This window comes from Bradyrhizobium sp. Leaf396, from assembly GCF_001424605.1.
GTDB lineage: Bacteria > Pseudomonadota > Alphaproteobacteria > Rhizobiales > Xanthobacteraceae > Bradyrhizobium > Bradyrhizobium japonicum_C.
Genome location: NZ_LMQJ01000014.1, coordinates 1 through 57,007, shown reverse-complemented (window position 1 = coordinate 57,007; position 57,007 = coordinate 1). Strand labels below are relative to the sequence as shown.

The window sequence follows — 57,007 nt, the reverse complement described above, 5'->3', positions numbered from 1 at the left end:
CGGACGGCCGGCGGCAGCACGTCGGCCTCGGCGCGCGCGGCGGGCGAGCTCAGGACAAGCGCGAGCTGAACCAGCGCAAGGGGAACCAATGCCTTGGGCTTTCGAAAGGAATGATGCATGCAGCTCTCTTAGCAGGCATCGGGTAACCGTTGCGTTAACGCGCCGTTTACCATCGTCACTTCCAGGCAAACACCGGTTGTTCCAAGTCTGTGACGCGGGTCTGCCGACCCGCGAGCACCTCGCGGAACTGGTAGATCAGCGCCGCGGTCGGGGCGTGGATCAGGCTCATCTGGTGATGGAAGCGGATCACGCGACGGCTGCTCTCGGGAATTGCGACGAAGTCGAAAGCGTCCTCGCGCTCGATCGTGGCGAGCGCGATACGATGGACGGACGCGACCTCGTCCAGGTTCGGCTTGATCGCGGCGGCATCGGGAGCCCACACCACGACCGGCGTGATCAGATAGCCGGAACGCGTCGGATAATCGTCGAGCGTGCCGAGCACATCCGCATTCGTGAGGCGAAGGCCAAGCTCCTCGTCGATCTCGCGGAGTGCGGCTTCGACCGGTGTTTCGCCAGGGTCGCAGCGGCCGCCCGGCAGCGCCCATTGACCGCCATGCGCGCGCAGATGCGATGCACGCAACGTGAGCAGTAGCGCCGTGTCGTCGCCGTCGCTCGCGGTCAGCGCGACAGCCACCGCGGCACGCTTCAATGCCGCCGGCGCGCCGTCCTCCGGCAGGCGCGCGAAGGCCGCGCAGGCAGCCGCGATATTCCGTCTTGTGGCATCGTCGAACGGTCTCATGATGCTTGACTACACTACGTCCGGCCTCGATGAAATGAGCTCGCAAGGCCCGCACAGGAATGGACGACGACATGACCAACAAGGCCGCCGCAAGGCTGAAATCGGACGGCTGGAGCATCCTGGAGACCACGGGCTTCCTGCACCTGATCGGCCCCTTGTGGGAACGCAAGGTCGACGGGCATCACGAGTTCGCACTCGCCACCGAAGACAAGCATCACAACCGCCGCGGCATGGTCCAGGGCGGCGTGATGATGACCTTTGCCGATCGAACCTGCGGCATGACCGCCCGCTACGTCTCCGGCAAGGATTACCTGGCAACGGTGCAGCTCGACACCCATTTCGTCGAGGCCGGCCAGATCGGCGACGTCCTCATTTCCCGCCCCCGCGTGGTGCGCTCGACCCGCAGCCTGATCTTCATGAGCACGGAGGTGACGGTGGATGGCCGCTGCATCGTCATGGCCAATGGCGTGTTCAAGATACTGAAGGGGCCGGGGTAGGGATGGTTTGGTCAGGCCGTCACCGTCGCAGCCACACCCTCCGCTGTCGTCCCTCGACTAGCCGGGTGCCCGGTACGCCGCAGCCTCTCGATTCAATCCCGATCGTCTCTGGAATGCTGGATCGCCCGATCAATTCGGGCGACGACACCGGCTAAGGGGCATGAGCGCTCCCCACACGATCATTGTGAGGAGCTCTTGCGACGAAGCAATCCAGCATCTTTCCGCGGATGCAGTTCTGGATTGCTTCGCTGCGCTCGCAATGACGCCGCTGGCTGGCTATGCTGCCGGGACCGAACACCGAGGACAGCCCATGCAATACCGCCAGCTCGGCCGCAGCGGCCTGAAAGTGTCGCCGATCTGCCTGGGCACCATGATGTTCGGCGGGCCGACCGATGAAGCCGCATCGAAGCGGATCATCGCCAAGGCACGCGATACCGGGATCAACTTCATCGATACTGCGGACGCCTATTCGAAAGGTGCATCGGAGGAAGTCGTGGGGCGAGCGATCGGCGACAATCGCCATTCCTGGGTGCTCGCGACAAAACTCGCAAATCCCATGAACACGGGGATGGGCAGCGATCCCAATCGCGGCGGGCTGTCGCGGCGCTGGGTGTTGCAGGCCGCGGACGAAAGCCTGCGGCGGCTCGGCACAGATCACATCGACATCTACTATCTGCACAAGGAAGACCACGCGACACCGCTGGAAGAAACGGTGCGCGCGATGGGCGACCTGATCCGCGCGGGCAAGGTGCGCTACTTTGGAGTCTCGAACTACCGCGCCTGGCGCGTCGCCGAGATCTGCAACATCTGCGACCGGCTCGGCATCGACCGCCCCGCGGTGAGCCAGCCTTATTACAACGCCATGAACCGCATGCCGGAGGTCGAGCACTTTCCGGCCTGCTCATACTACGGTCTCGGCATCGTGCCCTACAGTCCCTTGGCGCGCGGCGTGCTCACCGGCAAATACAAGCCAGATGCAGCGCCCGACAAGGAGACGCGCGCGGGCCGCAACGACACCCGCATGATGCAGACCGAATGGCGACCGGAATCGCTTCAGCTCGCGCAGGAGATCAAGACGCATGCGGAGCGCAAGGGCATCACCGCCGGCCAGTTCGCGGTCGCCTGGGTGTTGAACTCCGCTTTCGTCTCCTCGGTGATCGCCGGTCCCCGCACCGAGGAGCAATGGGACGGCTACATCGGCGCGCTCGACTATCGGTTTACCGCAGAGGACGAGGCGCTGATCGACAGGCTGGTGGCGCCGGGCCATCCCTCGACGCCCGGCTACAACGATCCGGCCTATCCGATCGAAGGCCGCCGCGCGCGGACGGCGTGAGAACGGGAGACCACGATGACGCTCGAAGATCGCTACGGCCTACCGCTCTCCACCTCTTCGCACGAGGCAGCAAGCGCCTATCGCGAGGGCGTCGACCTCATGCTCGCGGGCTGGACCGGCACGGCGGAGACGCTGGAGCGCGCGATTGCGACGGACCCGGATTTCGCGCTTCCCCATATCGCCCGCGGCCGCGTGCACGCCTTCTACCAGCAGGGCGATCTCGCGCGCGGAAAGGCGGCCCTGGCGCGCGAGCTCGTGGCCAAGCGCGGCACCGAGCGGGAGCGCTCGCACGTCGAGACGCTGGCGCTCGCGATCGAGGGCCGGCTGCCGGACGCGATCGCTGCGATGCGCAAGCATGTCGAGGCATGGCCGCGCGATGCATTGGTGCTGTCGCTGCCGCTCGGCGCGTTCGGCCTGTTCGCCTTCTCCGGCATGGCCGACCACGATCGCGCCCGGCACGAACTGTGCGAGAGCGTCGCGCGGCATTACGGCGAGGACTGGTGGTTCCTCACCATGTCGGGCTGGGCCATGACGGAAAACGGCGACGTCGCGCGCGGCCGCGCCGTCACCGAGCGCGGCTTCAACCTGCGCCGGCAGAACGCCCACGCAGCGCACGCAGTGCTGCACGCGATGTTCGAGGACGGATCGATCGAGGCGGCCGACCGCCTCGTCGACGAATGGATTCCGGGCTACGGCCGCGATGGAATTCTGCACGGCCACATCCGCTGGCATCAGGCGCTCGGCGCGCTGGAGCATGACGATGCGGCGCGCGCGCTCGCGATCTATGCCGATGTGCTTCAGCCGGCCGCCACGAAGGCGCCACCGCTCAACCTCGTCACCGATGCCGCCTCATTGCTGTGGCGTCTCACGATCTACGGCCATACCGTGCCGCAGGCGGTGTGGCGGGAGGCCGCGGCGGCAGCGCAAGAGCTGTTTCCGAAGTCGAGCCTCTCTTTTGCCGACGTCCACATGGCGCTGTTCGCGGCGGCAACGCAGAACCACCAGGCGCTCGCCGCGCGTCTTGCGGTGATCGAGCAACGGCTCGCTGAAGGTAAGCTGCCGGCCGGCGCGGTGGTGCCGGCGATCTGCCGGGCGCTCGCGGCTTTCGCCGAGGAGGATTACGGGACTTGCGTACGAATCCTCACACCGGTCCTCACCGAGGTGGCGCGGATCGGCGGAAGCCACGCCCAGCGCGAATTGATCGAGGACACCTATATCGTCGCGCTGATGCGCGGCGGGGAGTTGCCCCGCGCCCGCGCTCTGCTGGACGCCCGCTTGCACCGCCGGCCCTCCCTGCGTGATAAGCGCTGGCAGGCGGCGATGGCTTGAGGCAGGATGCAAAAAAACCGACCGGAGGACACCCATGACCGAAATCGTTGCGCTTGAGGCGCTGGCTGCACGTGTCGAATCCGGACAGTCGCTGGCCGTCCCCGTGGACCGCTCCGGCGTCGCGATGGCCGCGACCGCCGCGATCATCGCTGCCGGCATCGACAATCTTCATCTGGTCTGTGTCCCCATCAGCGGCATGCAGGCCGATCTCCTGATCGGCGCCGGCGCAATCAAGACGCTCGAAACCAGTGCCGTCTCGCTCGGTGAGGCCGGTGGCGCGCCGCGCTTCGGTGCTGCAGTGCGGGCCGGCTCCCTGACGCTGCGGGACGCCACCTGTCCCGCCATTCATGCCGGCCTGGTAGCGGCGCAGCACGGCGTGCCCTTCATGCCGATCGCCGGCATAATCGGCAGTGACCTGCTCGAAGTGCGGCCCGACTGGAAGGTGATCGACAGTCCGGTCGGCGAGCCGCGCAAGGTCGTCGTGGTGCCGGCGATCAAACCCGACGTCGCACTGTTTCACGCGCCGGAGGCCGACCGTGCCGGCAATGTCAGGATCGGCCGCTTCCGCGAGCTCGCCACCATGGCCTATGCCGCCAGGCGCACGCTGGTCACCGTCGAACGCATCGTCGACCGCAATTTGCTGGAGACGGAGGATTCCGCCGCCGGCGTCCTGCCTTCGCTCTACGTCGACGCCATCGCGGTCGCCGAGCGCGGCAGCTGGCCGCTCGCGCTGTGGGACGAATATCCCGCGGACGAGGCGGAGATCGCACGCTATACGGCGATGGCGCGCAGCGAAGACGGCTTTCGCGCCTATCTCTCCACGTTCCTGTCACATCGCAAGCAGGTGGCGTAAATGCAGTCCGAGCACGAGCGCCGCGAGCTCCTCATTGCCACTATCGCCGATCTGCTCGACGGCATCCGCCACGTCGCGGTCGGCGCATCGTCGCCAATTCCCGCCGCCGGCGCGATGCTGCTGCGCGCGCGGAACGCGCGCGACGGCAAGCCGCCGGTGCGCATCTCGATTCTCGGCTCGCAGCGGCACAATTTCTTCACCAATGGCGGCATCGAGCTGTTCGACTGCGCCGCGCAAGGCCGCGTCGACGCGTTCTTTCTCGGCGGCGGCCAGATCGACGGCGAAGGCAACATCAATCTCGTCGGCACTGGCGATTATCCGAGAACCGACGTGCGCTGGCCGGGCTCGTTCGGCTCGGCCTATCTTTATCACCTGATCCCGCGCGTGATCCTGTTCCGCGAGGAGCATTCGCCGCGTGTGTTCGTGCCAAAGGTCGATTTCGTCAGCGCCCGGGCAACCACGCCGGAAGTACCCCGCCGCGGCGGCCCCTACGCGCTTCTGACCAACATGGCGCTATTCGATTTCGATCGCGAGGCGGGCGGCTTCGCCTTACGCTCGGTGCATCCGCCCTTTACGCCGGCCGACATCAGGAAGAATACCGGCTTCGACTATGCCGAGCCGGAGGTCGTCCGCGAGACGCCGAGGCCCGATGGCGCAACCCTGGATTTGCTGCGCGGGCAGATTCTCGACGAACTCGCCGAGACTTATCCGGCCTTTGCGCGGAGCATGACGCAGGCGGCGTGAATCGTGCCCGCATCTGCCACGAAAAAAACACCGGCCTAGCGGCAAGTGCCGGCGGACAGGTTGGGCGATCGGGCGAATCGCCGTTGGGGTGACGCGGTGGTATTCCAGGCTGGTCTTACAGAACGAACGGGATCGCGACTCATTCGCGGTTCGATGGCCGCCGGACGAAGCTTTCCGGCCGCCACATCCTATTGTCGCACGAGCCGAACCATGCGCCTCCGCTCAGTGGCGCTTGCCGCCCTCCTCACGACGCTGGCAAGCCCTTGTTTTGCCGAGGCTTCCAAGCCCATCCCGGTCAACAATCCGCAGGCCCAGCAGAACGCCTTCATCGATCTCCTGGCTCTGATGTCCGGCCACTGCAAGACGCTCAAGGTCGCGGGCCGCACCTTCGCGTGCAAGACCGTGGCCTATGCCCACGGCGACAAGGGTCGGGTCAACTTCGCGGTCGCGGTCGACGACCCCTCCGACGACAGCCATGTGGTGTCGTTCTCCGGGGAGAACGGCAAGCGCGCCGACGACAATTCCTACGAGCTGCCGATCGACCGCATGCTGCTCAATTCCAAGGACCGCCCCAGGGTCGACGGCCTGCCGGTGCCGGCCGAGCAGACCTCTACAGGCATCTGCCGCCAGACCGGCAATTTCGCCGCCAAGAAGGTGAACGACGTCACCTGTTCGGCCACCGACAACCAGGGTCGCAAATACGAGCTCTTGTTCGTTTCCGACGGCACGCCGGTCAGCGTGCGCCGTATCCGCCAGTCGGCACCGTCGATCCAGGACCCGTTCAAGTAGTGATCACGTGAACGCTTTCTCCAGCGTCGCGAAGATCACCGACAACGACTTGTCGTGCCGCGTCACCGGCGGCACCGGGCGGTCGATCTTCATGAGCTGATAGACCGCCATCTGCGCCGCACGTACCGAATATTCAACGGTGAACACGACGTCGTCGGGGATTTCGACGAACTGGCTGACGAAGGCGAGATTGACGGAATTCCTGGGCACCGGCAGCGGCCGGTCGGCCAGATTGCGCGGCATGAACATGCTGGTGATGTAGGGCATGCGGCAGGGAATGCAGATCGCATCCTCCAGCACGACGGGATCGAAGTTCAGATGGCCGCAGAGCTCCTTCAGGATCTCGGCACCGCCGCAATCCGACATCGGCTTGGCGACGAAATTGCCGACGCGGTCGGGATGCAGCGCGTAGCCCCAGAACACCTGCACATTCTTCGGCTGACCCGCGAAATGAGGCTGGTGATAGAGCACAACCGACATCAGCCAGTTGGAGTCCTTGAACGTGACGAGGCCGCCGGTGCCGGCCCTGTTGCCCGAGAACGCTTCCATCCGGTCGAAGAACCGGGGATCGCGGCAGGTGACGGTGAAGGACAGCCAATAGGATTCGGGGATCGAACTGTTGAATACCGACGGGTTGCCGAACTCGGGACGTCCCTGCGCGATCGTCTCCCACAGCGACCAGCCCTGGCTGTCGGCCTTGGTCAGGCGCGGTGGCGGCTCGGTCATCGAGCCGAGGCTCGAGGCGTCCGTCATCGAGCCGTTCTGGAAGAACACGATGTCGTCGTCTTCGAGCCGGACATTGGCCGTGCGGCTGTCGCGGTCGAGCGTGAGCTGGCGCACGCGCAAGCGCGCCCCGTCGGTCTCGAACGCCATGTCGGTGACGCGCGTGCCGCGCACGAACTGCACGCCCTGGCGCTTGAGCCAGTCGGCGAGCGGCCGCACGATCGCGTCATACTGGTTGTAGACGGTGCGCTTGACGCCGCCGAGCGTCTCGATGCGCGGAAACTCGTTCATGAAGCGGTGCAGATAACGCTTCAGCTCGATCGCGCTGTGCCAGGGCTGGAAAGCGAAGGTGGTCTGCCACATGTACCAGAAATTGGACTCGAAGAACCCGGGCGACAGCCAGTCGGTGATGCGGCTGTTGCCGAGCGCCTCCTCCGAAGCTTCGGTGAGCCGCAGCAGCTCGAGCCGGTCGCGCGCGGAAAAGCCCATATGCGAGACGTCGATCTTGAAGCGGTTGCGGTCGACCAGGCGTGCCCTGGAGTGCGCCGGGTTCTCCACGTTGAACGCGACCGTTTCGTCGCGCACGCTGAGACCGGGATGCTCGAGCGAGGGAATGCTCGAGAGCAGATCCCAGGTGCATTCGTAGTGGTCGGTGGTGAGCATGCGTCCGCCCCGCAGCGAATAGGCGCCGTTCGCGAGCTGCGCGCCGTCGAGGCTGCCGCCGACCAGCGGCTGCGCCTCATAGATCACGATGTCGCGTCCCGGCAGCTGCGCATCGCGCACGAGGAACGCCGCGCCTGCGAGCGATCCGATGCCACCGCCGATGAAATACGCCTTCATGACTTGCCTCGATTGCAGTTCGAATGCCGCAGCAAGATTGCATCGTGCGGCGGGCGCCAGAGTTGCGCTGGATCAAGGGGAAGGCGAGGCGCAATCACGTCGACGTTATCGGGGTCGGCTTCCTGGCGTAGATCTGCTCGATTTCTGCGGCGAAGCGGCGTTCCAGCGCGGGACGCTTGTTCTTCAGTGTCGGCGTGAGCAGGCCCGCGGCAATGGTCCACGGATCCAACGTCCACCATACAGCACGCGGTGTCGCATAGGACGGATAGGCTTTCACGGCTGCCGCAATTCTGGCCAGCAGCGCGGCGCGCTCCGCCGCGTCGCCTTGCTCGCCGCTTGCAGCGAGCCTTTCCTTCTCCTGCGTCCAGGCTTTTGCATTCAGCACGACCAGCGCGGCGAGGAACGGCCGCTGTTCGCCGATCACCAGCGCCTGCTCGAACAAGGGATCGGCGAGAATCGCAGTCTCCAGATCCACCGGCGCGATCTTCTCGCCCGTGGATGTCACGAGAATGTCCTTGATGCGTCCCGTGATGGTGATGCGCCCGTTCTCAATGCGGGCCTGGTCGCCGGTGTGCAGCCAGCCGTCGGCCTCCTTCACCCTGCGCGTCTCCTCCGGCTTGCGCCAGTAGCCAAGCATCACGCTGGGGCCGCGAACGAGCAGCTCATCGAGATCGCCGAGCCTGACCTCGAGCCCGTCGAGGACGCGGCCGACCGAGCGCGGATCGTTGTCCTCGGGCGTATTGACGGACACGACCGGCGAGGTCTCGGTCATGCCGTAGCCCTGAAGGATGTCGAGCCCCAGCGCGAGAAACAGCCCGATCACGGGCTCTGCAATCGGAGCGCCACCGGAGACCGCAACGCGCAGGCGTCCGCCGAACTGGGCCAAGACCTTGTTGGCGACGAAACGCTTCAGGGCCGGCCAGGCGAGCCGGTCGAACAGCGACATTGAGCCTCGCCCCTGGCGCGCATCGAAGCGCCGGCCCCCGACGGCAAGCGCAAGATCGAGCAGCGTGCGCTCTGCGCCGCCGGCCGCCGCGCGGCGTTGCATGATCAGGGCGTAGATGCGCTCATAGATGCGCGGCACCGAGACCAGTACAGTCGGCCGCACCGTCTTCAGGTCTTCCGCGAGCTGCTGCACCGAGCGCGCATAGGCGACGCAGGCTCCTATCGCGATCGGATAATAGTAGCCCCCGGTCCGCTCGAAGGTGTGCGAGAGCGGCAGGAAGGACAGGAAGACATCGTTCGGCACGGCTGCGATGCGTCGCGCGACGGCCTTCACATTGGCGATGATGTTGCCGTGCGACAGCATCACGCCCTTGGGCCGACCGGTCGTGCCCGAGGTGTAGACGATGGCGGCAAGGTCATTTGGCTCGACCGTGACGTCAGCCAGCGGCGCTCCCGCGTCGGCGGCCTGCGCCAGCCAGCTGTCGAGCGCGACGATGCGGGCATCGACAGCAGTGAGCCCCGTCCCGTCCGCGCAGACGATGCGCTTGAGATGGTCGAGCGGCTGGCCGGTGGCCGCGATCGCCTGCCAGCGCGCCAGCGTGTCGACGAACAGCAGCAGCGCGCCGGAATCTGCGAGGATATAGGCGATGCTGTCGGGGTTATCCACGGCATGCATCGGCACCGGCACGAGGCCGCGCGCCAGCGCCGCCTGATCCATCGCAACATGTGCAATGCCGTTTGGCATCAGGATGGCGAGGCGCTCGCCGGGCGCGAACCCCTCGGCGGCCAGTGCCCGCCGCCAGCGCTCGAACTCCGCATCGATCTGCCGCCAGGACCGGCTGACCCAGCGCCCGGCGGCAACATCGAAATGGCGATAGGCCTCCGCCTCCGGCGTCGCTTGAACGCGCCAGCGCAGGAGCTCCGGCAATGTCGTCACGTCAGCGAGTGACTGCGGTTGAATGATCGGCACCAGCATGGCGTCCTTTAGTTCTGCTCCCCGTGAGGCTCACGGCTAGAATATCCCCTGCCTACCATTCGCACCTTGATCCTCAGCAAGGTTGCCCCACCAGCATGGAGCGCACTCGGCCGAAGAAATCATGCGATGGTGTCCGCATTTTCGCCTGGAGACACCGCAAGCGTTAATCGCGAGACGAGACATCGCGGCGGGAGAAACGCGAAACGCCCTGACGCGACATGGACGCGCGTCCGCTGATCGTTCACACACATGAACACGCGTTCATCGGAACCCGGTGTCTGCGTCGTTTCGACGCCCGCGCTAAGCGGAACGCCCGACGCGCACAGCTGTTGTTGCACGATATCCAACTGGAGTGATGACATGAAGTATCTCATTGTCGCGATGACCGTCGGTGCCGCGGTGCTTGCCGGTGGATCGGCGGCGAACGCGGCCGGCAGCAGCGCGAGCGGCAAGCAGACCGCGCAGGAAAGCCAGACGACCGACATCAGCGCGCATCGCAGGCATCATCGCTGGCACGGCCACCGCCATCACTGGCGGCACCGTCACGGCTATCACCGGCCCCATTACAGAAGCTACGGCTATTACCCGCGCCACGGCTATTATGGCCGCGGGCCCGGGTACTACGGCGGCGGTCCCGGCGTGACCTTCAGCTTCGGCGGCGGACGCTGGTAAGCCAGACACTGGTACGACAAAAGGCCCGCAGAGATGCGGGCCTTTACTTTTGCTCTTCCCGCAACAGCGTCCCCGCCGTCTCCAGGCCACTCGCCAGCGCCGCCTCGACCGTGCCCATGTCGCGGCCGCGATAGAGCGCTTCGCCGGAGAACAGCACGGGGCCATCGTCGGTGCGCGCAAGGATCGCCTGCGCCTCCCGGGTCCGCGGTGTCGCCCACGAATAGGCGCCGCGCGCGTAGCGATCATGGCTCCAGTTTGTCGCAGCCGCCGCCATGAGCTCGCGCGCGATGTCCCCGCGCACCATTCCGAAAATGCCAGCGAGCGAACCGAGACCGGCATCGATCAGCCCCTGCGAATCGAGGCTGTCCAGCTCCGCGACACGCGGCCCCCCGATCCAGCCCGTGAGCACGGGCCGCAGGTCCGGATATTGCGTCCACCACACAGGGATCGTCTCGTCGGACAACAGGAAGGTCATGTTCGCGAGCTCTTCCTTGCGCTCGCGCCACCACGGCCGCGCGAAACGCAGCAGGATCTTGATGACATTGCCGAAGCCGATGTCATCGGTCGCCGCAAGCCTTGTGCGCGCGCTCGCCGGCAGCGCGATCTCCCGCAGCAGCGGCAGCGGCACGGTGAGGATCACGCGATCGCAGCTGTGCAGGTCGCCGCCGGCGCAGCGAACGACGGCTGCGCCGCTCTCCTCCGTGATAGCCGATACGGCGCAACCGAGATGAATGGTGACGCCGTGCCTGCGGCACTCGGCCGCCAGGAAATCGATCATCGTGCCATAGCCGCCATCGATGCGCGCCTGCAGAGCGTGCCCGCCGTCCATCCATTCCGCACGCAGTGCCAGCGTTGACGCGCGCTCAGGGTCGGCCGCGTCGTAACCCTCGACCATCCGTTCGATCGAACGGCGCATCGGCGCATAATCATCGCCGGCAAAATGCCGGCGCAGGAAGTCGGCCACCGTGAGGTCGTCCTTGAGCTCCCTCAGCACGGCCCGAAGCTCCGCCTCATGGGCTTGGTGGCGATCCTCGCGCGCGAACGTTGTGCCGTGAAAGCTCCACGGCTCGCCTTCGATCTCCTGGAGCGACAGCCCGGCGTCGCGCAGGAGTGCGCGTGTGACCGGCGCCTCGCCATGGACGAATTCAGCACCGCCATCGGCGGGATAGCCGAACTCCGACGCCGGCAACGGATGAATGCGGCCGCCGCAGCGCTGGCGCGCTTCGAGAATTGTTACCTTGCGGCCGGCGCGCGCCAGCTCGCGCGCCGCCATCAGGCCGGCTGCGCCGGCGCCCACGACGACAATGTGCTCGGCCATGTCGGACATCGCCGCCCTTATCGGCTCACGGCTTGCGGATCGTTTTTGATCAGATAGCGCAGCAGCAGGACGCCGCCGCCGAGCTCGCGCGTGCTCTCCAGCGTCATCGCGGTGATCGGCGCGCGCCGGTCACTGTCCGCCTCCGTCGAGTCGAACACGAACGGGGCGCCTTTCGCGCCGTCGATGGCGGGGCTGAGGATCAGATTGAATTCGTCGATGAGGCCGGCGCGCAGGAACGCGCCGTTGGCGATGCCGCCCCCCTCGACCAACAGACGCTTCACGCCCAGCTCGCGGGCGAGAATGTCCAGCGTCAACGCGAGGTCGATCTCGGACGTGCCGGCAAAGATGTAGGACACGCCTTCGCCCCGCAGGCCGTCGAGATGCGAATCCGGCACGCTCTCGGTCAGCACGACGACGATCGGATCGCCGCCGATATCCGAGCGGCCCCAGCCGATCTTGCCCTCTGCATCGAGGACGATGCCATAGGTTTTCGCGCCGCGCTGCGCGAACCAGTTTTCGCGGGGGAAGATCGCCTCGCTCGCTGGATAGGGCTTGCCCTTGGCGAACTCCGACCCGGTGACACGGCCGATCACCCAGGCATCGCCGCCGAGCTCGTCATGAATCTTCTCGAACCAATCCGGGCCTGCACCCTTAGGACGCCAGCGGCTGGGATGCGTGCGGCCGTCGAGGCTGGAGTGCATGAGACAAACGACATAAGGCTTCATATGGTTCTCCATGCCGCGCTCAGGCCGCCGATCCGGCGCCACCTGCATTTTCCCCGGCGCGACCGTTCACGATCACCGCCAGTGGATTGGGCTTCGGCGGTGTGACGAGCTGGAGCGTGTTGGTGTCGCGATGATTGAACGGCGCGCCGCGGACGAACAACTCGGTCTGGATCAGATAGGTCCAGCTGCCGTCGTCGTTGAAAGTGATGTCGCAGCGGTAAGCATCGGTGCGGAAGGCTTGCTCCAGGAAATCGGTCGAGCAGATCCCGTAGGCGGTCTCGCCGCGCTTGGCCGTGACCGAGATTGCCCTATCCTCCGGCCCGCCCTTGCCCGAGGCCAGCAGCACCTGCCCGCGCGGGATCGCCAGCGTCTGCATGATCAATCCGGTCGCCGGCTCCCACAGCCAGTAGCCGACCTGGTCGTGGAAGGTGATGTCTTCCTCGGGCGTGTTGATGTGGATGTGATAGCGCAGCCCGTACAGAAGCTGCGGCCCGTTGGCCTGCGGATCGATTGGATCCATGCGGATGCGCTCGATGAAGATCCGCTGCTCCGGCCCTTCCGCCTTCGGATTGATGTCGATGCCCTTGTCGGCCTGCCAGGTCCCGGCGAGACGGCGAAGCGGGCCAAGATTGGCAAGTCCGTCGGGCGAGACGTCCTCGGGCTCGGTGAAGATATCGGCGGGAATGGGGAGCATGGAGGCCTCGCGGGGATTGCAGAGGCCAGCCATATCACAGGCAGGCGTGGCGTGAACTCAAGTGTTGCCGCCGGCAAAGCGCCGGCGGCATGCGATGATGCTCATCGCATCCCGCGCCCACGGTCGACGCTGCCGCCAGCCGGCCGACCAGGTCTTCGAAGCTTCCCGTGCAACCGCGGACCGGCCTCACGCCGCTTGCGACGTCGATCTCGCACGCTGCTCGAGCACGCCGATGGTCGCGACCAGGTTATCGCGCCGGGCGCGAAGGTTGGCCGCGAGTAGCGGGTAGGTCGGCTGGTGGGGGTCGAACACCCCGGCACGAGCCTCTTCCTCGAGAATGTCGGTGTTGATCAGCCGGACGCGCCACCACAGATCGGCGATCAACGCGTCGAGCCGGAGTTCATCAGCAGCACCAGAACGGGACACTTCCTGCATCGCTTGCCTCAACCTGAAACGGCCTCTTCGCCGAGGCCTGGGCTTGGTCTTGACTGAGCAAGCGGAGTGCCAGCACGGCCGGCTTCGCGGGTATGCGCTTGGGAACCGAGAATTGCGGATTCGCGGTGATCTGGCGCCGGTTCCCGGTCGTTCTTAGCCTCAGAGGTCGCTTGTCGAGGCGCTATGATCGCTGCTATCCGGGCTTTAGACGTGCCAATCCGGGCCGAGGCGGGTTTGCCCCGGAGGCTCGAGGCGCGGCTGTCGTTTGGTGCGAGCAGAGGGCCGAAGGCAAAGGTGGACTGGGCTGATTTGATCGGACGCGTTGCCTCTCGCCAAGACCGGGAGGCTTTCAAGCGGCTATTCGAGCATTTCGCCCCCCGCATCAAGGGGCTGATGCAGAAAGCCGGCTGCAGCCCCGACGAAGCGGAAGAGATCACTCAAAACGCGATGATCGCCGTGTGGCGGAAGGCCAGCCTGTTCGACCCGGCAACAGCCGGCGCAGCGGCCTGGATATTCACGATCGCGCGCAATCTGCGGATCGATTTATTCCGGCGCAGAGCACGCGCGGGCCGACTGGAAGACGTCTCTGAGCTGCCTGATGCACCGGACCCCACCGAACCGGCCGATGCGGTCATTTCCCGCGCGCAGGATGCCGCGCGCATCGAGTCCGCCATCAAGCAACTCTCGGCGGAGCAGATTGCGGTCGTCAGGCTGTCGTTCATTGAGGAGAAGGCACACCCTGAAATCGCAAGCCAGCTCGGCATCCCGCTCGGAACGGTCAAGTCGAGGATCAGACTGGCGATGAACCGGTTGAGAGATATTTTGGACGAAGACGCATGACGATCAGCCACCATCCGCCTGAAGAACTTCTGGCCGAGTTCGCCGCCGGCAATCTGGAAGAGGCCCATCAGCTGGTCGTCGGCGTGCATGTGGCGGGATGCACGCGCTGTGCCCGTTTCGTGCGAGCCCTGGAGCAGCTTGCGGGCGCGGCGCTGGAAGAGGTCGAGCCGGTGCCGACCGCGCCGGATGCGTTCGACCGCATCATGTCGCGAATTGATGAGCTTCCGGAAGACACAAAGGCGCCTCCCCCCGCGTCCGTTACGGACAATGATGTTCCGCCCGCTCTCCGAAACTATCGGATCGGCAAGCGCCGGCGCGTCGCGCCCGGCCTGAGCATGCGGCCGATCGAGCTTTCCGGTTCCGGCAAGGCCCGCGCCTTTCTGCTTCGGTCCGCGCCGGGCTCGCGCATGCTCGAACACACGCACACCGGCACCGAGCTCACTCTCGTGCTCGAGGGCAGCTTCAGTCACGAGGGCGGACGCTTTGGTCCCGGCGACTTCGACTACGGCGACGACGAGGTCGAGCATCGTCCTATCGTTGGCGATGAGGGCCCCTGTGTCTGCCTGGTCGCAATGACCGGCGACCTGCGCATGAACGGCTTGCTCGGCCGTCTGATCGGCCCGTTCGTGCGACTGTGATTCTCTTGCGATCTCTCCTCTGGAGTGATCCGGGCCTGCACCTGAAGCGTTCTGAAAGAAACGCAAGGGAGACAGGGCATGGCCTGTTCGAGCCTCGCACGTCAGGTGCAGAGCGAAAGGTTATCCGAACTGCTCGCACGCGTTGCCTCAGGTGAGACGCGGGCTTTCGCGGAGCTTCACACGCTGACACGAGGCAGGCTGCGCGCGATCGTGCTGGCCGCAGGAGCCTCGCCTCATGACGTCGACGACATCCTCCAGGAAAGCTTTCTGAAAGTCTGGCGTAACGCCGGCCGGTATGATTCCAGGCGGGCGCCGGTCACGGCCTGGATGTCCACGATTGCCCGGAACACCGCGATCGATCATCTGCGGACTCGGCGACAGCCGACCTTCGAACTGGACGAGGCAGTTTCGGTCCCGGCGGCTTCCGACGCGTCACATGTCGAGGACTTCGACTACGCCCGCGCCGAACCGATCGCGCGGGGGGCACTGGCTCGCTTGCCGGAAGATCGCCGCAGGCTGGTGACCCTGGCCTACCTCGAAGGCGAGAGCCGCGCGAGCTTGTCACGACGCTTCGGTGTGCCGGTCGGCACCATCAAGACGTGGCTGCACCGAACCATCGTGGCCGTTCGCAAGGATTGCCTCGCGGCATCGGCTGCCGCCTGAATCCGGAGGATGCGCGCATGGCCGCGGAGATCATTGAATTCCCCGAGCGTAGGCCTCAGGAGAGACTCGTCTTCTCGGTCGCACGGCTCGAAGCGATGGTGAGAGAAGTCGAGCGCGTTGCAGCCGACGATCCCGAAGCCGGGCTGGATCGATTGCTTGCTGCCACCGAGCGCATCGGTCAACAATTGGTCGATCTCGCAGGCCTCTTGCTTGACGAAGTGACCCGGCTGCAGGCGCAGAGTGCATTTGAATCCCTGGCCGAGAAGATCGCGGAAACCAGAGAAACCTTCGACCAGCTCGGAGGACGAAAGTCGACCTGATCAGCCACGCACGGCTTTCCGAGTTCAAGTCAGCTCTGCGCAGATCTATTTCGCATGCTCAGTGGGCCAGCTTCTGGGCGACCAGGTATCCGATCCAGGAACTGACGCCGGCGAGCAGCGATCCCCAGCAAACGTCCGCGAGCGTAAGCCCGGTCGACCAGTTCCGCAAAGTCGCCTGATTGGTGAGGTCATAGGTGGCATAGGTGAAGCAGCCGAGCATCAGGCCCGACGTGAAAGCGCGCAACGCGCTTCCGTCCTGCTGTGCCGGCAGCACCGCGAACCAGATCAAACCGACGGGATAGAGCAGATAGAAAACTGCGGCGGCTCCCAGGTTGGGCTCGGCCCGCAACATGTCCCCAAGCACCGGCCGGTAAAGCCTCTCAACCATGATCCTGAGCCAGATCATATCGACTGCAACGAAGGTCACGGCCACCGAAAGATAGGTGAAGAGAAGATTCATGTCCGTGGTCCCCCTGCGGTTGCGTCAGGCCGGTTGTCGCGCCGGTCAGAAAATAACGTCTGACGAGCCACACCGGATCACGTCCGCGCACTCACCTCTGCTTGCAGCCCGGTTCAGCAACCTGAACGGCGTCGCGCCGAGACACGGTTTCATCACGGCGCCCGTCAGGGCGGCCATGGGAAGAATGCGTTGGTTCGCGCCTGATAATCCCGGTACAGATCGCCGCGCGACTTCAGCATCTGCTCCTCCAGTGGCGGTATCCCTGTCACATGCACGAGGATCCAGTACATGATCGCTGGCGCCGCCAGGCTGGCCCAACCCCAGGCGTATCCGGGCGCGAGCGCGATGACCGGGTAAGCCAGCCAACCCAGCCACTCGAAGAAATAGTTGGGGTGTCGCGACCACCGCCAGAGCCCCATGTCGCAGACAAGTCCGTGGTTGCATGGGGAGAGCTTGAACCGGCGCAATTGCTGATCCGCCAATCCCTCGCCTGCGATTGCCACTAGAATGATGAAGGCTCCGATATAATCCTGCAGCCGCAATCCAGGTTCGGGAGCGTGGGCGGCGAGGAAGATGGCGAACGGCAGCGGCACTGAAACCAGCGCCTGCGATTGCAGGAACAGGAACATCCGGCGAGGGGCCGCCGCCCCCCACTGGCGCGCATAGTTCGCGTAGCGTGGATCGTCGATGCCTGCCGCGGCGCGGCGCGCGATGTGCGTACCAAGTCGCACCGACCAAAGCAGCGCGAGTGTCGCGACGAGCACACGGCGTTCCGGCGTGCCGTCCTCAAAAGGCCACAGAGCGGCGACCGCACCAACGAGGCCGGTCGCGTAGGACCAGATCGCATCAACCCATCCGGAATTTCCCGTGCGCTGCTGAACGACCCAGGCAAGTCCCATCAGGATACAAAGGGCCAGCGCAATGCCGCCGATCGCCTGCACATGCACAAGAACCATGCCGTCTCCAGGTTAACTTCTCTTCGGTACGTCCGCTGCGGGAACCGGTTTCGCATTCGGTGGCAGGCCTGCGGGTAAAGGGTAAGGTGATCCGCATCATTCCGCCAAACGTTTCCAAATCGATTGTTTCACGACCGTAGCTGACGGTATTGCAGTGGGGGCGACAAGGAATGCGTTTGGCCGTGATCGGGACGGGAATTGCCGGCAATGCTGCCGCGTGGCTCCTGTCGAAACGCCATGCCGTGACAGTGTACGAGCGCGAGCTGCAGCCGGGTGGACATAGCCATACCGTTCGCGTCCTATATGACGGAGAGCCGATCGACGTCGATGTCGGCTTCATCGTGTTCAACGAGGCGAATTATCCGCAGTTGACGGCGCTGTTCGCGCATCTCGGCGTGAGGACCGTCGAGACCTGCATGAGCTTCGCCATGTCGGCCGATCACGGTCGATTCGAATGGCGGGGTGGCGGCGAGACCCTTCTGCAAGCTGCCCGCGGCCTGTTTGCACAACCGCGCAATCTCGGATCGCCGTCATATTTTCGCATGCTGGCCGAAGTGCTGCGGTTCAACCGCCAGAGCGAGACGGACTTGCGCGCCGGCCGGCTGCACGGGCTGACGCTCGGCGACTACCTGCGCAAGGAATCATTCGGGCCGCGCCTGTTCGCCGATTATCTCGGACCGATGGGAGCGGCGATCTGGTCCTCCTCGTCGGCCGACATCCTGTCCTTTCCGGCGGAGAACTTCGTCGCCTTCTTCGACAACCACCGGCTCCTGCATCTGGACCGGCCGCGCTGGCGTACCGTCGAGGGGGGCAGCCGTCGCTATGTCGACAAGCTCACCGCTTTGTTCAAGGACAACATTCGGCTAGGCTGTGCCGTGACGTCGGTCAACCGAGCGGAGCATGGCGTGACCATCCGCGACAGTCATGGCGGTGTGGAAACCTACGATGCCGTGGTGATGGCTTGCCATAGCGACCAGGCTCTCGCGGCACTGTCGGATGCCGACGCCCACGAGCGCTCCATTCTCGGCGCGATCAAGTACGCTCCCAACACCGTCTATCTGCATCGCGATCGCAGTCTCATGCCCAGGCGCCGTCAAGCATGGGGTTCCTGGAACTTCCTGCGATGGCCGCGGCAAACGCCGACCCAAAACGACGTTGCGGTGACGTATTGGATGAATCGGCTGCAGGGCATCGACGACAGCAAGCCGTTGTTCGTCAGCCTCAACCCTCCCTTCGAGCCGGCAGCCCATCTGACATTTGCGAAATTCAGCTTCGCCCATCCTCAATACGACCTGGCTGCGTTTGCGGCGCAGCGACGACTCCCGGCCATTCAGGGGCGTCGCCGGACCTGGTTCTGCGGTGCGTGGACCGGCTACGGCTTTCACGAGGATGGCTTGCAGGCCGGCATCTCCGTTGCCGAGGCACTTGGCAGCACGGTGCCGTGGCGGCATTCTGACTCGCTGCTGATCCAGGCTGCCGAGTAGCACGATGACGCCAACGAAACCGGCCAACGCGGAGAATGCGACAGCGCCGGCAGCGCTCTACTGGGGAAAGGTGATGCACGCGCGCTGGCGGCCCGTGCAGCACAGGTTCACCTATCGCGTGATGAGCCTCTTGATCGACCTTGACCGCTTGAACGAGGCGGATCGCCAGTCCTGGCTATTCGGCATCAACCGAGCAGCCCCCTTCAGCTTCCACGAGTGCGACCACGGCGACGGCAAAGGCGGGTGCCTCAGCCAGCACGCCCGACGACTGGCGGCCGAGCGCGGCGTCGACCTCTCGGGCGGTCGCGTTCTCCTTCTCTGTTATCCCAGCGTTCTGGGCTACGTGTTCAACCCGCTTTCGGTCTATTTCTGCTATGCGGCGTCGGGCGATCTTGCGCTGTTGATCTACGAGGTCCGCAACACCTTCGGCGAGATGCACTCCTACGTCCTGCCCGTGCAGGATGCACGACCGGGCGGCGCAATACGACAGAACCAGGCGAAGGAGTTCTACGTTTCACCCTTCATGGAGATGGGAACACACTACCGCTTCAGCATTTCTCCACCGGCGCAAAACGTGACGGTCAGAATCGTGCAGACGGGCGAGCAAGGCGCGATGTTCGCGGCAGCATTCAGCGGACGACGGCGCGCCCTGAACAGCCGCTCGCTGCTGGCGGCGCTCGTCGCCCTGCCCTTCCTCACGTTCAAGGTGATCGCAGCTATACACTGGGAAGCGATGCGGCTTTGGCTGAAGGGTGTCCCCTACCTGCCCCGCTTGAAACAACGCGAGACTTGAACCATGGACCTCGCTGCCGCTCGTCACTCCGTCCAATTCGATGGTGTTCCATTCCTTGCCCGGCTGGCCCTGCGCCTTGCATCGCAGCTCAGGTACGGCACCGTTCATGTGCGCCTCCCCGACCGGAGAGTTGTTGCTTTGCGCGGCCAGCTTCCGGGTCCATCGGCCACGATCGAACTCAACAATTACAGGTTCGCGCGCAGCCTCGTCCTGGGCGGCGACATCGGCATGGCCGAGGCGTACATAAGAGGCGATTGGACCACGCCCGATCTCACCCAGCTTCTCTATCTGTTCTGTCTCAACGAAGATCTGGTCGACAGCGCCTTTGCCGGGAATGTGCTGGTCCGCCTCTGCCGACGGGCACTTCATCGGCTGCGCCGAAACACGAGACAGGGCTCGAGGCACAACATCCACAGGCACTATGATCTCGGCAACGAGTTCTTCGCGGCGTGGCTCGATACCAGCATGACCTACTCATCGGCTCTGTTCTCGACCGAAACGGCCGACCTGCCCGCCGCTCAACGACACAAGTACGAGCAACTCGCAAAGGCGATCGAATTGCAGCCCGGACAGAGCGTGCTCGAGATCGGATGCGGGTGGGGCGGATTCGCCGAATTTGCCGCGAAGACTTACGGCGCCACCGTGCTGGCACTCACCATCAGCAAGGAGCAGCACGAATTTGCCAGCCGACGAATTCACGAGGCCGGGCTCGCGGAGAAGGTCGAGGTGCGGTTGCAGGATTATCGCGACCAGGACGGTCGCTTCGACCGCATCGCCTCCATCGAGATGATCGAGGCGGTCGGCGAGCAATTCTGGCCGGCCTATTTCAGCCAGCTGTCGCAACGGCTGAAACCGGGCGGCCTGGCGGGCATCCAGGCCATCACCGTTCGCGACGAGCTCTTCGACAGCTATCGGCAGCGCGTGGACTTCATCCAGAGGTACATCTTTCCCGGAGGGATGCTGCCTTCGACCAGCATCCTGCGCACGCTCGGCGAGCGCTTCGAGATGCCCGTCATTCGCGAGCGCCTGTTCGGACAGGACTATGCAAAGACGCTCGCGCTCTGGCGCGACAATTTCAGCCAGGCCTGGAGCGACCTGACCTCGCTCGGCTTCGATGAGCCCTTCCGCCGGCTGTGGGAATATTATCTGTGCTACTGCGAGGCCGGCTTCAGGGCCGGAAAGATCGACGTCGGGCAGCTGGTGTTTGCGCGTCGGAGCTGAGGCGGCTCAGGGCACGGCATCAGGCCAAGGAGAGCGGTGCCTGAGATATTCCCGGAAGAAGTGGTGCGCCATTCAGAACAAAACTACGAACTTGTATATTATTGAAATAGTTATCTAATTTCAAGCAGCCAATGATCGTTTTGGGCCATCCGCCCCCGGGTCCGGAGCGGCTTGTCTCGGGCCGCTATACGCATCGCGTCGCCATCGCCAACAGCCGGCTGACTCGCTCGCCGATGGTAAGGTGAGCGTCGAGTTGCGCCAGTCTTATGCGAGGGTGGGCACTTCGCCCTGATCAAGCATCAGCGCTACGCCCATGCCAAGCTGTTCAAGCGTGCCGGGCGGGCGCTGAAGACGTTGCGCACCTTTCTCGGCCGTGTGATGCGCGACATCAGCCGCAAGATTGCGGGCGACGCCGCGCTTGAGAGGAGGTTTGCCAAGCTGTTATGCTGATGGTGTTCAAGCTCATCCTCGCCGCATTAAAGATCTGGCGGCAGCTCAAAGGCACAAATCATTTGTCGAAACTCATTGCAGGTGTCAGATTCAACGACCGCATCGAGGTCATCCAAAAGCCGGCGAACCGGGTCGCCTGATCACCTTGTCGTCACCCAAATATTCCGCATAGCTCACTCAAGAACGTCAGGTACCCGCGCCCTCGCAATCGAACTGCGCGGCAAGCGTGAGTTTTCGCCTGAGCGCGCCAAGCGTTGTATCGACCGTCGAACAAGCGCGACAGCTCCGACCTACCGACCGGCTCTTCTTAAACTGTTAGCACAAGGTCTTCAAAACGATTCTCGGGGGATTGTCTCACTCCCATACGCCAAGGACAGTGGCGTGCGGGTTACAGTTCGCGCCATACGGAAATCTGCTTACGGCTAAGACGCGCTTCCAAAGTTCGCTAAGGGCAAGTCTCGTCACGCATTCTCATAGGTCGGTTGTTAGAAGCATTCCAATTTGACAGCTACTCCGCGGCAGATTTTAGAAAACCTACAAGTCAGGCCGATTCGAAAAGGGTGTTGCCAGGAATCCATTGCGGACTTCCGGTTCCAATGATCCATTTCATCAAGCGACGAAATCGCGCGAGAAGAGATTGAATTGGGGGCTATATGTTTTGCGTGAAAATACCAAGAACGCTTCGCGTTGGTAAGAACGGGATCAAGTCGACCGCTGAAGAATGCCAATCCGGAAAGGTGTCTGCGGTGGCTGGGCTGATTGCTGTCGCATCGTTCTCCGGCGCAAAAGCCCAGCAATCCGATCTCCCTCCCGTGACGGTCGACGCGCCGATTCAGCGGCCGCGGCCCAAGGCATCGAAGCCGTCACCCGACCAGATCCGGGCTCGCGATGCGCTCCGGCGCGCACCGACCCGGCAAACGACGCAGGCTCCGCCTCCGGCCGCCGGAAGCCGGGCTCCCGATCGCAACCCGTATGCCGATCCGTCCGCTCCCTACAAGGTCGACCATCTACAGGCAGGCGGCAAATTTCCAGAGCCGCTGCTCAATACGCCGAAGACGGTGACCGTTCTCAGCAAGGAGGTGCTCGCGGACAAGAACGCGACATCGCTGAAGCAGGCGATTCTGAGCACGGCCGGCGTCACGCTCGGCACCGGCGAAGGCGGAAATGCCTTTGGCGACCGCTTCTTCATCCGCGGTTTTGACGCGCGCAATGACATCTTCATCGACGGCGTGCGCGATTCCGGCGTCAGCGTGCGCGAGAACTTCTTCACCGAGCAGGTCGAGATCTTGCGCGGTCCGGGCTCGTCATTTGCAGGCCGCGGCACCACCGGCGGCGCGATCAACATCGTAACCAAGCAGGCCACGACCGATGGCAATTTCTACAACATGGACACGACGTTCGGCACCGACAGGACCAAGCGCGTCGTGCTCGACGTCAACCAGGTCATCAACCCGACCTGGGGGGTGCGCGCCGGCGGACTGTTCCAGGATGCCGGCGTGGCCGGCCGGGACTATGTCACCGACAATCGCAACGGCGGCTTTCTGGCAACGACGTGGACGCCGACCGATGCTGTCAAGATCTACGCCAACTACATCCACACCGAGCTGACCGGCTTCCCGGATTTCGGCGTTCCCTATTACCGGCCGAGCACGGCGACTACGGCCGGCGGCCCGTTCCCGGACTTCGGCTCGAACCGCAGGAATTGGTACGGCTTTGTTAACCGCGATTTCTCCCGGACGGGCCAGGACATCGGGACACTCAATGCCGAATTCCAGGTGACGCCCGACGTGCTGATCACCAACAAGTTCCGCGACTCGCACTCGACGCAGAACTACATCGGGACGCTGCCGGAAGCGCCGGTCATTGCCACTCCGCTCTCGGCCTCGACGCTCAGCGCCAACCCGCAGAGCCGCTACCAGGCCACCGACGTGATTGCCAACCAGACCGAGGCGACCTACAAATTTACGGACAATGCCGGCTTCAAGCATACCGCGCTGGGCGGCTTCGAATACGACCGGGAGAGGTCGTCGATCGACCGCTATCTCGGCCTCAGCTCGGAAGCGCTGCCCGGCGGCTTTAGCGGGAACGGTTCGCTGGCGGGCGTGAGCGTGTTCTATCCGCAGTTCACCAACCTCCCCTTCGGTGTGCCGTTTGGCCTCTCGGGATTGCCGACCAAGATCGCGATCGACACCAAGAGCATCTACGTCATCGATTCCGCCAACTACAACGACCTACTGATCCTCAATGGCGGCGTCCGCTATGACGACTACAACATCAAGGTGAACGGCTACGGCACCGTCAACGGCGTCGCCAACGTCTTCGGTCAGCAAGAGCAGCATACGGGGATGCCGAACTTCAACCTCGGCCTGACGCTAAAGCCCTTGCCGAACGGAAGCGTCTACGCCGCCTACGCCACATCGTCGAACCCGGTCGGCGCGGAGTTCGACGGCACCAGCATCCAGTATGGCGGCCTTGCACCGGTGCTGAACGGCAATCCGCCTCAGATCTTCGGTCCGGAGAAGAACAGGGCGATCGAAATCGGCACCAAGTGGGAATTGTTCGACCGGCACGCGCTGCTGACCGCCGCACTGTTCCAGACCGAAAAGGAAAACGCACGCGAGTCACGCAACATCACGGCCGCAACTGCGACCGCGGCGTGTCCCTACCCAGCCGGCACCACCGGTACCGTCTCCTGCCTCAGCGCGGGCGCGGCCTATCGCATCCGCGGCATCGATCTCGGCCTTGGCGGCAACATCACCGACAAATGGAGCGTCATGGCGGGACTCGTGCTGATGCAGTCCGAGGTCACGAAGTCCAACATCCCGCCCGCCAATACCACGCTCTATGCAACCAATGTCGGCCGGCCGCTTGCGAACGTGGCGCACCAGTCGTTGAGCCTGCTCAGCAAATACCAGGTGACTGATGTCTGGGAGCTTGGCGGCCAGGCCGTCTATCGTTCGAAGGTATATGGCGGCACGTTCCTCGCCGCCAACCAAGGCACATCGATCCCGAGCTACTGGCGCTTCGACGCCTTTGCCGAGGCGAAGATCAACCAGAACTGGAAGCTGAAGGTTCACGTCAACAACATCTTCGACAAGCGCTACTACGATGCGCTGTATCAGAGCGCCGCACCGTTCGTCTTCCAAGCTCCAGGACGCGCAGCCTATCTTGTGATTTCAGCGCGATACTAAGTCGGAAAGGTGTGAGCTGGCAGTTGGTCAATTCACGCTATTCACCGCCACGGCGGGATATGCCTATCACACCCAAAAACCACCGCATTTGTTACGATGCACCAAAGAAGTCGCGCTCAGTTCGCTATAAAGCTATAAGCTTGTTTCAGAACGAGTGATTGAGTCGTCCTTCCTTATGGTGAGCCGAAATGAAGCGCGAGCCGGGCCGGGATCGGCTCACTGCTGAAAAACGGAACCGCGCCGCGAAAGAGCGGCAAACGCCCTGCTTCACCCTGGAAATAAATCAGAGGCCGGTGTTGGTTTTCACTGCGCCGTCCTTGTCGAGCGCCATGAGACGCATTTCTGAGGATTGGTTCGTCGAAGAGCTAGGACGAATGCGCTCAGTCGGATGCTCACTTCTGAGAACACGCGACCAACGTCAAATCAGACCTGCGAACCCGGAGGAGGCAACGAGGCTGGAGTTGGAACGTAGCTTGGACCGGGCTCGTGGCGAGGATACGAAGTATGCGTTTGCCTTCCTCATCCCGATCGACAAAGATCCAAACTGACGCGCGTCTAACGACCTCGCGGAGCCGGATTTGTTCCAGCTACGGCTGACGGACGAAACATCGCGGGAGTGGAAAGTACATAAGCGTTGCGGCGATCAATCCGTCCGCAACAGTTCTGGAAATCTGGGGAAAGCACACGCGGATCCCAGGCCGGCACTTCACCGTACGCAGGCCTACTCATTCAAATGGGCAAGTCAAGCCTGCCGAAAGGGCGGGGCTAGAGTTTGAGTGAAACAAACCCAACTTAACCTAGCGGGCAACTTAATAACTTAGACTGCAAGCCGGAATTCGTGTGGTTCCCGTCGGACAGCCGCCTGGGCTCTTTTGTCAGTCAAAATGATGGATCACTCGTCGCGTCGAATGATCAACAATCACGGGCCTCTCGTTGAGGAGACCGTATCCGTAGTGGCTTCCGTGCGGGACGCGCGTAGCAAGCGTGTCAGGAAGGGGATGAAGCTCCATTGCGTCCGGAACGACATCTCCGACATGGGCATGAAAGTGAGGATCGCGGAACGAACTGTAGTGCTGATGTCTAAAATGCTGGTGGAGCATTTCCCTATGTTCTGTAGTGAAAGTGGGTGCGCCATCATGATGATGCTGCGCGGTTGCGACGCCTGCCGAAGCCAACAGAAAAGCGGACCCGGCGATTGAGAAAATAGTCAGTCGTTTCATCTGCATACCTCGGCTTTAGAATGGCGGCGAATAATCAAGCTACGTATCGGCATTCAAAGGGTCGTGGCATTGCGACAAATGGAACCATTCAAATACCATCCGAACAATATACAAAATTCCGAGATTTGTGAATTGCCTCGTCTATGCTGGGCTGTTTTGGAACGCCATAGCGGCAATTCGACTTGCGCAAGACGACGATTGCTTGGCGGATCCGAGGGCAGCGAACCACTATGCTTGAGCCTTGATTAGAGTGTCCATCATTGTTTGCACAACAGACATGATGCGCGCATTGGCGGCGTAAGCGTTCTGCAACTGGATCAGGTTCGACATCTCCGCGTCCAGGTTGACGCTGGAGGTCGAGTTGAACTTGGCTTGCAACGTAGAAACCACGACGCTCTGCCCCTGCTGCAGCTGCGTCGCCTGAGTCGATGCATTGCTCTGCACGCTCAGGAATTGCTGCAGATAGCGCGAAACTGAACCGGTGAAGGGTTGCCCTGTTGAGCCGAGCCCGGTCTGCGGCGAGTACGAGAATACGGCATTGGTGAGCTGGGAATAGAGGTAGTCCGAACGCGTGGTGTCGCCGGCTGGCGTCTGCGGCGAGGTGCTATAGATCGACATCTTGGTCGGATCGCTCAGTACCGCCGCGTTCACCTGGATGCGCCCGGCAAGTCCCGTCATCTGCGAGCCGGCCGCGGTGATCGCGCCGGTATAGAGCGCGCCGCCGTCGGTGAAGAGCGGCAGCTGCGGATTGCCCGACGCCAGCGACGAGATGGTCTTGGTGAGCGAGGCACTGTTGACGGCCGCCGAGCCCGTGCCGTCGTCGCGGATTTGCAACGTCGCGCCGGAGGTGGCGAACGTCAAAGGCGTGCCTCCGAAAACAGAGTTGAGCGTTGCCAAGATCGAGGTCATGCCTCCGCTGAAGTCGACCCCGACCTTGAGAGGGTTGGCATTCCCCGCGTTTTGGAGCGGCAATGCCGCGGGGTCAGTCACGTTGACGAGCGTGATCTGGCGCTGGGTATTGCTCGTTTTATCCGTATAGGTCAGATTGACGGTGTTGCCGGGCAAGGCGCCTGACAGATTGACGTCGAAGCCGGCAGGCGGTCCCGTTACAGCCTTGCCGGCCGCGGTCTGGTCTGACAACGCGCTCGCAATTGCTGCGGCGAGCTGGTCGATTTGGGTCTGCGCTTGCACCAGCGTCTGGTCGCGCAGCTTGATATCTGCGGCGATCTGACCCGAGGATACCACATTGTTGGCGACCACATCGATCGAAGAGCCATTGGGCAGCTTGACGTTCAGCGCGCCGACGCCGGACTTGGCCGGATTGGGATCGTAAAGCGCGATCGCATTGAGTGCGCCTCTCGAAGAGAAGGCGAACTGCGATGCGAGATCGGCGCCGACGAGCTGAATGCCCGTGGTTGTGAAGATGTTGGCCTGATTCGAAGCGTCGGTTACGACCCGCACGTCGACGTATTTCGACAGCGTGTTGATCGCCTGGTCGCGCTGGTCCATCAGCGTTGCGGCGGACGGATCGTTCAGGGCCAGGCCCTGAAGCTTTCCGTTAATGGCTGCGATCTGCGTCATAGCCGCGTTGGCCTGCTGCGCCGAGATGCCGAGGTCCTGCTCGACGTTGGAGCGCAGCGACTGGATTCCCTTCGTGGACACGTTGAGCTGCTGCGCCAATGCCTGAGCGGCTGAGATCGCTACGGTCTGCGCCGACTGCGCGCCTGCACTCGTCGACAGCGCCTGCAATGCGCTGGTCAGCTTGTTGAGCCCGCTTTCGAGCGTGCCGCTGCCGCCGGGGTTGCCATAGACGCTCTGCAACTGCTTCAGGATGTTGGCCATTTGATCGGCGTAGCCAGCGCCCCCGGTCTCCGTACGGAGCTGGTCCTGCACATAACGATCGAGCTCGCGGCTGACGCCGGTGGTGATAACCGAGGATCCGAAGTCGCCGGTCGTGACCTCGATCTGGTTCGGCGTCTGGGCGACGTAACCTGGCGTCTGCGAGTTGGCGACGTTCGACGAGACGATCGAGAGTGCGGCCTGGTTGGCACGCAGGCCACTCATCGCACTGGCCAAGGCTGAATTCAAACCCATGTTAGCCGCCGCTCACTACCGTAAATATTCATTGAGCCTGTCTCCGTGCATCACGGCCGGTCGATCTCTCTTCCGCCCATGATCAGCCGAGAGAAGGCAAGCGCGATGCCATTGCGGAATCAGTTGCAAAATCAATGCTAAGATGACGCGATTGCGGTGATTTGACAGGGGTAATTTGCCGGATCGGCAAAGATTGCCCGGTTGATCCTGCAATTTCAGGCATCCAGGGGCGCTAACGATAGCCTGGCCAAGCGCCGTGCCCGATTGATGCGCATGGCCGTGGTTGCGGCGACATCAGAGGCGTTGACGGTACAACTTCCCTCGCGCTCGGGAAAATCTGCGCGCGCTTGATTAAAGCTTTCGACGTTGAGTGCGTCGCCAACATGCATTTGTGAGCTATGGATCAGCTGGTTTGTTTAGTGGGTAAAGCTGCGCCAACGTGTCTCGTATACGCTTCATTAACCATACTTTGACAAATGACTGCTCAACTGGGAGCTGGACGCCGCATGATTGTAAAGCGAAATGGGTAAGGCACGCACCGTAATCCTGGTGGCCGCCACTGGTGCCGGCGAAGCCGCGCGCCTCGCCGGCTGCTCCGACAAGTCAGCCCCGCCTCCCGCCGCCCGGTCGTACAGCTTCCCATCATTGACGTCCTCGTCGCCAAGAACGCCATCGGCCCCCGGCCAGCCCGTCAAGCCGGAAGAGGTCCCGTGGCAGACCTGCCCGGCCGTGACCGCCAGCGCCACCTTCATTCGCCGCACCGATCGTCCATCGGAAACACCCAGGCTCGGCGCGATCGCACGTGCTTCCTTAATGCGGGGTGAGACATCCGCGACCAGAAGTAGGTTAAGGCCGACTTCTGCGGCGTCAGGGCTGCGATGCTGCCGCCTGACGTCCGCGCCGTCGCCGGCCCGAACCGTCCTGCTCGAGGTCACGCCGGAACAGACCGAGACGCTCGCCCGTGCGCGCCAGAGTGGCACGCTGTGGTTGGCGCTGCGCAGCATCTCCGACGCCAATGCCAAGGAACCCGCGTCGGATGAGCCGACACGCAAGCGCGGCGAGAGCATCTCGATCATCCGGTTCGGCGTGCCGAGCCAGATGACGGCACAGAAGTGACGATGAGGACTTTCGATATGAAATGCCGGGTCACCACGGCGAGCTTGCGGACCATGATTATCCGCGCCCTGTCGATTTCCGCAGCGGCCGCGTTGACTCTCAACCCGGTGCTGACGCCGGTGATCGCCGACGATTATCGCCCGGCGGCGCAGGTTTCCGCCGCCGACGGCCAGATGAACGCGCGTTTCCTGTCGCTCGGCATCGGCAAGTCGATCGTGATCGACCTGCCGCGGGACATCAAGGACGTGCTGGTGGCCGATCCCAAGATCGCCAATGCGGTCGTGCGCTCGTCGCAGCGCGCCTACATCATCGGCGCTGCGGTCGGCCAGACCAACATCGTGTTCTTCGATTCCGCCGGCCAGCAGATCGCGTCCTATGACATCGCGGTCAAGCGCGACCTCAACGGCGCGCGTGCCGCACTGAAGCAGATCCTGCCCAATTCCGATATCCAGATCGACGGCCTCGGCGAAGGCGTGGTCCTTACCGGTACCGCCCAGAGTCCGATCGAGGCGCAGCAGGCCAACGACATCGCCGCGCGCATTGCCGGTGGTGCCGACAAGGTCGTGAACTCGGTCGTCGTCCGCGGCCGCGACCAAGTCATGCTTAAGGTGACGGTCGCCGAAGTCGCGCGCAACATCATCAAGCAGCTCGGCATCGATCTCTCCGCAAACCTCAATTACGGCACGGCGGTGGTGAATTTCGCTCACTCCAACCCGTTTACCGCCTACGGACGCAACCTGGTAGACGGCAACAACCTTACCACGAAGTTCGGCGCAACGCCGTCGGTGCAGACAGTCCTGCGAGCGATGGAAAGCGCTGGCGTTTTGCGCACCTTGGCGGAGCCGAATCTGACCGCGATCTCCGGCGAGTCGGCGACCTTCATCGCCGGCGGCGAATTCCCGGTTCCAGCGGGCTATGCCTGCGATCCCACCACCCGTGTTTGCACCACCCAGATAAGTTTCAAAAAGTTCGGTATCTCCCTGAACTTTACCCCGGTTGTGATGACCGAGGGTCGAATCAGCCTCCGTGTGATGACGGAAGTGTCGGACCTGTCGAACGAAAACGCGATCACGCTGTCACAGGCCGTGAGCTCGACGTCGGTCAACTCGTTGACGGTGCCCGCGATCAAGACCCGCCGCGTCGAGACTTCGCTGGAAATTCCGTCCGGTGGCGCGATAGCGATGGCTGGCCTGATCCAGCAGCAGACCAAGCAAGCAGCCAGCGGCCTGCCAGGCCTGATGCAGCTTCCGATCCTCGGCTCACTTTTCCGCAGCCGCGACTTCGTCAACAACACGACTGAGCTAATCGTGATTGTGGCGCCTTATATCGTCCGCGCAGTCGCGCAAAAGGATCTGTCGCGCCCGGATGACGGCTTTGCGGCGCCTTCGGATGCGCAGGCAGAATTGCTCGGCAACATCAACCGCATCTATGGCGTGCCCCGTCGGACCGAGCCGGCGCGCAAATACGGGGGCTCCTACGGGTTCATTGTTGACTAACCCAAATAGAATGCAAAAGCGATTTGTTGACCAGATTCCAGCGTTGGAAGTGCTTAGATCTGTGTTCGACGAAGCTCAACCTAGCACGATAGGTGCGCTGTCCGATTTGCGTCGCCCGCTGATGCCGAGTGCTTCCATTTTCCGCGCTCGTGGTTCGTGCAACCCAAAAACGCGGATCGTCACCACCTGAGAACGCTCACCAGTCGTGAGGGAATCGGAGCCGTCATAGGAGAACGCATTGGCTCAAAACTCCAGCGCCAGCTTCAACCGAGCCTTGTCCAGGCGCTTCTTGATCGAAGCGAGTTTGATGCTGAACTCGCTCAGCTCCTTCTCGCAAAAATCCTGGAAAATAAATTCGCTGAGCGCGATTTCTTGCTCGGCCACGCTGGCAAGTTGCTGAACTGACGCTTTTGATAAAGCGAGCCGCATAACGCGGGCGTCTGCAGGACAAGGCTTCCGGCTTAAAAAGCCCATGTTCTCCAGCTTTTTTGATTGCGTTGTCACGAATGAAGCGTCGACATGCAACGTCTTGGCGACAACGTTGACGGGGATTCCGTCGTTTGCATCTTCATGGTCGGAAATGGCCAACAAGATCTTCCACTGCGGGCCGCTGATGTTGAGGGCTCTTGCCCGAATGCGATGAAGTTTCTCAATGGAGAAATTAATCGAGATTATCTCCCAGGTTAGGCGTTTCAGCGCGTCCTGCTTGCGCTGAGCCGGTTTCGAAGACGCGGGCGAAGTTCCCTCCTTGGGCTTCATTCTTGCGAACTCTCAACGAACGAGATGGGTAAACGAACATGAAAACTACCGCAACTACATCCGGTGCGATCGAAAGCGGATGCCGTTGGCGACCTGCAGTTCTCTGACGTACTGTACGATCGACATGATCTGCTGTGCGCTCACCTGCGGTTGAGGCGGCATGTTGCCATAAGACCAGTGGTGCTGGCGCACGCCGTTCTGGGCCGCGAACACAAAGGCCGCATCGGCATGATGGCCTGGATTGTAGATGTCGTGCACCAATGGCGGACCGTGGTCCGTACCCGCCGCCTTCAGGCCGTGGCAAGGCGCACAATTCGTATCAAAAAGCGCCTTCCCCTCGCGCCCGGCGAAGGAGAGTTCTGGCTCCGTCACATCGACGATGTAGCTCTTGGGCTTTTCGGCCGGCGCGAGCAACTGCCACATAGTGACCGCCACCCCAGCGCCCAGCAGTGCGACAATGAGGTATTTGGGAGCGTTGGCGACAAATGTCATAGAGTTCTGTCTCTGGTCGTCGGGCTTGATTGTTGTCGCAGGCGTTCAATGCTCGCGGTAGCGAAAATGCGTTCCGACTCTAGAACCGTGTGCCCGCGCCGAACAAGCCAGATATGCCCACGCTCGATTGCACTTTCGCTCCAAATTCGCAGTCGTGACCGGTCGAGTTCCACCTCACCGGATCAAGATGGCGCGCTGCATTGTCTTGGGATCAGGGACGAGCGGCTGGCCAACTCATGCAGGCGGCCGCCAAGCAGTTTTGAGCTTAGAGGTTTGTCTCCCGGTCCTCACGCTTTCTCGAGGTTCTTGGCGTTTGCCGGCCTAGCGCTTCCCGATTGCTGTCTTAAGCAGGTTCAGGCTTTTCGAGTACAACGAGGTGGCAGCCGCATAATCCATTTGATTTTGAGCCGACTTCATCATTTCCTCCTCCAGACTGACTTGATTGCCTGCGGGACGGGTCTGGTAGCCACTTTTTGCGTTTTGACTCGGCCCTGCACCGCTTGAAATTGACGCCATATGGTTCGGCGCGGTCTGGAGCATGACAAGTGAAGCTGCCGGAACTCCGACGCCCCGGCCGGTTCGATCGAATTTGGTTCGACCAAATCCAGGGGTTTGAATTTGGGCGTATCTGAATTTGCGACGTTTTGTGCCAAAACGCGCTGACGCTCCTGGTGCCATTGCATTTTCGTGCGCAGCACGGACAGGGTGGAAATATCGTTGATTGCCATCGGCAGCCTCCTGCGGAGCTAGGCAGAAATTGCCGACTACATGGTTAATTTTTCGTTAATTGGCATTCGGCTCTTAAGAGAACCAGTGACTTGCACGAAATAACAAATGGCGGCGGTGAGCGCGGGACACAGCGGAGCATTTCCTCCAGGGCTGATACCGCAAAAAGCCGCAAAGCGAGGTGAACGGCTCCCCCATAATTTTCGTCGTAGCCGGCCTCTTTGTTTGGCTCAAAGAGAGACGACCGCCGGCTCATGAGGCGAACCCGCAGGCCGGCGGTCTAAGCTCGGTGGGCGTCTGGGAACGGCCGAGCCTGTGAAGAAACTAGCATTTTCTCGAGAAAGCCGTCACTGCTCGCTGCCAAATTGCGTGGACAGACAGAGCTAGAAAGGCCGCCTCACCCTGGGGGTGTTGGCCGCAGTAGAAGCTTTGGTCGGCCGCCGCCTCCCATCGCCGCGCTCGCTTGAGCAATATCTCGTGCCTGGCTCCGGCGCCATTTTCCCGGCCTCAGTTCGATCCGCCAGCGCACGGTCTATCAACCGCTTGCAGTCCGGTAAGCTTTCGCGAATCCACTTCTTTGACGCTCCATTTGTAAGCTCGTAATCCGCAGCTCGTCTCTTTGCACTAAATACAGCTTGTGTCTGTTGCTTATGCCCGCTTCGATTGTTAACCACATCTAACCCGCCGAACTCGACCGTTGAAGAATATTTCAGGTCGGGTGCGGGGTGTGGATGCCAAGGCACAGCTCTTCGTGACGCCCGCAACGACGCGCGGTTGCGCTATGGCCAATGCCTGTTTGGCATACATGGCGCGACCAGCCTCAGTAACAGGCTAAAAGACCCAGCAATCTGCGATTAAAACCAGGAGCGTAGCCCCACAACAAACCTTGTTGAGCCGCTGTCTTTGCCTGAACTCCTCGCGTACGCAGCTGTATTCCCAAGCTTCTGATCGTAGGAGACGCCGATATAAGGGGCAAATTCCCGGCGGAATTCATATCGCAGCCTTAGGCCTAGTTCGGCGTTGGAAAGGCCTGCTCCGACGCCAATATCCTGCGAGTTCTGAGCCGCAAAATTCAATTCGGCGCGCGGTTGCAGAACCAACTGTTGCGTCAACAGCAAATCATAAGATCCTTCGAGCCGGGCGAGCAGCTCTCCTTTGTTCGAAACAAAGAGAGCTCCCTCGAACTCGAACCAATACGGAAAGAGCTGCTGCACGCCTAACGTCAGATAGGCCCGCGAGGGATCGGGTTTGAAATCGTAGCGAATACCTGCCTGCACGTCTGTGTAAGGTGCCACGGCTCGCGAATAGAGCAACTGGACTTCGGCGCTGTCGAGACCTTCGCGACGGCTGCCATCGCCTTGGCTTTTGACAACGAATCGGTTGATATCGCCGCCCAGCCAAGCCTGTCCATCCCAGCGGTAACCGCCGGGCTGGCCCAATTGAAATTCAGCGATGTTGAAAAACACCTTCGAGTATACTCCGCCGCCCTGCTCTTGACGGAGTTCGCGCCGCGCCTCAGCCATCTGCGCGGGATCGTAATAATAATCCGCAGCATGGTCTGGCGGCGGCGGAGGAGGCGGCGAGTGAGGAATGGACGCCGCGGCGGGCGCGGCATTTTTTCCCTTGGTCTTCATCCCGGGCATTTGCATGCCTGACATTGATCCATCCTGAGCGCCTTGCGAGTTCGGCGACGTCTTTGCAGATGCCGCTCCTTTTGCGGCGCTCTTTTTTTTTGGCGCAACAGCGGCAGCCGGCTTGTTAGCGGGCATGCTCATACCCGGCATATTGCCACTCATTTGGGCTCCGGCTGGAACGCTGCACGTTCCCAGCCCGGCCGCCGCCAAGATCAGCACGGACCTGTTCATGCGTTATCGCCTGTGAGTGGCCGCACACTGAACACCTGAAACATGCCCGCATGCATGTGGTAGAGCATGTGGCAGTGAAAGGCCCAGTCACCCGGTTCGGCAGTGATGTCGAAGCTTACTTTTCCACCTGGCAACACGTTGACCGTATGCTTGCGTGGCCTGTGGTTTTCGGGAGCGCCATTCACCACTTCGAAGAAATGACCGTGCAGGTGGATGGGATGGAGCATCATCGAATCGTTGATCAACGTCACACGAACACGCTCGCGTTTTCGGAACGTGTAGGGTTTGGTGGTTTCGCTGAACTTTTCCCCATCAAAGCCCCACATGAACTTTTGCATGTTGCCGGTGAGGTGGATGTCGAGCGCCCGGGTCGGGGTGCGAGGGTCGGGATTGCGCTCAAGGGCAATCAAATCCCGATACGTCAGGACCCGATGCCCTACGCTTTCAAGCCCCATGCCGGGATCCCCCGTTCGATCTTGCGGCATGGGCGCAATCGTCTGGACGCCAGGCCCCATCTTGACGCCTGGTGCATTTTTGGGATCGCGCATATCCATTTCGGGGCCGCTCATCAGGTCTGAACCGCGCGGCTTTTGCGGAGCCATTCCAGGCGGAGTGGATGATGACATTCGCGCCATGCCCGACTTACCGGACATCCCCGACATGCCCTGCATGCCGCCTGATTGCTGCATTCCCTGTTTGGCTTGAGCGCCCGTTTGGACGCCCTTGGACATGCCCGACATCCCGGACATCCCGCTACTGTTCGATCCTGTTGATTTGTCCATGTCCCCCATATCCATGGAAGACATGTCCATTCCCATGTCCTTCATTGTCGCCAGCGGTCGCTCACGAAGCGGCGGGACCGGCGCCGTCATCCCCAGCCTGGGGGCCAGCGTGGCGCGCCCCATTCCGGAGCGGTCGACTGCCTCAGAGACGATCGTGTAAGCTTTATCGTCCATCGGCTGGACGGTGACGTCGTAGGTTTCGGCGTTGCCGATCTGGAATTCATCTACGCGAACCGGCCGCACCATCTGTCCATCGGCGGCGACAACTGTCATATGCAGGCCGGGTATCCGCACGTTGAACACCATCTGCGCGCCGGCATTGATGAACCTTAAGCGGATGCGCTCACCTCGCCTGAACAAACCCGTCCAGTTATCTTCCGGTCCATACCCGTTGATCAGGAACGTGTATATCGCACCTGTGACATCGGAAATATCGGTGGGGTCCATCAGCATCTTGGCCCACTGAAGTCTCTCGGCCAACGTCTGGTCCCGGCCCGCGAGCAAACTGGCGACAGTTTGCCGCTGATAGTTGAATACACCGCCCTCCTGCTTCAACCGCTGGATGATCATCTCTGGAGATAGGAAGCTGAAGTCCGAGAGCATCACCACATACTCTCGATCGTATTGGACGGGATCAACGCCCTTTGGATCGATGACGATCGGGCCGTAGAGCCCGACCTGCTCCTGAAAGCCGGAGTGGCTATGGTACCAATAAGTTCCGCTTTGGACGACGGGAAACTCATAGACGAAGGTGCTGCGGGCCGGGATTCCCGGAAAGGTCACGCCGGGCACGCCATCCATGCGGAATGGAACCAGCATGCCATGCCAATGGATGGAAGCGGCTTCGTCCATGCGGTTTGTGACAGCGATGCGGACTCGTTGTCCCTCTTTCAAGCGCAAAATCGGACCTGGCACAGTTCCATTTATTGTGATCGCGGAACCTGCTTTGCCGTTGATCGGCCAGGCCGCCCTGTCGAGGGTCAGATCGATGCTGCTTCCGGAAACCTCTGAGAGCCGGCTTGCAGGATGGAAGGGGCCGCTTTGCGCCCAACTCGGCAGGGCTGACGAAGCTAAGCCGGCAGCGCCGGACAGTGAGGCGAGCCGGAGTAGATGGCGACGGCTGAGCTCGTTCAAGGTCCAATCTCCTTAAGGGATGCGGGCTGAACTGTTCGTTCGGTAGGCGCGCGATGGTGAGAGTACTCGGATGGGGAGCCTTGGTCTCAATAACATGCAGCAAGAATCCCGAGAGCGGCGGCTTCGCGAGGAGATTCTGGCTGGATGTGATCGCTTAGCCACACACTGGCCACGAAGCGTCAAAGGAACAGCGCAAGATTGGAAGAGTTGGCTGGCAGCATTCCTGTGCGCTGAGCAGGCGCAAGACGAGGTTTTGCTATTGGAGATGACGCAACATGGCATCGGGCGGAATTAAGGAAAGCGGCTCAGTCGTTCTCATCACCGGCGCCAGTGGATTCATCGGCCGCGGGATTATCGGACGCTTGGGCCGACAATATACGCTAGTCGGTCTGGACCGTGCGGGCCCCCCTCACCCTCCCTCTCCAGCGAATGTCATCGACTTCGACTTGACGTCAGAAGAGAGCGTGAAAGCAGGCCTTAACGAGCTGCAGAGGCGTTTCGGAAAGCGGATCGCTTCCGTCGTGCACCTGGCAGCTTATTACGACATATCGGGTGACCCAAACCCGCTATATGAACGGGTGACGGTTGAAGGAACACATCGCCTGATCGATGCACTACAATCATTCCAGGTCGAACAGTTCGTGTTTGCCAGCACGATGCTTGTCTACAAGGCAACAGACCGGCCCGATGCAAAAATCAGGGAAGACTCTCCGATCGAGCCGTCATGGGCCTATCCGGAGTCGAAGGTCAGAACCGAGACGGTGCTGCGCGAACGGCATGGTCACATCCCCGTGGTCATGCTTCGGATCGCCGGCGTTTACGATGATCTCGGCCATTCACCTTTCATCGCCGAGCAGGTGTCGCGAATTTATGAGCACCGCGCGACGGCGCATATCTATCCCGGCATGCTTTGCGCCGGGCAGTCCTTCCTGCATCTTGATGACTTAGCGAACGCGATCGCTCGGCTGATCGAGCGAAGAGATCGCCTTCCCACCGAATTGCCGCTCCTTGTGGGCGAACCCGATGCGATTGGCTACGCCGAAGTGCAGAACATCATCGGCGAGGCGCTGCATGGCGAGGATTGGACGACTATTCGCGTCCCCGAGACCCTGGCGCTTGCCGGATCGTGGCTTCAGACCGAAGTCTTGGGGGATGATCAATTCATCAAGCCCTGGATGGTCGAGCAGTCAAGCGCTCACTATGTACTCGATATATCGCGCGCGCGGCAGTTGCTGGATTGGCAGCCGCGACATTCATTGCGACAGACATTGCCAAAGATCATCGATGCGCTGCGCCGTGATCCGACCGCATGGTACAAAGCCAACAAGCTCAATCCCGCGCTCGTGGCGTGGTACGGACAGCGTCCGGCGCCGGCCCAGTCAGGCAATGAAAAGAAGGATGCGCATGGCGCCGCCCAGGCCTCTGCGCCCCCTCACCATGGGACGGATCATGCCACTCGAAGCGGCCACGACCACATGTCGAAGATGAAAGACGAAGAGCGGCGCACGCGATGGGCGCATTACGCGAACGTGGGGCTGGGTCTTTGGCTGGCTGCCAGTCCCCTGGTTTACGACGCTATGCGTGCAGATAGCATCAATACAAATGTTCTCGTCGTGTCTCTGGACCGGGACCTGCCTTCGCTCGAGTGGCGGACGAGCTTGCTCCTCGCGAGCGATGTGATCAGCGGGCTCTTGATTGCCTGCTTCGGCGCGCTTTCGCTCTCGAGCAGAACGGCCTGGTGGGCGCAATGGGCAGCGGCTGCTGTCGGTTTATGGCTGTTATTCGCGCCCCTCTTGTTTTGGAGCCCGAGTGCCGCGCAATACAATAACGATCTCCTGGTAGGAGCGCTGGTCATTTCGTTCGCGGTGCTCGTGCCCATGATGCCTGGGATGAGCATGGCCGGCATGATGGACCCCAAAGTAATTCCCCCCGGCTGGACTTATTGCCCATCCACGGGCGCACAGCGGCTGCCTATAGCCGCAATGGGCCTCATTGGCCTGATTATCGCCCGCGTGCTGACGGCATATCAGCTCGGACATGTGGACCACGTCTGGGAGCCATTCTTTTCCGGCAATCCCAATGATCCAAGGAACGGCACCGAGGAGATTATCACGTCTACTGTTTCCAAGGCATGGCCCATTCCGGATGCCGGCCTTGGGGCTGTCGCCTATACGCTTGAAATCTTAATGGCTGTCATGGGGGGCCGCGACCGCTGGCGTACGATGCCCTGGATGGTGACGTTCTTCGGCATTCTCGTCATTCCCTTGGGCGTCATCAGCATCTACTTCATCATTATCCAGCCCATCGTCATCGGGACCTGGAGCACGCCAGCACTTATTGCAGCGCTTGCGATGCTCATCATGATTCCATTCGCATTGGACGAAGTCATCGCGATGGGCCAATTTCTGTACTGGTCCAGTTGCCGGGGCAAGCCGCTCATTCGCACTTTCTTTAGGGGCGATGCCGTGGATGCCGGGGCAGAGGATCGATCGGATGGGCTGGCGAGCTGGGGCGCATTCTGGACCGATACAATGCGGGGCGTCTGCGTGCCTTGGAATCTCGCTGGCTGCATGGCCATCGCCGTGTTTCTGATGTTCAGCCGACTTATCTTCGGCACGACCAACGCGATGGCTAACAGCGACCATTTGATGGGGGCCCTTACGCTGACCGTCGCAATTATTGCGACCGCGGAGGTGGCGCGTATTCTGCGACTATTGATCGTGCTTTTCGGAGCTTGGCTGATCGCAGCGCCATGGATTCTGGATGGGGCAACGAGAACGGCGTCCTGGAGTAGCGTCTTCCTAGGTGTCGCATTAGCTATTCTTAGTCTGCGGCGTGGCAAGAGAACCCGCGAACACTACGCTGGTTGGGACCGCTTCGTCATCTAGCATCAACCGAAAGGGAGCGCCCAAGTCCAGGAGACCGCTCGGCCTAGCGAGGTGCGATTGAGATGAAACGTCATCGCGCTATGATTTATTGAGCATGATCGTTCCCCTTCGACTTCTCAGGATCATGCTCACATATGAAAAGGGCGGCATGCTCCATATGAAGTCGTCCGTTAAGAAAACCGATTTGAGCTGTGAGCGGTCGCTGGCGGCCGCGATGAGCGTGGTCAGGATCAGGCACCAAAGAGCCCTCGGCCAGGCGAGGATGCGACGGAAGTTGTGGCCGACGGGGAGAGGATGACGTTGGCCGCATCGCCGAGGCGGCCTTTGAGGTAGCAGCGGCCGAGGTGACCATCGGTCTTCAAGTGCCCGATGATCAATGGCCGAGCGGCGGCGCAGCTCGCGCTCGATGACACCGAAGACGCCGCGCTTCTGGCCGGAGATGAAGACGCGACGACGATTTTGCGCGTGGTGGCCACGGTATCCCTTGTCGACATAGGCCCGCTCGATCGCACAGCCGGTGAGTGTCTCGGTGCGGTCGATGACGTCCGCAAGGTGTGACCGTCGTACGCATTATCTGGTAGCGCCCTGGCGTGCAGCACGAATAGAGCGCCGGGAGAGGCTTTGACACCGAACTCGTAAGCGCGGCTGCCTTGGCCCTTGCCGATTGCACTCGACCTCCGGAGCGTGGAAGGAATAAAGCTTCTAGCCGCGCTGGCGCTGCTGCTGCGAGCGGATCTGGGAGGCCCGGCCGAGCGGGAGGGCGACGGCATTCTCGAGCGCGGTCTGACCTTCGATCTTGCGGCGAATATCGCGGATGATCCGGCCCAGCGTAAGCGAAGCTTTGTCCCCATTTGATTGATGGGTTTCCCCTCGGTTTGTGGTCTGCGATTCTTGGTTGATCAGGCAGCCAGGAGGAGACTGAGGGCGATGGAACTATCGGGCGAGGAAGCCGAAGCCGACGGTTTTGTAGGGAAGCTTGCGCGCCGTACCCTTTCTGGAGGCCGGTTGTGGTCTGCGGAGACCAAGGGGCGCGCTGTTTTCGAGAGCATGAAGCCCGGTGCCCGCGTATATGATGTCGCACAGCGTTATGGCGTCAACGCGCAGGAATTGACGACGTGGCGCAGATTGGCGCGTGCCGGCCGGATCGCATCGGTCACGGACGAAGCGGCGGATTTCGTGTCGATCGAGTTGAGTGATCCAGCGGCGTCAGGCAAGAACGTGGGGCCTGGCGAGATTACGATATTGGCAAGGTTTCGGTTCGCCCGGACGCGGACGTGTCAGCGGTGCGGATCGCGGAGATCGTGACCGCGATCGAGCGCGGCGCAGCCCATTTCGGCGCAGGGACTGGGGATTGTGCTTACGGTACGTCCTCTCGATTGCCGGTGCGGGCACGACGCGTTGACCGGCCTCGTGCATAACACGCTCGGGCTCGATCCGCATTCGGGCCTGATTGTGGTTTTTCGTTCGAAGCGCGCCGACCGGCTGAAGATTTTGCTATGGGACGGCACGAGCCTCGTTCTAATTTACAAGCGTCTTGGTCGCGATGGCCGTTTTGAGTGGCCGCAGATCAGCGGCGGCGTCGTGCATCTGACGCGGGTGCAGTTCGAAGCGCTGTTTGACGGGCTGAACTGGAAGCGTGTGGGCGAATGGATCGTCGCAACACCAGCTGCGGCGAACTGACTCGGGGGCTGACCATTTGTTTCGCACGGCGCCTCGGGATGATAGCTTGCGGATGTGTCACCGTCCGCCATTGATCCCGCCCGTCTTGCAGCGCTGCCCGCCGATTTGCGAGCGCTCTTCAGCACGCAGGAAGCGATGCTCGAAGCCGAGCGTCGTCGCGCTGATGACGAACGCACGGCGCGCCTTCATGTCGAGAACGAACTGGCTGCGTCCAAACAGATCGTCGACCGTCTCGAACTGCTCGTGAAGGAGTACGAGCGCGCACGCTTCGACAAACGCTCGGAGAAGTTCAATCCCGATCAGATGCAGCTGGTGCTCGAAGACATCGAGATCGCCATCGCCGAAGTCCAGGAGCGCCAGGACGATCGTGCGCGCCGCACCGGCGCGGCACCGTCGGGCCGCCGGGCCAGCCGCGCCGCCCGCGCCTTTCCCGCGCACCTGCCGCGCATTGAGCAGGTGATCGAACCCGAGAGCCTCGAGTGTCCCTGCGGCTGCGGCCGGATGGTCCGGATCGGCGAGGATCGCTCCAGACGCCTCTACGTGACGCCGGCCCAGTATCGCATGGTCGAGACGGTGCGACCGCGCTACGCCTGCGCGACAGGATGCGCTGGCGTGCGCCAGGCGCCGGCTCCCGCCCATCTGGTGGAGGGTGGCCTGCCCACCGAGGCGATGCTGGCGCAGGTGGCGGTCGCCAGGTTCAGCGAGCACATGCCGCTCTATCGTCAGTCCCAGGTTCTCGCCCGGCATGGCATCCTCATCGATCGCGCCGTTCTGACGGATTGGATGGGAACGGTCGCCTTCCACCTCCCGCCGCTGATCGAGCGTATGAGCGTCGTGATGAAGCAATCGGGCCGCTTGTTCATGGACGAGACCAGGGCACCCGTGCTCGATCCGGGCCTGGGCCGGACCAAGACCGGCTATCTGTGGGCTGTCCTGCGCGACGATCGCGGCCACGGCGGCGCTGATCCACCAATCGTGGTCTACCACTACGCGCCAGGACGCAGTGGCAAACATGCCGAGCATATCCTCGACGGCTTCGACGGCATCCTTCAGGTCGATGGATACCAGGGCTATCACAGGCTCGCACGACTCGAGCGTCAAGGCGGCGCGCCGCTGCGGCTGGCCGCATGCTGGTCCCACTCCAGGCGCGAGATCATTGCTGCGACTCCGAAGGCCGGCTCACCCATCGCCGAAGCCGTCCTCGCGCGCATCGCAGCGCTCTATGCAATCGAGAAGGAGATCCCTGGCTCCGACGCCGCGATCCGACAAAAGGCGCGCAACGAGCGATCACGGCCGCTCGTCGCCGAACTCGAGAGATTCCTGCGCGAGCAAGCTGCGCGCCTGTCGCCGGGCAGCGAGATGGGCAAGGCGATAGCCTATCTGCTGAACCATTGGGATGGCCTCACTTTGTTTCTCGACGATGGCCGCGTTGAGATGGACACTAACCCCGTCGAAAATCAAATCAGACCGCTGATTCTGACGCGCAAAAATAGTTTATTTGCAGGTCACGACGAAGGTGGCCGTTCATGGGCCCGCATAGCTTCGCTCATCGCCACCTGCAAGATCAACAGCGTGGAGCCCTACGCCTGGATGAAAGCGACCCTCGAAGCGATCGCAACCAGTCACCCGCAGTCGCGGATCGACGAACTCTTGCCCTGGTCGTTCGCCCGCACCTCCTAATTCTCCGTAGCTGCCGCCGCAGTCGCGACTTCAACGATTTGCAACGCGTTGATCAACGGATTTGCAGTCCGTGGCGCCAACGCGTTGCAATCCGTCCCTCCAAATCTTTGCGAATGGGACGTGGACGTCGCTTACGGCCCAGCCGCCTGCGCAGGATGCGCAACGGCCGCTTGGCATGGGCATAGGGCCCCGCCATCATCCACTTCGCCGCTCTTAACGGACGGGCGGCAAATCAAGGTCAGCGGCGGAATCTGAGCAGACTGACGATCTGCCCCTGCAAGCCAGTCATATCGACCCGTTGGTTTATTGCTCGCGGAAAGCGCGAGTGACCTGATCGGTTATGGGTTTTGCGAAATAGGACAGCGCTGTCCTGGAGGTGGTTTGGACAAACGCTTCAACGGGCATCCCGGGTACGAGCTTCTCCTGTTTCAGGCGAACCAACTCCTCCGAAGATGGTGTAATTTGAATCTTGAAATACGACTTGCCACTCTTGTCATCCGTGATCTCGTCGGCTCCCACCAGCGTCACCGTTCCGTGAACTTCGGGCGTCGTGCGCTGATTAAAGGCAGTGAAACGGAGGACTGCTGACTGCTGCAGCCTGATTTCATCAATGTCTTTCGGCGCAATCTTGGCCTCGACCACGAGGACGTCGGCCTGGGGAACGATCAGCATCAACTGCTCGCCTGGGCTGATCACTCCTCCGACCGTGTGGACCGAGAGCTGATGAACCATGCCGCTTTGCGGCGCCCGGATATCTATTCGGTTGAGCTGATCCTGAGCCGAGACGCGCTTCTCAACCAATTCGCCAACTTTTCCCTCCGTTTCGCGAAGCTCCTTTGCAACCTCGCTTCGAAGATCCTGATCGACCTGGATGATCTGCAATCCAATTTCAGACATCTTTCCCTTGGCTTCCGCCGTCGACGCCACAAGCTGGCCGTGCTCTCCCTTGATGCGTGCTGCATCCCGCTCTAATGCGGTTACGCGCTGGATCGGAATGAGATTTTTGGCCCAAAGCTCGCGCACGCCGACAAGCTCCCGGCTGATCAACTCGGTCTCCTGCTTTTTGCCCGCAATTTGCTCGGTCAGGCCCTGGATCTGCTCTGTGATTTGGCCGATCTTCTCGCGAAGCTGGGCTTTTTGCCCCGCCCGTGCCGTTTGGCGCAGCTCGAACAGTCTTCGCTCGCCTGCGAGCACCTCGGCGGCTCGCGCGGCGTCCGAGAAGCCACGCAGAGAGGACGGTTGTTCGACTGTGCCCAAAGCGTCGCGCTCGGCAGTCAATCGAGCTTGTCGCGCATATAATTCCATCAGGCTATTTTCAACAGCAGCCAGATTTGCACGCGTTACAGTTTCGTCGAGTCTGATCAGCACGTCTCCCGCGCCGACGACGTCGCCCTCATGAACCCGTAACTCTCCGACGACGCCGCCCGTCGGGTGCTGGACTTTCTTGACACTGGAGCGAACGACCAAAGATCCTGAGGCGACAACGGCGCCAGCGAGTTCTGTGGTAGAAGCCCAGCCACCAAATCCGCCTATCAGCAGAGCAGCGCCGAACGAGCTCAACAGCAGATGACGACGAACTGAACGACGCATGTCCGCGGAGCTGGCCATCATGTGCCCACCCGCGTGATTCGTAACGATGCACCCGATTGCGGTGCAAGCGTTCGCGCGTTTTGGGGCAGTTGCTCTGCTCTATCGGCCGGCTCCACTCCTTGTCGCAACGCCTTCAGCACCTCGTCCCTTGCGCCAAACGCCCGCATTTGGCCTGCTCCCAGAACAAGGATGCGATCCACAGCGGCTAGGATGCTCTGGCGATGCGCCATGATAACGAACGCCATTCCCTTCTCGCGCCCGCGCCGGATGCCCTCCAGCAGCGCCGCCTCGCCGTCGGCGTCCAAACTGGAATTTGGTTCATCCAGCACGACCAGGAACGGGTCGCCGAAAAGAGCGCGCGCAAGCGCAACGCGCTGGCGTTGGCCGGCCGAGAGCGACGTACCCCGCGGACCGATATTGGTATCATACCCATCGGGCAGAGAGCATATGAGATTGTGAACCCCGGCAGCCGTGGCAGCCGAAATGATCGCTTCCGAGTTCGCACTAGCTGAAAAGCGCGAGATATTCTGGGCGACGGTGCCTTCGAACAGCTCAACGTCCTGGGGCAGGTAACCTATGTGGCGGCCGAGCTGATCGGGCGACCATTGATCCAGCGGGGCGCCATCAAGTCTGATCCTGCCCCTCATCGCCTGCCACACTCCGACGAGCGCGCGCGCAAGTGACGACTTTCCGGCCCCGGACGGGCCGACCACGGCCAAGACCTGCCCTGCCGATAGGGAGAAGTTGATATCGCGCAGCAACAAACGTTCTCCTCCCGGAGCCGCCAAGCTGACAAAGTCGACGCTGATTTCGCGAAGTGGCGGGGGCAGCCTAATGGACGGACGCTTCTGCGGCGACCGGAGCAGGAAGATACGCAAACGGCTCCAGCTTTGGCGGGCCGCCACAAAGCCCTTCCAATTGGCGATTGCAAGCTCGACAGGCGCGAGTGCGCGAGCCAGCAGGATTGAACTTGCGATCATGATACCGCCTGTTGCTTCGCCCTGAATGACCAGCAAAGCTCCTGTGGCCAGCACGCTCGACTGAAGGCCTAAGCGGACGACCTTCGTGATCGCCCCTAAGCCTCCGGCCACGTCAGCGACGCGGGCGTAGTTGTACCCATGATCATCGCGCCGTTGCTCCCAAACATCGGCCATTTGCGGAACCATACCCATGGCCCTGAGCACCTCAGCATTTCTTTGCGCAGCTTCAGCGAGATCCATAGCGGCTGCGGCAGCGCTCGCCGAGCGAAGCGTTGGCCGGCGGGACAGCAATTCGGTCGTCAGCGTCAGAGCGAGGAGCAGCACAGCGCCAATCGAGGCGACCACTCCGATCCAGAAGTGGAAGGCGAAGCATAACAGGACATAGATGGGAACCCAGGGAAGATCGAACAGAGCCGCCGGCCCGGTGCTCGACAAAAACGTCCTGATTTGATCGAGGTCCCGCAAGGGCTGAAGCCCTTCACTGCGGGAAGCCGGTCCCAGTGGCGCCTGCACGACCGCCTCGTATGTTTTTCGGCGAAGCGACATGTCCACCGCCCCGGCCAGCCGGACCAGCAGCCGAGAGCGCATCAGATCAAAAAACCCTTGAAAGGCATAAAGTCCGGCGACGATCACGCTCAACCCGACCAAGGTCGGGATGCTTCGGCTCGGCAAAACACGGTCGTAGACTTCAAGCATATACAGCGAGCCGGTCAGGTACAGCACGCTGACCAGCGCACTCAGGCAGGCGATTCCAACAAGCGCAGCGACGAGCTGCGGGCGGTATGTGTCCTTGTCATCGCGCAAAATGTCCAAGGCAAGGTGCTCCGCGACCGTCTATGACTTACAAAAACGCTCGTGATGCGAGCCATGATGGCCCGCATCACGAGCGACGTGAGGGGAGGAGGAAGGCCTCACGCCATCGGCCAATCGGGGTGCCCATTCTGAAACAGCATGCGGCTTCCTTCCGTGCTGATTTGGGGGTCAGGAACAAACGCCCCGCCTTCGACGGCGTTGAACATGAAATCATCCTGAGCCATCTGGCCTTTGGCGATGCCTTCCAGGAAAATTGATCCATCGCCCCATGCGACGAGCACGCCTGTATGAGCATCTCCGTGATTCGAGGCAGAATCCGCCACATTGACTTCGTTTGGCATGATGTCGGTGAATGCGATGTGATCGAACGCTCCGGGACCTGGATCAAAGCCACCCACCACAACATCATTACCGCTGCCATGCGCGACAATGAACGCGTCGGCTCCGGCCCCGCCGCTATAGACGTCGTTGCCCGCGCCACCATCCAGCATGTCGTGCCCCGCACCTCCGCTGAGATAATCGTTACCGGCTCCGCCCATCAAGTTGTCGCCCATGGCGCCGCCGTAGAGCTTGTCGTTCCCATCACCGCCGCGCAGGTCGTCCTGTCCAGATCCTCCGACGAGGGTGTCATTACCGGCCCCGCCGTCGAGGTGATTGTCGCCCGCACCGCCAGACAGATAATCGTTGCCGCCCAGACCAAAGTAAAAATCGTTCTTGGCGGTGCCAAGAAGCATGTCATTTTGAGCGTCAGTTCCGAATTTCACGTTGTTGTCGTCAAAAGAACTGGTGAATGACGCATTGGTGGGCGCGCCAGTCGGACCTGGGCCGGCCTCGTTGCCGCCGGTCGTGCCTAAGTGCTCAGCGGAGAAACGATCAGAATGCGCATCCGCCGGATTGAGCAGGTGGCGGTCGTCGGTAAACATGAAGTCGTCCTGGGCCAGATCTTTCTTGTAGACGCCTTCCAACAGAACCGAACCATCTCCTTTGCCCGTATCCCAACTGATCAGGACACCGGCCTTGGTATCCGCAAAGCGCAGTTGCTCGGGTTCGAGATTCATGACTGCGATATGATCGAACATTCCGGGCCCGGCGCGGAAATCCTTGATGATATCGTTGCCGCTATCTGGGGAGATGACGAAGGCGTCGGCTCCCAGACCGCCGGTCAGCATGTCATTGCCCGGCCCGCCTTCCAGATCGCCGTGACCGGCGCCTTCGTTGAGAACATCATTGCCGGGACCGCCCATCAGCATGTCAGCTTGGTCCCCGCCAACCAGTCGGTCGTTGCCGGCACCGCCGACAAGATGATCGGCGCCCGCACCACCCGTGAGGACATCGTTGCCGGCTCCTCCGATCAAATCGTCATCCATGGACGCGCCGGATAGTTGATCGTTGCCGCCCCGACCGAATGTGATGTTCATGTCGCTGCTCGGGCCGGAAAAATGGTTTGAGCTGCCATCGCCGATATAGAGCTGATAGTCATCGAAGGTCTGAATTATCGCGTCATCGTTCCCGCGGTGATCGTTTTTATGGTTTCTGCTCATGCCGGTGCTCCAAATCTGTGCCCTGGAGCTGCAGCGACCGCCGCATCCTCCGCTCCGAGCCTGCAAACGACAGGTCTCTTCAAACGTTCCAAACGCCGCAGGCTAAACCAATTGTCGGCATTTTGCCGTTCGTAGCGACTAACTTCGAGATGCCCGTGCGAGGCGGAAGTTCCGATGAGGAGGACGAAATCCCGGGCTGAGCGCTGCCGAGGAGCGCCTGGGCTTCGCTTTGGAACCACGAGCACCATCGGATGGTTCACGCGGTGTCGAAACCCCCAATAAGGAACTTATGATGAAAAAGCTCGGTCAGTTCACATTCGCCGCGACGTTGTTGGTCTTGGGTGGCCTTCCGGCAGCGGCGCAGCAGGCACCTGCGTCGGGCGGATCCATGCAAGGTATGTCAGACAAGAGCATGCAGGGCATGTCGGATAAAAGCATGCAGGGCATGTCGGACAAGAACATGAACCCTTTCCAGAAGGACGCAATGTCGGCAATGGACAAGATGAACAAGTCCATGATGGAGGGCATGATGGACGCCGACCCCGAGATGGCGTGGATGAAGAGCATGGCCGCCCATCATCAGGGAGCGATTGATATGTCGGAGGCGCTTCTCAAGAACACAAAGGATACAGACACTGCCAAGGAAGCGCGCAAGACCCTCCAGCAGAATGAAAAGGATTTGAAAGAGCTTCAAGCAAAAATGAAGAAGGAAGAGAAGAAGGAGGATAAGAAAGGCTAGGTGAGCGGGCTCGTACAGGCCACGATCAGAGCCTCGTCCGAATGCGGTGCAAGCTTCTCACGTTGCTTGCACCGCTGCGAGAGTTGGGACGCTTGGTCAGTGCTGGTGCCCCGCCGGTTTGTTCGCTTCACCCATAGGCTTGTTTGCTTCGCTGGACGATTTGTTGGCTTCGCTCGTTGGCTTGTTAGCTTCGCCGGTCGATGCCTTGTTGGGCTTTTCGGGTCCACCTTGCGATTGCATATTGGGCATGTCTTGCATGTCATCGTCAGGTGGAGCTTTCGCGACGATGTCTTCGTACTGTGGGCCGGACATTCCCTTTAATTTCATGACGAACGCCACAACGTTCCAGATCGTATCGTCATCGTGGGTCCGCCCCCACGCCGGCATTCCCGTCATTTTGATTCCGTGCTTTGTCACCCAAAATATCGTCTTGGCATCCAAGCTCATTTGATAGAGATTCGGTGGCTTAGGATACAGCCCCTCGCCCAATTCGGTATCGGGTTTGCCGGGCGCCGAATGGCAGTTTACGCACATTGCGGCATACTGCCCGGCTCCCTTGAGTATCCGTTGCTCGTCGGATAGATTCGGTATGGTGAGAGACGTCGCGCGAGCCGCGATTGAGCGCTCGCGCGTGACCTCCATGATCTGTCGCGTAAGCGCCCAGTGGGGCGTATCGGCGCCAATGTCGTATGTGCCTGATGTGATAAACAAAACGGCTCCTATTGCAACGCCGATGACGAGCAGAGCCGCCGCAGTTAAGACTTTCCTCACTCCATCAATCCTTATCTTTGAGTTCTTCGCATCGGTTTAGCGCCGCTGCGCTTGTGGCCGGCCACTATGACCGAAACTCTGCCCGCGACGATCGAAAATGACCGATCATGCGCAAGCACTCGCAGGCCTGCTGGAGGCAGGCATTTGCGCCAGGTGTCATCAAAATGCGGCGCAACAGCGTCAGTTCCCCAAAGCAGGGCTGCAAAACCGAGCATCTTGCCCTCTCGGACTGAGGCCGGCCGGTCCAGCTCGACGACATGGAGACGACCGTCGGCGCGCAACAAGGGCGCAAGACCCCGCAGCAATGCAATTTTGTTTGCTGGCATGAGCCGATGCAGCGCGAAATTGCAGATGATCGTATCGAACGCCTCGTGCGTGAACGGAAGCGGCGCGTCTGCGGGCACTTCGATAAAGTTTACATTATTGAGGCCCTGGCGTCCCGCAGAGCGCGTGTACCGTTGACTTCCCTGCGGCTCGACCGCAACAAAGCAGACTTCGGGGTAATGGGTTGCGAAAGACAGAGCAAACGCAAAACTGTGCGGCCCGACGATAAGCACCTGCTTTGCACAATCGGAATCGAGCATAGGGTAAAAACGGCAGCACCACTCGACATCGGTGACGAGGGATCGCAGTATGCGATCATAGACAAGGCGCGCCGCGCTGACCCGGAGCTGAAAGACTGCGGTCTTCAGCCGTCCTGCGACTGCAGCCGGGATTGTCTGCCGTCTCGCAGCATGTTCGGTCATTGGATTGCGCCAGCGCTGGAGGGGCCTGGACCCGGAGAGTTATTCTTGGCCGGCCAAGATCTCAGCCAGGCGACAGCAGCTAGAAGGGCGATACCGCCGATGCTCACCGCGATCTGCATCAGCAAAGAATTGGAGATGAGTTCGAGCAAGAAATGAGCGACGAACGACAGGAAAATACCGACGCAGAAAACCTCCAGCGATCGGCGTCCGCAGAGCATCATCGGGCGAAGAAGCGGACTGCGAAGCCAGGGTCGGTCACGAGGGACCAGGCTGATCGTAAGAACAGCCAGCGCAATGAAATGCAGAAGACGTGACGGCGCAAGATTGGTTTTGTCGTCGATGGCCAAACCATCTGACAACCAGGCGAGGGCGGATGATTGCATACCCAGATTTTGCGGCAGTGCTACAATGAGTGCGAAAACGAGGTAAAGGATACAGAACCTCAGTACGGCCGGAGAGGTTAGCAACCAGTGTAATTGCTTCGCGCCGCCGAGAGCGCACCAGGCACCAAGCACGAACAGCAGCTGCCAGGCGAACGGATTGAAATACCAGACGCCCTCAGGCCAAGCGGGCAGATTCCAGCCTAAGAGGCGCGCAAAAACGTACAGGCTGAGCGAGCAAAAGAGCGTCGTGTTGGGCCTCGCCAACATCGCGCGGAGCACGACCGGAAAAACCGCCATCAGCACGATGTAAAGTGGCAGGACGTCCATGTTCAACGGCTTGAACTTTAGCAGCAATCCCGCAGTGAGGTATTCAATCGGATTGGCGATGAGACCGGCGACGTTGAATTCGTCCAAGAGGTGAGAATGACGGTAGGTTTGGGCGACCCAGCCGATGGCGGCGACGTAGACCACAAATAGGAGAATGTGCGCCACATAGAGCTGCCAGACGCGCCGCATCAGTTTGACTGCACCTGCCCAAAAGCCGTCACGGCGCATGGCTTTGGAGTAGGCCAAGGCCGCCGTGTAGCCGGAGATGAAGACAAAGAGATCGGCGGCGTCGCTAAAGCCATAGTTCCTGGTGGTTAGCCAAGCGACCGCATTGTTCGGGATGTGGTCGAGAAAGATCGTCCAGTTCGCCAGCCCGCGAAACAGATCAAGCCTCACGTCCCGGCCGTCGCCAGCCGGCGTCCTGCCAGCACGCACCTGCACCGCTCGTACCGGTATATTCGTCATGCAGTTCATCGCCGCGGTCGGCACGCAGATTTGGCACTGTGACGGCGAAAAGGATTGACGTTCATCGATGTGTTTACTCGCATTGCGGTGGGCGACATGTTTAGGGGATACGGCAGTCGATCGTCAGATCGCCATCGCCTGGCAGCTATCGGCACAGAAACGACAAGCCTCGGCACATTCGTCCATGCCGCCGACACGTTCGCATTCCCTCGCACACTCCGAGCAGATTGCCGCACATTCCTCGCAAAGTTGGCGGTGGTGAGGCGATCTCAACAGCATGAGGTGTGCGGCGGTGCGACACATCTCGGCACATGTCAAGATCAGCCGAATGTGCTTCGCCGCGATTCTATTCGCCTCTTCGGCCAGGCCGCGCTTCACGTCCGTGTCGAGGCAGGTCCGGTAGCAGCGCAGGCCGTCGTCGACGCAGGTCGACAAATCCTCGTCCATCAGCTTGGTCGAAGCGTTGTTCATCGTTCCTACCGCACGTCGAGAACCAGCATCAGCCCGCCGCCGCCATGCTGCTCCACGTTGTTATTGGCCGTGTGATGTGGAATGTGGCAGTGCACCAGCCACTTCCCGGGCTTTCGCGCCGTCCATACTACGTCGTAGCGCTGCCCCGGACCGACGTTGACGGTGTCGGCCTGATAGCGCGCGCTGTCCTTTAGGTTGACGCCATCGACCGCGACGACCTCGAACGGCCCGCCGTGAACATGCATCGGGTGCACGAAGTTGTTGTTGGTGCCGATGAAGCGGAGCTTGATGGTCTGGCCGACCTTCATGGCGACGGTGTCAGTCGACGGATAGGCCTTGCCGTTGATCGTGAAATAGTTCGGCAGTGCGCCTTCCATCAGCATGGCCGGATAGGTCAACCACTCCCGCTTCAGCCATTCCTGAAGCTGGATGGTGTAGTCCAGATCCGCCTTAATCTCCGTCGACGGATCCTTCGGCGAGATGAGCAGCGCACCGTAAAGCCCGAGCGCCTGCTGCCGGTCTGGATGATCGTGGCTATGGTAGAAATACGTGCCGCTCTGGCCCACCTCGAAGTCGTAGGTATAGGAGCCCCCTGGCGGCACCGGATCTTGCGTGATTTTTGCGGGTCCATCCATTTCGTTGGGGATGATCAGACCGTGCCAATGGATCGTCGTGCTCTCCGGCAGCGCGTTGCGGAGGTTGATCCGGACGTGATCGCCCTCCGTCAATTGCAGTCGTGGTCCCGGGACCTGCCGATTGTAGGCGTAGGCATCCACTGCGACGTCCGGGAGTATATTCCATCGGATGACGGACGCTTCGATATCGAAGACCTTGACGCCGTTCTCGATGCGCGGTTGAAGGATTTGATCTCCTTTGGCGTCTTTCGGCGCGACATATGTCACTTTCCTAGGCTTGACGGCCGCCATGTCTTTCATGGCTTCGCCCGGAAGGTCGAACGTGTTGATCATGCCAGGCGGCATGATGGAGGCATCGACGTCACGCAAGCTCAGCCGAAGATTGACCGAGAAGCCCGGCAGAACCATCCCCGAAATCAGCAGGAACGATGTCACGCCTGCGAGCGCCGCCAGTTGAGGCGTGGTGGCGTCGCTGGTCATCTGCTGTCCGGCTCCATGCCCCGCATGGCCCCCGGCGGCTGATGGAGCCTTTGCCTCCCCATGCCCTTCGTGACCCCGAGGACCGCCTTGCCCGCCCTCATCCCGCTCGGTCATCAGCCCGTGCTTGATCTTTTTCTTCACCATCCAGACGTTAAACGGATGGGCGGTTGCAAATCCGACCATGACGCCGAGCGACATCACGGCCCAGAAGATCAATTCGAGCGGGTCCATTGCGCGCATGTCGCGGCCCATCATCAGCAGGCTCATCGTTGGCGCCATGCCCGCCATCATGGCGTTCATGCTGATAAATTCGGGCATAAAACTCTTGCGGACGTTTTCCCAGTAGGTCCCGCCCATCATCTTTTTCATGAACAGGGATTGGAAAATGAACAGTCCGAAAGAGAAGCCGGCGATGTATTCGACGATCAGGTCGATCCACATCGGCAATCCCAGAGAGGCTGTGACGGCCGCCGCCAGGATGATTCCGGTCGCATCGCCAGCGACACAATGGATCGTGCTGCCGATGCCCTGTTTCCACAGCGGCGAGGTGAAATGCTCATGCTCGCCCGGACGCGGCTCTTTGTCGGCAAGCACGTAGAGCAACAGTCCGAACGGGCCCATATAGAGCGTGACGAGGATGAAGCCCCACTTCATCACCGTCGGTTCGGGATTGCCGTTGAATTGATCGAAGGCGACGTATGCGGTGGACGCAAAAGCGAGCCCGAACCAGGCGATCAGGAAATAGTCATAGGGAAGAGCGATCATGGGTGATCCTCGTCTTGGAAAGCGGGCACATCGGGGACAGTACGTAGCGGCAGCTTCATGAGCAAACTTCCGCCCTCGTGTGGCAAATCGATGTGCCATGGAATCGGGGCGCGGCCGCGTTGACGAAAGCCAAACCTTCGATAGAAGGCGACGGCACCGTGATTGTCCGCCCATACATGAAGCGTTAGAGAGGCGTGCCCCTGGCGTCTTGCGTCGCGGACGACCGCCTTCAACAGAGCGGTTCCGACGCCCTCACGACGATGGTCGGGGCCGACGCAGATGTTGTTGAGGAGATAGCTTTTCCAATCGTTCAGCTCGAACCGGGGCTTGAGCAGAACATCGCGAGAGGTCGGACTGCGGACGGGATACTCGTTGTGAATGAGGCCCGCCGGAAATGCATTGGCCATTCCCACAACGGCATTGCCGGCGACGGCGACCACACATCGTTCGAATGAGTAGATGCCGCCGGGTTCGCAGACCATCTCATGATAAACATCCAGTGCAGCCGCACTTTGACTGAGCCCTCCCAGAATAAATTGAAGAACGTCCCCGCCAGCTGCATGAGCCAGCAGTGCGATCGCTGCAGCGTCGGAGATGCGCGCCTTCCGCACGCAAAAAGGGTGGCGTGGCCCGGCATGGTTGGCATAGGGCGGGTGCAAGCGGCCTTGGTCCGGCCCGGTCATTTGGGTGGCCAGCTTGCGGAAAGAAGCCTCTTGCTCCAGTGTTCGCTCGAGGTCGCGAAGACGTTGTATCCGACCCAGCTATGCTTCTTCATTCGTGCAAGACCCTTGAGTTGATCAAGCTGCATGAAGACGCCATTGTCCTCGTCGAAGATAAAACGCTCGAGCGAAGTCTGTTCCGCCAGATAGCGCGACACGGCATGCGTCTTATCAGAACCATGCTCTTCGCAAATCACGAGGCAATCACCCGCGAGCAAACCGCGCGCGCCGCGCAACGCCTCGATCTCGACGCCTTCGACGTCCAACTTGATGACAAGCGGAACAGACGCGTCGATCAGCCCGGCCTCGGCTAATCCGTCAAGCGACACTGTCTCGACGCACCCCGGCTCTGCTCGTGCGAGCGGAACGGTTGCGAACTTTTCATGTCTAGCGCCGTGAATACGGACAAAGTCGCCGCTTCGGCCTGCGAGGGCGGCATGCAAGTAGCGAAAGCGATTCCCATTCAGTTCTGCATTGCGCTTGAGCTGCCCAAGATTCGGTCCGGATGCTTCGATTGCAATCGCCTGTTGCACACCAAAAGCGCGGCTCGACGCAAGGATCGACCAATAGCCAAAATTGGCACCGCAATCTACAAAGGTATAGCGATCATGGCGTGCGACACGTAAAAGCGCTTCGATCTCTTGTTCGTAGTGATAGCTGCAATTAAGTAGCCTGCTCCAATACGCATCGCAGAATGGCATGGCAAACAGCGCATCCTCATTCAATCGCACAAGGAGTTCGCGCGGCGCCATGATTGACCCAACCACTCGGCACCCGATGCCATAACCTCGGTGCCCGACAGGCTTCGTGGCTGCGGATCCCGCCCGCAACGCGGCGATAGCGGCACGAACAAGCGAGCTCGCGCCCGTGAGTTGGCCCCTGGCGCGATCAAATAAAAGCGGTTCGGGCTGTTCTCGAGCAAGCGTTCCTGAACTGGCCGTCGAAGGTGGCATCGCTGCTCCTGTCAAAGGAATGGAGACGCACGCATGTGACCAAGGTCGGTGCCGCATCCGTTACGGCGCGGCACCGCCAACTCCTCATTTGGCCTTTTGCAGCTTGGTGATGGTGATGCCTCCTGAGGCCCGTTCGGCTTCGAACTGGACCTTATCGCCGACCTTCACCTGCTTGAGCATCGACGAATCCTGGACACGGAACACCATCGTCATGCCATCATCGTCCATATCGAGGTTCTTGATGGGACCATGCTTGAGCGTGATTTTTCCAGCGGCTTCATCAATCTTCTTGACTTCGCCGTTGACCATCGCGGTCTGCGCGAATGCGACGGTGGACGACCATGCGAGCGTCAGCGCAAGCGCGGTCATTGCGAGCTTGTTCCGTTTCATCTTCAATTTCCCTTCGTTTGTTTTGGTCGGCATTGCCGTTTGATGCCGCCCCGCTTCGTTTAGCGCCGCGTTAGCGAACGCAAGTTCTGGTCATTTAGCCTTCTGCATCTTCGTGATAGTCACTCGAGCTATGCGGGAAAGTGGGTGATGACGGGTTGAGAGAGGCGGCGTATCGAGGCGGGTGTCGAGCCTGCCAGAACCTCTCAAGGAGAGCGATACGCCAGGAGCTATGCGGGAAAGTGGGTGATGACGGGTTGAGAGAGGCGGCGTATCGAGGCGGGTGTCGAGCCTGCCAGAACCTCTCAAGGAGAGCGATACGCCATGAACGAGACTACCAACATCCTGCCCTTCCGTCAGCCGTCTGCGGTTGACGATCCACTGACAGAAATTCTGCGGAACGGAGCCCGTGAGCTGCTCGCCCGGGCCGTCGAGATCGAGTTGCAGGCATTTCTGGAGACGACGGCGGAGCTGAAGCTGCCGGATGGCCGTGCCAGGGTGGTGCGGCACGGCTTTGGGCCTGCGCGTAAGATTGCCACGGGGATCGGCGCGATCGAGGTCGCCCGGCCCAAGGTCAGAGACCGCGGTGCGAGCGGAGCTGATCGGATCCGCTTCACCTCGGCGATCCTGCCGCTGTGGGCGCGGCGGACGAAGAGCCTGGATGCCCTGCTGCCGATCCTCTATTTGCGCGGCATCTCGACCGGCGATTTCCAGGAAGCGCTCTCGGCGCTGCTCGGCCAGGATGCGCCGAACCTGTCGCCATCGGTGATCTCAGGCCTGAAGGCGCAATGGCAGGGCGAGTACGAGCGCTGGCAGAAGCGCGATCTGTCGACGCGGCGCTATGTCTACGTCTGGGCTGATGGCGTCTTCCTGCAGGCCCGGATGGAGGACCACAGCGAATGCATGCTGGTTTTGATCGGCGCGACGCCCAAGGGCAAGAAGGAGCTGATCGGCTTTCAGGTCGGCGTGCGCGAGAGCGCCCAGAGCTGGCGCGAGCTTCTGATCGACATTCGCCGGCGCGGACTGCAGGCTGCGCCTGAACTGGCGGTCGGCGATGGCGCCCTCGGCTTCTGGAAGGCGATGGACGAAGTCTTCCCCGGCACGCGGCGGCAGCGCTGCTGGCAGCACAAGACCGTCAACGTGCTCAACAAGGTTCCGAGCTCCGTGCAGAGCGGCATGAAGAAAGCCCTGCAGGACATCTCCATGGCCCCACACGGGGCTGCCGCGGAGCTTGCACTCGAAGCCTTCGCCGAGAAATACGGAGCAAAATATGCGCGCGCGGTCGATTGCCTCATCAAGAATCGCGAGGATCTGCTGGCATTCTATGACTTCCCTGCCGAGCACTGGGTCCACCTGCGAACCACCAATCCGATCGAAAGCGTGTTCGCCACAGTGCGACACAGGACGGTTCGGACCAAGGGATCGTTGTCGCCACAGACGGCCAGGCTGATGGTGTTCAAGCTGATCGATGCAGCCTCGAAAACCTGGCGTCGATTGAAAGGCACAAATCAGTTGCCGAAGATCATCGCCGGTGCCAGATTCGCCGACGGCATCGAGGTCATTCCGCCCCAGCAAAGCCACGCCGCCTGATCGGCTCCGTCACCCAGATTCAGGCATAGCTC

General features: G+C 61.4%; 51 protein-coding genes and 3 pseudogenes (1 of these 54 cut by a window edge). 25 read left to right on the top strand and 29 right to left on the bottom strand.

Going from position 1 to position 57,007, the window contains the following annotated elements:
* On the bottom strand, window positions 1-119 hold the 5' end (the start) of the coding sequence (locus ASG57_RS15960) for a hypothetical protein (RefSeq protein ID WP_024339020.1). It extends 1,105 nt beyond the left edge of the window; the window shows 119 of its 1,224 coding nt (coding positions 1-119); the start codon lies at window positions 117-119; the stop codon falls past the left edge of the window.
* 56 nt (window positions 120-175) lie between these two features.
* Window positions 176-802: an NUDIX hydrolase gene (locus ASG57_RS15955; RefSeq protein ID WP_156402712.1), complete on the bottom strand. Its 627-nt coding sequence runs from the start codon at window positions 800-802 to the stop codon at window positions 176-178.
* A gap of 68 nt (window positions 803-870) precedes the next feature.
* On the opposite strand from ASG57_RS15955, the gene ASG57_RS15950 reads away from it, so the two are divergent.
* The 6 genes from ASG57_RS15950 (at window position 871) to ASG57_RS15925 (ending at window position 6,344) form a co-directional block, all read left to right on the top strand.
* Entirely contained in the window at window positions 871-1,296 is a 426-nt protein-coding gene (locus ASG57_RS15950; protein WP_024339022.1) for a PaaI family thioesterase, read from the top strand.
* A gap of 310 nt (window positions 1,297-1,606) precedes the next feature.
* The gene (locus ASG57_RS15945) at window positions 1,607-2,629 is read left to right on the top strand and encodes an aldo/keto reductase (protein WP_024339023.1); all 1,023 of its coding nucleotides are present in this window, start codon (window positions 1,607-1,609) and stop codon (window positions 2,627-2,629) included.
* 15 nt (window positions 2,630-2,644) lie between these two features.
* A complete protein-coding gene (locus ASG57_RS15940; protein ID WP_024339024.1) occupies window positions 2,645-3,958 on the top strand; it encodes a tetratricopeptide repeat protein in 1,314 nt (437 codons plus the stop codon).
* Window positions 3,959-3,992: 34 nt separating this feature from the next.
* Window positions 3,993-4,811, top strand: a complete 819-nt coding sequence (locus tag ASG57_RS15935; protein WP_057196816.1) for a CoA transferase subunit A — start codon at window positions 3,993-3,995, stop codon at window positions 4,809-4,811.
* Window positions 4,812-5,555 (top strand): CoA transferase, encoded by a 744-nt coding sequence (locus ASG57_RS15930; protein ID WP_024339026.1) that lies wholly within the window; start codon window positions 4,812-4,814, stop codon window positions 5,553-5,555.
* A 210-nt stretch (window positions 5,556-5,765) separates the two neighbouring features.
* Window positions 5,766-6,344 (top strand): hypothetical protein, encoded by a 579-nt coding sequence (locus tag ASG57_RS15925; RefSeq protein WP_024339027.1) that lies wholly within the window; start codon window positions 5,766-5,768, stop codon window positions 6,342-6,344.
* A gap of 3 nt (window positions 6,345-6,347) precedes the next feature.
* Here ASG57_RS15925 and ASG57_RS15920 read toward each other — a convergent pair whose 3' ends face one another.
* Together ASG57_RS15920 and ASG57_RS15915 are read right to left on the bottom strand one after the other, a co-directional pair.
* Window positions 6,348-7,907 (bottom strand): oleate hydratase, encoded by a 1,560-nt coding sequence (locus tag ASG57_RS15920; RefSeq protein ID WP_057196815.1) that lies wholly within the window; start codon window positions 7,905-7,907, stop codon window positions 6,348-6,350.
* 94 nt (window positions 7,908-8,001) lie between these two features.
* Complete coding sequence (locus tag ASG57_RS15915) at window positions 8,002-9,828, bottom strand: AMP-dependent synthetase/ligase (RefSeq protein ID WP_057196814.1); 1,827 nt, start codon at window positions 9,826-9,828, stop codon at window positions 8,002-8,004.
* Between the two features lie 360 nt (window positions 9,829-10,188).
* Here ASG57_RS15915 and ASG57_RS15910 point away from each other — a divergent pair, with 360 nt between their 5' ends.
* Window positions 10,189-10,500, top strand: coding sequence for a hypothetical protein (locus ASG57_RS15910; RefSeq protein WP_024339030.1), 312 nt, complete (start codon window positions 10,189-10,191; stop codon window positions 10,498-10,500).
* A gap of 43 nt (window positions 10,501-10,543) precedes the next feature.
* Here the strand turns inward: ASG57_RS15910 and ASG57_RS15905 are convergent, their stop codons facing one another.
* From ASG57_RS15905 to ASG57_RS15890, 4 genes are all read right to left on the bottom strand, one after another.
* Window positions 10,544-11,827, bottom strand: coding sequence for a flavin monoamine oxidase family protein (locus ASG57_RS15905; protein WP_057196813.1), 1,284 nt, complete (start codon window positions 11,825-11,827; stop codon window positions 10,544-10,546).
* Between the two features lie 8 nt (window positions 11,828-11,835).
* The gene (locus tag ASG57_RS15900; RefSeq protein ID WP_057196854.1) at window positions 11,836-12,543 is read right to left on the bottom strand and encodes a RibD family protein; all 708 of its coding nucleotides are present in this window, start codon (window positions 12,541-12,543) and stop codon (window positions 11,836-11,838) included.
* A gap of 19 nt (window positions 12,544-12,562) precedes the next feature.
* The gene (locus ASG57_RS15895) at window positions 12,563-13,237 is read right to left on the bottom strand and encodes an FABP family protein (RefSeq protein ID WP_057196853.1); all 675 of its coding nucleotides are present in this window, start codon (window positions 13,235-13,237) and stop codon (window positions 12,563-12,565) included.
* A gap of 186 nt (window positions 13,238-13,423) precedes the next feature.
* A complete protein-coding gene (locus ASG57_RS15890) occupies window positions 13,424-13,672 on the bottom strand; it encodes a hypothetical protein (RefSeq protein WP_057196812.1) in 249 nt (82 codons plus the stop codon).
* 294 nt (window positions 13,673-13,966) lie between these two features.
* On the opposite strand from ASG57_RS15890, the gene ASG57_RS15885 reads away from it, so the two are divergent.
* The 4 genes from ASG57_RS15885 to ASG57_RS15870 all read left to right on the top strand — a co-directional run bounded on the left by ASG57_RS15885 (window position 13,967) and on the right by ASG57_RS15870 (window position 16,133).
* Window positions 13,967-14,512: a sigma-70 family RNA polymerase sigma factor gene (locus ASG57_RS15885; RefSeq protein ID WP_057196852.1), complete on the top strand. Its 546-nt coding sequence runs from the start codon at window positions 13,967-13,969 to the stop codon at window positions 14,510-14,512.
* Window positions 14,509-15,150: a ChrR family anti-sigma-E factor gene (locus ASG57_RS15880; RefSeq protein ID WP_024339036.1), complete on the top strand. Its 642-nt coding sequence runs from the start codon at window positions 14,509-14,511 to the stop codon at window positions 15,148-15,150. The genes ASG57_RS15885 and ASG57_RS15880 overlap by 4 nt, the downstream gene beginning before the upstream one ends.
* Window positions 15,151-15,228: 78 nt before the next feature.
* Window positions 15,229-15,813 carry an RNA polymerase sigma factor gene (locus ASG57_RS15875; RefSeq protein WP_024339037.1) on the top strand — a complete coding sequence of 195 codons (585 nt, stop codon included), beginning with the start codon at window positions 15,229-15,231 and terminating at the stop codon, window positions 15,811-15,813.
* A 17-nt stretch (window positions 15,814-15,830) separates the two neighbouring features.
* The gene (locus ASG57_RS15870) at window positions 15,831-16,133 is read left to right on the top strand and encodes a hypothetical protein (RefSeq protein WP_156402711.1); all 303 of its coding nucleotides are present in this window, start codon (window positions 15,831-15,833) and stop codon (window positions 16,131-16,133) included.
* A gap of 58 nt (window positions 16,134-16,191) precedes the next feature.
* Here ASG57_RS15870 and ASG57_RS15865 read toward each other — a convergent pair whose 3' ends face one another.
* Both ASG57_RS15865 and ASG57_RS15860 read right to left on the bottom strand, forming a co-directional pair.
* Window positions 16,192-16,593 (bottom strand): DUF2177 family protein, encoded by a 402-nt coding sequence (locus ASG57_RS15865; protein ID WP_024339039.1) that lies wholly within the window; start codon window positions 16,591-16,593, stop codon window positions 16,192-16,194.
* Window positions 16,594-16,757: 164 nt separating this feature from the next.
* Complete coding sequence (locus tag ASG57_RS15860) at window positions 16,758-17,549, bottom strand: DUF1295 domain-containing protein (RefSeq protein ID WP_057196810.1); 792 nt, start codon at window positions 17,547-17,549, stop codon at window positions 16,758-16,760.
* 170 nt (window positions 17,550-17,719) lie between these two features.
* On the opposite strand from ASG57_RS15860, the gene ASG57_RS15855 reads away from it, so the two are divergent.
* The 6 genes and pseudogenes from ASG57_RS15855 (at window position 17,720) to ASG57_RS15840 (ending at window position 24,688) form a co-directional block, all read left to right on the top strand.
* On the top strand, window positions 17,720-19,033 hold the full coding sequence (locus ASG57_RS15855; RefSeq protein WP_057196809.1) for an NAD(P)/FAD-dependent oxidoreductase: 1,314 nt from the start codon (window positions 17,720-17,722) through the stop codon (window positions 19,031-19,033).
* A gap of 4 nt (window positions 19,034-19,037) precedes the next feature.
* Window positions 19,038-19,826, top strand: coding sequence for a DUF1365 domain-containing protein (locus ASG57_RS15850; RefSeq protein WP_057196808.1), 789 nt, complete (start codon window positions 19,038-19,040; stop codon window positions 19,824-19,826).
* Between the two features lie 3 nt (window positions 19,827-19,829).
* A complete protein-coding gene (locus tag ASG57_RS15845; RefSeq protein WP_024339042.1) occupies window positions 19,830-21,047 on the top strand; it encodes an SAM-dependent methyltransferase in 1,218 nt (405 codons plus the stop codon).
* A gap of 238 nt (window positions 21,048-21,285) precedes the next feature.
* Window positions 21,286-21,488 (top strand): annotated as a pseudogene (locus ASG57_RS38375) (IS5/IS1182 family transposase); the annotation flags it as partial.
* A gap of 2 nt (window positions 21,489-21,490) precedes the next feature.
* Complete coding sequence (locus ASG57_RS37835; RefSeq protein ID WP_502686911.1) at window positions 21,491-21,637, top strand: hypothetical protein; 147 nt, start codon at window positions 21,491-21,493, stop codon at window positions 21,635-21,637.
* 513 nt (window positions 21,638-22,150) lie between these two features.
* Entirely contained in the window at window positions 22,151-24,688 is a 2,538-nt protein-coding gene (locus tag ASG57_RS15840; protein WP_082528980.1) for a TonB-dependent receptor, read from the top strand.
* 875 nt (window positions 24,689-25,563) lie between these two features.
* Here the strand turns inward: ASG57_RS15840 and ASG57_RS39995 are convergent.
* Both ASG57_RS39995 and flgK read right to left on the bottom strand, forming a co-directional pair.
* Entirely contained in the window at window positions 25,564-25,788 is a 225-nt protein-coding gene (locus ASG57_RS39995) for a DUF1236 domain-containing protein (RefSeq protein WP_502690795.1), read from the bottom strand.
* Window positions 25,789-26,136: 348 nt separating this feature from the next.
* Window positions 26,137-28,002, bottom strand: a complete 1,866-nt coding sequence (flgK, locus tag ASG57_RS15825; RefSeq protein WP_057196805.1) for a flagellar hook-associated protein FlgK — start codon at window positions 28,000-28,002, stop codon at window positions 26,137-26,139.
* A gap of 522 nt (window positions 28,003-28,524) precedes the next feature.
* On the opposite strand from flgK, the gene ASG57_RS36215 reads away from it, so the two are divergent.
* Complete coding sequence (locus ASG57_RS36215; RefSeq protein WP_230646623.1) at window positions 28,525-29,118, top strand: RcpC/CpaB family pilus assembly protein; 594 nt, start codon at window positions 28,525-28,527, stop codon at window positions 29,116-29,118.
* Window positions 29,119-29,120: 2 nt separating this feature from the next.
* Entirely contained in the window at window positions 29,121-30,614 is a 1,494-nt protein-coding gene (locus tag ASG57_RS15810) for a type II and III secretion system protein family protein (RefSeq protein ID WP_156402710.1), read from the top strand.
* A gap of 243 nt (window positions 30,615-30,857) precedes the next feature.
* Here the strand turns inward: ASG57_RS15810 and ASG57_RS15805 are convergent, their stop codons facing one another.
* The 5 genes and pseudogenes from ASG57_RS15805 to ASG57_RS15790 form a co-directional block, all read right to left on the bottom strand.
* Entirely contained in the window at window positions 30,858-31,373 is a 516-nt protein-coding gene (locus tag ASG57_RS15805; RefSeq protein WP_057196802.1) for a MarR family winged helix-turn-helix transcriptional regulator, read from the bottom strand.
* 54 nt (window positions 31,374-31,427) lie between these two features.
* Window positions 31,428-31,865, bottom strand: a complete 438-nt coding sequence (locus ASG57_RS15800) for a c-type cytochrome (RefSeq protein ID WP_057196801.1) — start codon at window positions 31,863-31,865, stop codon at window positions 31,428-31,430.
* Between the two features lie 321 nt (window positions 31,866-32,186).
* Window positions 32,187-32,593 (bottom strand): annotated as a pseudogene (flgB, locus tag ASG57_RS36775) (flagellar basal body rod protein FlgB).
* An 852-nt stretch (window positions 32,594-33,445) separates the two neighbouring features.
* On the bottom strand, window positions 33,446-34,456 hold the full coding sequence (locus ASG57_RS15795) for a copper resistance protein B (RefSeq protein ID WP_063817265.1): 1,011 nt from the start codon (window positions 34,454-34,456) through the stop codon (window positions 33,446-33,448).
* Window positions 34,453-36,372, bottom strand: a complete 1,920-nt coding sequence (locus ASG57_RS15790; RefSeq protein ID WP_057196799.1) for a copper resistance system multicopper oxidase — start codon at window positions 36,370-36,372, stop codon at window positions 34,453-34,455. Before ASG57_RS15790 ends, ASG57_RS15795 begins: the two co-directional genes overlap by 4 nt.
* A gap of 275 nt (window positions 36,373-36,647) precedes the next feature.
* On the opposite strand from ASG57_RS15790, the gene ASG57_RS15785 reads away from it, so the two are divergent.
* Window positions 36,648-39,260: an NAD-dependent epimerase/dehydratase family protein gene (locus ASG57_RS15785; protein WP_057196798.1), complete on the top strand. Its 2,613-nt coding sequence runs from the start codon at window positions 36,648-36,650 to the stop codon at window positions 39,258-39,260.
* 216 nt (window positions 39,261-39,476) lie between these two features.
* On the opposite strand, the pseudogene ASG57_RS36210 reads toward ASG57_RS15785, so the two are convergent.
* Window positions 39,477-40,088 (bottom strand): annotated as a pseudogene (locus ASG57_RS36210) (transposase family protein); the annotation flags it as partial.
* Window positions 40,089-40,187: 99 nt separating this feature from the next.
* On the opposite strand from ASG57_RS36210, the gene ASG57_RS15765 reads away from it, so the two are divergent.
* The 3 genes from ASG57_RS15765 to tnpC all read left to right on the top strand — a co-directional run bounded on the left by ASG57_RS15765 (window position 40,188) and on the right by tnpC (window position 42,620).
* Window positions 40,188-40,565 (top strand): transposase, encoded by a 378-nt coding sequence (locus ASG57_RS15765; RefSeq protein ID WP_057196849.1) that lies wholly within the window; start codon window positions 40,188-40,190, stop codon window positions 40,563-40,565.
* Window positions 40,566-40,613: 48 nt separating this feature from the next.
* Window positions 40,614-40,940 (top strand): IS66 family insertion sequence element accessory protein TnpB, encoded by a 327-nt coding sequence (gene tnpB / locus ASG57_RS15760; RefSeq protein WP_162250059.1) that lies wholly within the window; start codon window positions 40,614-40,616, stop codon window positions 40,938-40,940.
* Between the two features lie 135 nt (window positions 40,941-41,075).
* On the top strand, window positions 41,076-42,620 hold the full coding sequence (gene tnpC, locus ASG57_RS15755) for an IS66 family transposase (RefSeq protein ID WP_502686912.1): 1,545 nt from the start codon (window positions 41,076-41,078) through the stop codon (window positions 42,618-42,620).
* Between the two features lie 303 nt (window positions 42,621-42,923).
* Here tnpC and ASG57_RS15750 read toward each other — a convergent pair whose 3' ends face one another.
* From ASG57_RS15750 to ASG57_RS39665, 3 genes are all read right to left on the bottom strand, one after another.
* Window positions 42,924-44,231, bottom strand: a complete 1,308-nt coding sequence (locus ASG57_RS15750; protein ID WP_057196792.1) for an HlyD family type I secretion periplasmic adaptor subunit — start codon at window positions 44,229-44,231, stop codon at window positions 42,924-42,926.
* Window positions 44,228-46,003: a type I secretion system permease/ATPase gene (locus tag ASG57_RS15745; protein WP_063817266.1), complete on the bottom strand. Its 1,776-nt coding sequence runs from the start codon at window positions 46,001-46,003 to the stop codon at window positions 44,228-44,230. The genes ASG57_RS15750 and ASG57_RS15745 overlap by 4 nt, the downstream gene beginning before the upstream one ends.
* A gap of 98 nt (window positions 46,004-46,101) precedes the next feature.
* Complete coding sequence (locus tag ASG57_RS39665) at window positions 46,102-47,544, bottom strand: calcium-binding protein (protein WP_057196791.1); 1,443 nt, start codon at window positions 47,542-47,544, stop codon at window positions 46,102-46,104.
* A gap of 292 nt (window positions 47,545-47,836) precedes the next feature.
* On the opposite strand from ASG57_RS39665, the gene ASG57_RS15735 reads away from it, so the two are divergent.
* Window positions 47,837-48,283, top strand: coding sequence for a DUF305 domain-containing protein (locus ASG57_RS15735; RefSeq protein WP_230646625.1), 447 nt, complete (start codon window positions 47,837-47,839; stop codon window positions 48,281-48,283).
* Window positions 48,284-48,379: 96 nt separating this feature from the next.
* Here ASG57_RS15735 and ASG57_RS15730 read toward each other — a convergent pair whose 3' ends face one another.
* The 8 genes from ASG57_RS15730 to ASG57_RS15695 form a co-directional block, all read right to left on the bottom strand.
* A complete protein-coding gene (locus ASG57_RS15730) occupies window positions 48,380-49,054 on the bottom strand; it encodes a c-type cytochrome (RefSeq protein ID WP_063817267.1) in 675 nt (224 codons plus the stop codon).
* An 11-nt stretch (window positions 49,055-49,065) separates the two neighbouring features.
* Complete coding sequence (locus tag ASG57_RS15725; protein ID WP_057196790.1) at window positions 49,066-49,800, bottom strand: class I SAM-dependent methyltransferase; 735 nt, start codon at window positions 49,798-49,800, stop codon at window positions 49,066-49,068.
* The gene (locus ASG57_RS15720; RefSeq protein WP_057196847.1) at window positions 49,797-50,975 is read right to left on the bottom strand and encodes an OpgC family protein; all 1,179 of its coding nucleotides are present in this window, start codon (window positions 50,973-50,975) and stop codon (window positions 49,797-49,799) included. The genes ASG57_RS15725 and ASG57_RS15720 overlap by 4 nt, the downstream gene beginning before the upstream one ends.
* 123 nt (window positions 50,976-51,098) lie before the next feature.
* Window positions 51,099-51,422, bottom strand: coding sequence for a four-helix bundle copper-binding protein (locus ASG57_RS15715; RefSeq protein ID WP_057196846.1), 324 nt, complete (start codon window positions 51,420-51,422; stop codon window positions 51,099-51,101).
* Window positions 51,423-51,451: 29 nt separating this feature from the next.
* On the bottom strand, window positions 51,452-53,326 hold the full coding sequence (locus tag ASG57_RS15710; protein WP_057196789.1) for a multicopper oxidase domain-containing protein: 1,875 nt from the start codon (window positions 53,324-53,326) through the stop codon (window positions 51,452-51,454).
* Window positions 53,323-54,009, bottom strand: a complete 687-nt coding sequence (locus tag ASG57_RS15705; protein ID WP_082528978.1) for a GNAT family N-acetyltransferase — start codon at window positions 54,007-54,009, stop codon at window positions 53,323-53,325. The genes ASG57_RS15710 and ASG57_RS15705 overlap by 4 nt, the downstream gene beginning before the upstream one ends.
* The gene (locus ASG57_RS15700; protein WP_057196788.1) at window positions 54,006-54,998 is read right to left on the bottom strand and encodes an FkbM family methyltransferase; all 993 of its coding nucleotides are present in this window, start codon (window positions 54,996-54,998) and stop codon (window positions 54,006-54,008) included. Before ASG57_RS15700 ends, ASG57_RS15705 begins: the two co-directional genes overlap by 4 nt.
* An 84-nt stretch (window positions 54,999-55,082) precedes the next feature.
* The gene (locus ASG57_RS15695) at window positions 55,083-55,388 is read right to left on the bottom strand and encodes a copper-binding protein (protein ID WP_057196844.1); all 306 of its coding nucleotides are present in this window, start codon (window positions 55,386-55,388) and stop codon (window positions 55,083-55,085) included.
* 321 nt (window positions 55,389-55,709) lie between these two features.
* Here ASG57_RS15695 and ASG57_RS15690 point away from each other — a divergent pair, with 321 nt between their 5' ends.
* Window positions 55,710-56,975 (top strand): IS256 family transposase, encoded by a 1,266-nt coding sequence (locus tag ASG57_RS15690; RefSeq protein WP_057196787.1) that lies wholly within the window; start codon window positions 55,710-55,712, stop codon window positions 56,973-56,975.
* Window positions 56,976-57,007: the final 32 nt, after the last annotated feature.

Excerpts from the sequence above, each read along its gene's own strand:
- ASG57_RS15950 (WP_024339022.1), top strand. The coding sequence starts at position 871 with ATGACCAACAAGGCCGCCGCAAGGCTGAAATCGGACGGCTGGAGCATC.
- ASG57_RS15945 (WP_024339023.1), top strand. The coding sequence starts at position 1,607 with ATGCAATACCGCCAGCTCGGCCGCAGCGGCCTGAAAGTGTCGCCGATC.
- ASG57_RS15940 (WP_024339024.1), top strand. The coding sequence starts at position 2,645 with ATGACGCTCGAAGATCGCTACGGCCTACCGCTCTCCACCTCTTCGCAC.
- ASG57_RS15935 (WP_057196816.1), top strand. The coding sequence starts at position 3,993 with ATGACCGAAATCGTTGCGCTTGAGGCGCTGGCTGCACGTGTCGAATCC.
- ASG57_RS15930 (WP_024339026.1), top strand. The coding sequence starts at position 4,812 with ATGCAGTCCGAGCACGAGCGCCGCGAGCTCCTCATTGCCACTATCGCC.
- ASG57_RS15925 (WP_024339027.1), top strand. The coding sequence starts at position 5,766 with ATGCGCCTCCGCTCAGTGGCGCTTGCCGCCCTCCTCACGACGCTGGCA.
- ASG57_RS15920 (WP_057196815.1), bottom strand. The coding sequence starts at position 7,907 with ATGAAGGCGTATTTCATCGGCGGTGGCATCGGATCGCTCGCAGGCGCG.
- ASG57_RS15915 (WP_057196814.1), bottom strand. The coding sequence starts at position 9,828 with ATGCTGGTGCCGATCATTCAACCGCAGTCACTCGCTGACGTGACGACA.
- ASG57_RS15910 (WP_024339030.1), top strand. The coding sequence starts at position 10,189 with ATGAAGTATCTCATTGTCGCGATGACCGTCGGTGCCGCGGTGCTTGCC.
- ASG57_RS15905 (WP_057196813.1), bottom strand. The coding sequence starts at position 11,827 with ATGTCCGACATGGCCGAGCACATTGTCGTCGTGGGCGCCGGCGCAGCC.
- ASG57_RS15900 (WP_057196854.1), bottom strand. The coding sequence starts at position 12,543 with ATGAAGCCTTATGTCGTTTGTCTCATGCACTCCAGCCTCGACGGCCGC.
- ASG57_RS15895 (WP_057196853.1), bottom strand. The coding sequence starts at position 13,237 with ATGCTCCCCATTCCCGCCGATATCTTCACCGAGCCCGAGGACGTCTCG.
- ASG57_RS15890 (WP_057196812.1), bottom strand. The coding sequence starts at position 13,672 with ATGCAGGAAGTGTCCCGTTCTGGTGCTGCTGATGAACTCCGGCTCGAC.
- ASG57_RS15880 (WP_024339036.1), top strand. The coding sequence starts at position 14,509 with ATGACGATCAGCCACCATCCGCCTGAAGAACTTCTGGCCGAGTTCGCC.
- ASG57_RS15875 (WP_024339037.1), top strand. The coding sequence starts at position 15,229 with ATGGCCTGTTCGAGCCTCGCACGTCAGGTGCAGAGCGAAAGGTTATCC.
- ASG57_RS15870 (WP_156402711.1), top strand. The coding sequence starts at position 15,831 with ATGGCCGCGGAGATCATTGAATTCCCCGAGCGTAGGCCTCAGGAGAGA.
- ASG57_RS15865 (WP_024339039.1), bottom strand. The coding sequence starts at position 16,593 with ATGAATCTTCTCTTCACCTATCTTTCGGTGGCCGTGACCTTCGTTGCA.
- ASG57_RS15860 (WP_057196810.1), bottom strand. The coding sequence starts at position 17,549 with ATGGTTCTTGTGCATGTGCAGGCGATCGGCGGCATTGCGCTGGCCCTT.
- ASG57_RS15855 (WP_057196809.1), top strand. The coding sequence starts at position 17,720 with ATGCGTTTGGCCGTGATCGGGACGGGAATTGCCGGCAATGCTGCCGCG.
- ASG57_RS15850 (WP_057196808.1), top strand. The coding sequence starts at position 19,038 with ATGACGCCAACGAAACCGGCCAACGCGGAGAATGCGACAGCGCCGGCA.
- ASG57_RS15845 (WP_024339042.1), top strand. The coding sequence starts at position 19,830 with ATGGACCTCGCTGCCGCTCGTCACTCCGTCCAATTCGATGGTGTTCCA.
- ASG57_RS37835 (WP_502686911.1), top strand. The coding sequence starts at position 21,491 with ATGCTGATGGTGTTCAAGCTCATCCTCGCCGCATTAAAGATCTGGCGG.
- ASG57_RS15840 (WP_082528980.1), top strand. The coding sequence starts at position 22,151 with ATGTTTTGCGTGAAAATACCAAGAACGCTTCGCGTTGGTAAGAACGGG.
- ASG57_RS39995 (WP_502690795.1), bottom strand. The coding sequence starts at position 25,788 with ATGCTCCACCAGCATTTTAGACATCAGCACTACAGTTCGTTCCGCGAT.
- flgK (WP_057196805.1), bottom strand. The coding sequence starts at position 28,002 with ATGGGTTTGAATTCAGCCTTGGCCAGTGCGATGAGTGGCCTGCGTGCC.
- ASG57_RS36215 (WP_230646623.1), top strand. The coding sequence starts at position 28,525 with ATGGGTAAGGCACGCACCGTAATCCTGGTGGCCGCCACTGGTGCCGGC.
- ASG57_RS15810 (WP_156402710.1), top strand. The coding sequence starts at position 29,121 with ATGAGGACTTTCGATATGAAATGCCGGGTCACCACGGCGAGCTTGCGG.
- ASG57_RS15805 (WP_057196802.1), bottom strand. The coding sequence starts at position 31,373 with ATGAAGCCCAAGGAGGGAACTTCGCCCGCGTCTTCGAAACCGGCTCAG.
- ASG57_RS15800 (WP_057196801.1), bottom strand. The coding sequence starts at position 31,865 with ATGACATTTGTCGCCAACGCTCCCAAATACCTCATTGTCGCACTGCTG.
- ASG57_RS15795 (WP_063817265.1), bottom strand. The coding sequence starts at position 34,456 with ATGAACAGGTCCGTGCTGATCTTGGCGGCGGCCGGGCTGGGAACGTGC.
- ASG57_RS15785 (WP_057196798.1), top strand. The coding sequence starts at position 36,648 with ATGGCATCGGGCGGAATTAAGGAAAGCGGCTCAGTCGTTCTCATCACC.
- ASG57_RS15765 (WP_057196849.1), top strand. The coding sequence starts at position 40,188 with ATGGAACTATCGGGCGAGGAAGCCGAAGCCGACGGTTTTGTAGGGAAG.
- tnpC (WP_502686912.1), top strand. The coding sequence starts at position 41,076 with ATGCTCGAAGCCGAGCGTCGTCGCGCTGATGACGAACGCACGGCGCGC.
- ASG57_RS15750 (WP_057196792.1), bottom strand. The coding sequence starts at position 44,231 with ATGATGGCCAGCTCCGCGGACATGCGTCGTTCAGTTCGTCGTCATCTG.
- ASG57_RS39665 (WP_057196791.1), bottom strand. The coding sequence starts at position 47,544 with ATGAGCAGAAACCATAAAAACGATCACCGCGGGAACGATGACGCGATA.
- ASG57_RS15735 (WP_230646625.1), top strand. The coding sequence starts at position 47,837 with ATGAAAAAGCTCGGTCAGTTCACATTCGCCGCGACGTTGTTGGTCTTG.
- ASG57_RS15725 (WP_057196790.1), bottom strand. The coding sequence starts at position 49,800 with ATGACCGAACATGCTGCGAGACGGCAGACAATCCCGGCTGCAGTCGCA.
- ASG57_RS15720 (WP_057196847.1), bottom strand. The coding sequence starts at position 50,975 with ATGACGAATATACCGGTACGAGCGGTGCAGGTGCGTGCTGGCAGGACG.
- ASG57_RS15715 (WP_057196846.1), bottom strand. The coding sequence starts at position 51,422 with ATGGACGAGGATTTGTCGACCTGCGTCGACGACGGCCTGCGCTGCTAC.
- ASG57_RS15710 (WP_057196789.1), bottom strand. The coding sequence starts at position 53,326 with ATGATCGCTCTTCCCTATGACTATTTCCTGATCGCCTGGTTCGGGCTC.
- ASG57_RS15705 (WP_082528978.1), bottom strand. The coding sequence starts at position 54,009 with ATGACCGGGCCGGACCAAGGCCGCTTGCACCCGCCCTATGCCAACCAT.
- ASG57_RS15700 (WP_057196788.1), bottom strand. The coding sequence starts at position 54,998 with ATGCCACCTTCGACGGCCAGTTCAGGAACGCTTGCTCGAGAACAGCCC.
- ASG57_RS15695 (WP_057196844.1), bottom strand. The coding sequence starts at position 55,388 with ATGAAACGGAACAAGCTCGCAATGACCGCGCTTGCGCTGACGCTCGCA.
- ASG57_RS15690 (WP_057196787.1), top strand. The coding sequence starts at position 55,710 with ATGAACGAGACTACCAACATCCTGCCCTTCCGTCAGCCGTCTGCGGTT.